The following is a 57,671-nucleotide window of genomic DNA, read 5'->3' on the forward strand; positions in this document are numbered from 1 at the left end:
AGGCGGCATCGATCTTGCTGCAGGGCTGCGCGGTCAATCCTGCCATTTCCATTTCATCGACCTCAGTGTCAAAACCCAGTCCGCAGACCAGCATCTGCTGCGACAGCGCCATGTCGACCATGCTGATGGCGAAATCGCCAGAGCGGCGAATATTGGCCATGGTGTCCTTTTCCTCTCCCGACAGCCGCGGCTGGATGCCAAGAACGACGATCGCCGGATCGTGCGAGAAAACATTGAAGAAACTCATCGGCGCAGCGTTGTTGTGCCCGGCAGCCGAACGTGTTGTGACCAGCGCGATCGGACGCGGACCAATGAAGTTGGTCAGCAGACGATAGCGGCTTTGCGGGTCGAGGTTCTCGAAGTCAAATTCCATGGGCAGCCCAGACTGTGATAAAATCATCTACAAAACTATCTTTTATTGTCAACAATAAAGCAACTGTATAAATGTGCGAGTTGACTTTTTCCCGCACATGACGATTGTCGAATCCAACACGGAGAAGTCTTAATGAATGCAGCAACGGCCATGTCGATCGAACAGATCGTCGAGAAAGTCTGGCTTTCGATCGCCGAGCGGCGATTGCGGCCTGGCATCCAGCTCAAGGAAGAACAGCTTGCCTCTATTTTCAGTGTCAGTCGCGCCCGCATTCGCCAGGCGTTGACGGTGCTTGAACGCGATGGGCTTGTGACGATGATCCCCAATCGCGGCGCCTTTGTCAGCAAACCGACCGTGCAGGAAGCGCGTGATGTGTTTTCGGTGCGACAGGCGGTGGAGCGCTGCATCATTGAGCGGCTGTGCGGCTCGCAGCTCAAGGACAGTGTCAAGCGATTGCGCGCGCATGTCGAGCTGGAGCGGATTGCCAATGCCGAAGACAGCACCACCGACATCATCAAACTTTCCGGCGGGTTTCATCTTCTGTTGGCTGAACTCACCGGATCTGACTTTCTGTTTGCCACCATGCGGGATCTGATTTCCCGCAGTTCGCTGATCACCGCGATTTATCGCAATACCGACCGCTTCAATTGCGGTCCGGACGAACATGCTGAAATCGTGAAGGCAATTTCGGCAAAGGCGGTAGAGAAAGCGGTTCATTTGATGGCCCATCATCTTGAGCATGTGGAATCCGAGCTTGATCTGAGCGAGATCCGCGAGCTGTCTTACGATCTGCGCACGGCGCTGGCGTAACGGGGACGGTGCCGGTTTTGCCGGCGCCGATTGACGGGCGCTCAAATCTCCATTTCCACCAGGTGGCAGGCCACGCGGGTCTTGTTGGGGAGGAGCTGCATTGCCGGCGCTTCCCGTGCGCAGCGTTCGATAGCGAAGGGGCAGCGCGGATGGAAGGTGCAGCCCGACGGTGGCTTCAACGGGCTCGGCACCTCACCTGTCGTCGGCTCACGATTGCGGTTGGGGGCAGCAATATTGGGGATCGTCTGCAACAACAGCTTGGTATAGGGATGACGGGGTGCGGCAAAAAGTTCTTCGGTCTCGCCCTCCTCGACAATCCGTCCAAGATACATCACGGCAATCCGGTCAGACATGTGGCGGACAACGCTCATGTCATGGCTGATGAACAGATAGGTCAAACCAAGTTCGTCCTGCAGGCGGCGCATCAGATTGAGCACCTGCGCCTGCACGGATACGTCGAGGGCTGAGGTCGGTTCATCGCAAACCAGGAACTCTGGCTCGCTGGCCAAGGCGCGGGCGATCGAAATGCGCTGACGCTGGCCGCCTGAAAATTCATGTGGGAATTTCTCGCCATCGGAGACCGAGAGCCCGACAATGGTGAGCAGTTCCTCGACGCGTGCGGTGATTGCGGAGGCCGTGGCACGCAGCTTCAGCTCACGCAGTGGTTCCCCAATGATATTCTTGACCCGCCAGCGCGGATTGAGAGAAGCGTAGGGGTCCTGGAAAATCATCTGCGCCGATAGCGGTGCCCCGCTTTTGCCGGGTGCAAAGCGCATGCCACCGCTTGTGGCGGGATAAAGACCGGTAACCAGGCGCGCGACTGTCGACTTGCCGCAACCGCTTTCCCCCACAATACTCAGGCAGCCGCCCGCCGGCACTGTGAAACTGATGTCATTGACAGCCTTGAGATATTGCTTGGGTTTGCGTTCCACCAGGCGGTTGAGCCAGGGCGCCGACACATCGAAGGTCTTGACGAGCCGCTCGACCGTCAAGGCCGGTTGATTGTTTGCATGGATCGTCATGCGGTGCCTCCTGCATTGAGCCAGCATGCGCTGGCGCTCGCTTCAGAAAATTTCAGTTCCGGTCTTTCGCGATGGCAGCGTGGGCCTGCGCTTTTGCAGCGTGGATTAAAGGCGCAACCGTCTGGGATCGCATCCAGGCGCGGCATTGAGCCATCGATCTGGTTGAGTTTCTCGACCCGTGCGCCCAATGACGGGATCGACGCCATCAAACCCTGGGTATAGGGATGGCGTGGCTGGTGCAGCACCTGTTCGACAGGCCCCACTTCGATGAGCCGTCCGGCATACATGACCGCGATGCGGTCGGCGGCTTCAGCAATCACCCCCATATCGTGGGTCACCAGCATGACGGCGGTTTGCTTTTCCTTGCAGAGTTTGCGCAACAGCGAGATGATCTGCGCCTGGATCGACACATCAAGAGCGGTGGTCGGCTCATCGGCAATCACCAGTTTGGGCGATGCCGCAAGCGCAAGTGCGATCACCACACGCTGGCGCATGCCGCCAGAAAACTGATGCGGATAATGATTGACGCGCTCTTCGGGCGAAGGAATGCCGACATCCCGCAAAAGCTGCACGGCGCGTTCGCGGGCCTGCGCCTTGTTCAGACAAAGATGCCTGCGGATGGTTTCAACGAGCTGCGCGCCGACGGTAAACAGCGGATTGAGCGAGGTGAGCGGGTCCTGGAAGATTGCGCCGATCTCCCGGCCGCGAATTTTCTCCATGGCCCGGTCGTCAAGCGTATCAATGCGCTGCTGTCCAAGCCAGACCTCACCGCCAGCAATATGGCCGGGTCGCTCGAGCAGCCCCTGGATCGCCAGGCCGGTCATAGACTTTCCGGCGCCCGATTCACCCACCACACCGAGGATTTCACCAGGGCGAATGGACAGGCTGACATCGGAAAGTGCGGTGACGGTGCCACGGCGGCCGGGAAAATCAACACGAAGATTGCGGACTTCGATGACGGCTTGCTGTGTCTCAATCATGGGGATTGCCCTCGAGCGGATAGCTGGGTGGAAAGATGTCGGCGACGGGCGGATTGCCAAAGCTGCGCTCGGGATATTTGGCGATAAGGCTGTCAAACTGCGCCTGCGCACTCTCCCGCGCCGCAATCAGATCAAAGCCTGCCAGCTTGCGATCGAGCATCGAGAGGCGGCCATCGACAAACACGGCCTGGGTGATCTTGCCCGATCCGCCGGTTATGATGGTGGTAATCGGATCGATGGAGGGCGCCATGCAACTGTCATCGAGGCGGAAGACGGCGATATCTGCCCGCGCCCCTTGCGACAAATGTCCCAGATCCGTCCGCCCCAGAGCCTTCGCGCCGCCAAGGGTCGCCGCATCAAACAGATCTGCGCAGCGCAGACGATCGGGCACCTGATCGGCGACCCGGCCGGTGATGAGACCGGCCAGAAGGTTCATCAGCATATCAGGCGGGGTTGTATCGGTCCCCATCGCGATGTTGATGCCGCGGCTGCGACAATCGGAGAAGGATTTGAGGATCGACCCGCCCCGTCCGGAAACCAGTGGGCAATGGACGATGGAAACGCCGTTCTGGGCATAAAGATCGAGATCTTGGTCGGTCGCATTGGTCGCATGGGGTGCGATGAGACGCTCGCTCAACAAACCGTGTTCTGAAAGCCAGACCGGGGCAGTTGAACCATGCAGTTGTTGCACTGTTTCCACTTCCATTGCGCCTTGCGCCATGTGCAGGCGAAATTTGCATCCCAGATCGCGCGCGGCCGCATCGGTGCGCTTGAGCAGTTCAAGGGTCGAGGTCTCCACCCGGTCTGGAGCGAGCATGCCGCGGATCAGATCGCCATGACGGCCGCTCTGGCGCTCGATATAGGCGATCGCATCCTTCAAGCCCTGAAAGCCACGTTGTTCGTCAAACACCGGAACGATCCGACCCGGGGCTTCGAGCACCATGCCGCCGGAGCGGTAGGCGGGACTGAGATAAACGCGCAGACCCAGATCGCCGGCAGCGTCGGCTGCAGCATCGAATTCCGCGACCGTTTCCCCCCATTGCCGATAAAACAGCGAGGCGATTGGCGCAGCGGTGGTGATCCCGTTTACCAGCAGTTGCGCGAAGGCGAAGCGTTTCTGGAACGCCAGTTGCTTCTCGCTATACATTTCATAGGGACCGGCATCGACGTAGCTGCGTGGCCATACCCGGCCCTTGGCCCAGCCGGGATGATGGTCGATGCCAAGAATAGTGGTGTCGAGATCAGACAGCGCGTCGAGATCGATCAGTCCGGGACTGATCAGGGCACAGCCGAAATCGATCCGGCGAGCGACTTCACCGGTAAAATTATGGCCGACAAACAGGATTTCACCGTTTTCAAACACCACTTCGCCGTGTCTGAGCAGCCGATGCCCGCCATCCTTGTGACCAACCACCCAGTCGGCGGTGATCCATGTGCGCCCGTTAGGTCTTTCGCCGAGCACCAGCGCCTGCAAATCCGGGGTCATCATGGCATCTCCACCACGGCTACACCGTTGCGTGCGCTCACGCGACCATTCTTGACCACCAGCGGACGCGGCGCCACATCGACGACGGCATGCGCCAGTGTTTCACCGGTCAATAGGGTGAAATCGGCGTTGCAGCCAACGGTGAGACCGTAGTTTTTTAGCCCCATGACATCGGCACCGCCCTGCGAGACAATGTGGAGCAGATGCTCGAGGTCATCATCGGAGCGCACACCATTCTTCATGCCGATGATCCGGGCACGATCAAGCATGTCGGGCTGTCCCCAGGGTCCCCAAGTGTCGCGAATGCCATCACAACCGCCGCCAATGCGCACGCCCGCTTCCTTGAGCCGCCTGATCGATGGCACAGTGGCAGACGGCGCGCCGGTGGTCAGGATGGCGACATCGAGCAGGGCGATCTGTTCGATCAGCTGGCCGACCCGCAGATAGTCATTCATGCCAAGCGCGAAGGCGTGGCTGATCGCCACCTTGCCTTGCATGCCATGCGCGCGGATACGCTCGAAAATCAGCTCCATGGTAAAGGCGCCCAGATCACCGGTTTCATGCAGGTGGATATCGATGGGCACCCCATGCTTTGTAGCGAGGGCGAACAGGATATCGAGCTGGCCCTTCGGGTCACGATCGATCCCGCATGGATCAATCCCGCCGAGCACTTCGCAGCCCTGACGTAAGGCTTCGTCGAGCAAGTCCTTCGTGCCCGGCATGACCATCAGGCCGGATTGCGGGAAAGCGACGATTTCAATGTCGATGATGTCTTTGAGTTTCTCACGGGTTTCCCACACGCCTTCCACCAGCGACAGGCCATGGGTGGGATCAATATCGACATGACTGCGGATATGGGTGCCGCCATGGGCGGCGAGACCGATGGCATGGCGCATTGATTGTCGGTGCGGATCGATGCCGATTTCAAGGCGGTTGTCGCGTTCAAAATCGATCCGCTCGCGCAGGATGGCAGCACGGTTGTTGACGTGCCAAGGCATGCCCCAGGTCGTCTTGTCGAGATGGGTATGGGCGTCGATCAGCCCGGGGGCGACAATGGCGCCCTCGCCATCTTCGACCGCCATACCGGCTTCTGCCTCAAACTGACCGAAGCCGGCAATTTTGCCGTCCCGGATCAGCATGTCACAGCGCTCTCCCGCCATCGGGCGGATGTTGCGGAGCAAAAGATCGTTCATATGGCTTACCTCAGTTTTGGATTAAGAGCATCGCGCAGCCAGTCACCGAGCATATTGACGGCAACCACGAGCAGGCAGAGCTGAATGACGGGAAACACCACGATCCACCAGGAGCCGGAGAACAGGAACTGATTGCCGATACGGATCAGCGTTCCCAGTGACGGCTGGCTCGGCGGCATGCCGATACCCAGGAAGGAGAGTGTCGCCTCGGTCAGGATCGCCATCCCGAAATTCAGCGTCGCGGCGACCATGATGGGTGTGAGGGTGTTGGGCAGGATATGCTGGGCCATGATCCGCCGCGCCGGCACCCCGATCAGCCGCGCTGCCGAAACGTAATCCTTGCCGGTTTCGACGATCGCCTGGGCGCGCACGGTGCGCGCATATTGCACCCAGGCCGAAAGCGAGATCGCCAAGATCAGCACGGCGGAAGCGCCAATCTCGCGCAGGCTCACCGGCAACATCTGGCGGACAACCGTCGACACCAGAATGGCGACAAGAATGGTTGGAATGGACAATGTGATATCGCCAAAGCGCATCAGCAGATTATCGATGAAACCACCGAAATAGCCTGAGATGAGGCCAGCGGTCAGCCCGATGATCAGCGAGAGGATCACCGATGCGATGCCGATGACGATCGAAATCCGCGTCCCATAGAGAATGGCCGAAAGCATGTCGCGTCCCTGGGTGTCGGTGCCGAGCAGGAATGGCCATTCACCGCCCTCCTCCCAGAGCGGCGGCAATTCCGCCTTCCACATATCAAGCGCAGCCCCATCATAGGGGTTTTGCGGGGCGATCAATGGTGCAAAGATTGCGGTCAGGATCAGCACTGCCAGAAGGGATGCACTGACCATCGCGGTCTTGCTATGGGTAAATGACCACCAGAGATCACTTTTGCGGATACGGCTCAACAGCGAGGCGCGCGCAACGGGATTGGCGGGTGAGGTGCTCATGACATTAGTCTCCCGTTTGATCAGCGAGCGGTGCGCAAGCGCGGATCGATGACTGCATAGGCAACATCAACCAGGGTGTTGAGCACGACGAAAATGAAGGAAATGATGCACAGATAGGCCGCCATCACCGGAATATCGAGAAATGTGACGGCCTGGATGAACAACATGCCCATGCCTGGCCATTGGAAGACTGTTTCGGTGATCAGCGCGAAGGCAATCAGCGAACCGATATTCATCGCGGTCATCGTGACCACCGGCATCAGGCAGTTGCGCAGGGCATGGCTGAAATAAATCCGCCAGCGCGGGATCCCGCGGGCACGCGCGAATTTGACATAGTCGGATCGCAGCACCTCGAGCATTTCCGCGCGCACGAGACGCATGACCAGCGTGACCTGATAAAGCGAGAGGGCGATGGCGGGCAAGAGGATCGCCAAGCGGCCCGATGGGGTTAGAAGACCGGTGGACCATCCACCGAGCTGAACGACATCCCCGCGCCCGAAGGCCGGAAACCAGCCAAGCGAGACTGAGAACACCAGGATAAGCAGGATGCCGACCACGAAGCTTGGCAAGGAGACCCCGACAATCGACAGAAACTGCAGACCCTCCGTATACCATTTTCCGCGTTTGATGGCGGTGAGAACCCCCAGTGGCAATCCGAGCAGCAAGGAGATCAGCGTTGCCACGAACACCAGTTCCAGTGTCGCTGGAAAGCGCTCGGCGATCAGGCTGAGCACATCCTGGCCGTTGCGGTAGGATATACCGAAATTGCCCTGGGCGGCATTGACCACAAAGCGGCCATATTGGGTCATCAGGCCATCGTTAAGGCCCAGGCGCTCACGCAGATTATCGCGGTCTGCCTGCGTCATCTGCTCATTGGCCATCATTTCGACCGGGTCGCCGGCCAGCCGGAAGATCAGGAAGGCGAGCAAGGCGACGGCCAACATCACCATGACAGCGTTTGCCAGGCGCTTAATGATAAAAACCAGCATAAAATTCCCTCGGTAACAGCGGGGCGCGCCGGGGGCATGCCCCCCGGCGCATCACAAGTGGATTATGGGGCAAAATGCGTCAGCCAGTGACGCGGCTTGTTGTCTGGCAATTGCACGATCCTGTCGATCTTCTTCGACATGACCCATGCCATTGGCTGCTGGTGCAGCGGCAGCATCACAATCTCGTCCTTCGCCATTTCAAGCGCCTTCGTTTGGACTGACAGCCGGTTTTCGCGATCCATGTCGGTGGATGCTTCTTTGATCAGCTTGTCAATCTCCGGATAGCTCCAGCCACCCCAGTTGAAGACACCGGCATTGGCTGATTTGGTGGCGATCATCTGCAGCAGGATCGAATAGCTGTCGAGCATCGGCTCGGTTGCCCAACCGATCAGATAGACATCTGCCTTGCCGCCGGTCCGCTTGGGTGCCTGCGCTGCGGTCGGCGCAATGTCGAGCTGCGGTTTGAAACCGCCACGGCTCAACATATTGACCATGCCCTGGCACAGTTCCTCCTCGTTGACATAGGCGTCGGTGGTGCAGACCAGCGTGAAGGGGAAGTCCTGCGCGCCCGCATCGGCAAGGAGCTTTTTCGAGAGCTCGGGATCATAGGCGAGCGTGGTGTCGAGTTGTGGGGTATAACCGGGGATTTCCGGGGCGACCACCGCACCGGCTGTGCGCGACTTGCCGCGCATGATCCGCTTCTGGATAAGATCGCGATCAAGCGCATGCGCGAAAGCCTGTCTGACGCGCAGATCATTGAACTTGTTTGGGGAACCGTCAGCAAGCGCGGGCTTGCGATTGAAGCCAACCATGACCGTGCGAAGATCGGTGCGCTCGAGCACGCTGAGTTCAGGCTGTGCCTGTAGACGCGGCAGGTCCTGGGACGGCGCGTTTTCCGTGAAATTGATTTCGCCGGAAAGCAGAGCCGCCACCCGCGTTGCGGCAGAGGTGATCGGGGTGAATTCTATCCGGTCAATATTGGATTGCGACTGGTCCCACCAGGCCGGGTTCTTGACCAGTACGGTTTTTGAATCGGGCACACGGCTTTCAAGCTTGAAGGGTCCGGTGCCATTGGTGTTATAGGTGGCATAGCCCTCGATCTTGGCACCGACATCGGTGGGCTTTTCTGAATTGTTGGTCTTGAGCCAACCGGCGTCAAAGATATGGATATTGGTCAGATCGTTAAGAAGCAGCGGATAAGGACCGCTCAATTGGATATCAACGGTATGATCATCGACCTTGCTCGCCGATTTATAGGCGGGCAGGTTACCGCGCAAGGGTGAGACCGGATCACTGACCCGCTTGAGCGAAGCGATCACATCATCGGCAGTGAATTCGGCACCATCGTGGAAAGTGACGCCCTTGCGCAGATGAAAGCGCCAGGTGGTGTCGGAGATGTTTTCAAAGGATTCAGCGAGCGCTGGCTCGATCTTCAGATCGGCGTCGTAGCGGACAAGGCCTTCATAGACATGATTGAGAAAGGAAAGTGTGTAACTATCCCCATAGGAATAGGGATCTAGCGAATAGATATCGCGCGACGCCCCCCATTTGAGTGTTTCGGCATGACCTGACAATGTCAGGCTCGCCAGCACGACGGCCGCGAGGCCCAGTCTGTTCAACATTGATTGCTCCGCTTCTGGAAATTTGCGCCCCCTTTGCGGGGATCTGTTCTTCCTGCATCTCCACACCATGATGGGTGCGGCGACGTAACTGCTGCGTGCCGCATGCACGGCTTGCATTGAATGTGATTTCCTCCCTCACTGATGATCCTGCCTTTGTGGCTTTGCTTGTGGACCAAGGGCAACATAAGTCTATTAGCAAAAAGTTGTCAACGTGATTGTTGACAATATTTGCATGTTTGCGCGCGATACATGTCGACAAAAATGCCAGCGCGCATTTTCCCTGATCAGACCTCCCAGAGAGGATAGCTGGATTGGAAGATGTCTTCGAGCGGGGGGTGTTGCCAACTGCGATCGGGATATTTGCGGATCAGCCCTTCATATTGCTGCTGTGCCCTGATCCTTGCCGCACGCATATCGATACCGGCGACTGCACCCGAGAGCATTGAGAGGCGGCCGTCGACGAAAACCGCCTCGGTTACCTTGCCCGAACCGCCGGTGAGGAGTGTGGTGATCGGGTCGACGCTGGGGGTCATGAAAATATCATCGAGGCGAAACACCGCTATGTCGGCTTTTGCGCCGGTCTTGAGCCGCCCAATATCCCTGCACCCCAGCGCCTGAGCACCGCCCAGCGTAGCAGCATCAAACAGATCTCGGGAGAAGGCGGCATCCGACGCCTTTTCCCCGATCCGGCAGGCGATCAGGCCAACAAGCAGGTTCATCAGCATGTCGGGGGGTGCGGTGTCGGTTGCCATGCCGATATTGATGCCGCGCGCGCGGCAGGCGGCGAAGGAATGGAGCATGCTGCCCATCCGGGCGGAGACCAGCGGTGAATGGGCAATTGAAACGCCATGCTCGGCATAGAGGTCGAGATCGCAAGATGAGGCATGCGTGGCATGGGGGGCGTAAAGCCGCTCGCTCAACAGGTGATGTTTGGCGAGCCATTGCGGCGCCGACATCTTGTGAAGACGCTGCATGGTGTCATGTTCAAGCTGCCCCTGGGTCATATGGATCCGCACCCGGCAGTCAAGGTCGGCGGCTGCCGCCATGGTGCGTTCAAGCAAGGGCAGCGTGCAGGTTTCGATCCGGTCGGGCGTCAGCAGGCCATTGATCAAGCCGTCGAAACCGCCGTGATTGCGCTCGATAAAGCCGATGGCGTCGCGCAGGCCGTCAAGGCCGCGCGCCTCGTCAAACACGGGCTCGATCCGCCCGGGTGCTTCAAGGACCATACCGCCGGAGCGATAGGCGGGGCTGAGAAAGACCCGCAATCCCAGTTCTCCGGCAGCCGCAGCCGCCGCTTCGAATTCGGCAACCGTTTCCGCCCATTTGCGATAATAGAGCGAGGCGACCGGCGCGGCAGTGGTAATCCCGTTCAGCAGGAGAAGACCGAAGCTGAAACGTTTTTGAAAGGCCAGCTCCTCGTCAGAGTACATTTCATAGGGTCCGCGTTCAAGATAGGATCGCGGCCAGGCACGGCCCTTCGCCCAGCCGGGCTGGTTGTCCTGCACCAGCAAGTAGGTATCGAGATCGATCAGTCCGGGGCTGATCAATGCCTTGCCAAAGTCGATGCGGCGGGCCACTTCGCCTGCAAAAGCCGGGCCGACATAGAGGATCTGATTGTGTTCAAAGACGATTTCGCCGTTATGCAGCAGACAATGGCCGCCGTTGCGCCAGCCGAGCAGCCATTCGGCGGTCAACAGGGTTTTGCCTTTCGGTCGCCGCCCCAGTGGCAATTGTGCGGCTGCGGAGAGCGGAAGCGATGGGGTGTGCATCGGACTGATCCTGGCGCTTGATGTGCAAAGAGCGCCTCACCGCGGTGAGGCGCTCTTTCCGGTGACGCAGTCGGGGGGATTATTCGGCCATCTTCGTATGCCAATGGCGCGGCTTGTTATCGGCACGGAAATCCACAGCTTCAACCTTTTCAAGCATGCCCCAGGCGATGGGTTGCTGATGCAACGGGATCAGGATTGCCTGATCCTTGGCAATCTTGAGTGCCTGTTCTTCCAGTGCCAGCCGCTTTGCAGTGTCAGGCTCTTCGGCTGCCTTTTTGACCAGATCATCGAGTTCCGGATAGGACCAGCCGCCATAGTTGGAGACACCGGTGGAGCCACTGCGGGTGGACAGCACCTGCGAGAGCAGGGAATAGGCATCAAGCGTTGGCTCATTGGCCCAGCTCAGATTGAACATGTCGGCCTTGCCATTGGTGCGCTTTGGCTGCTGCACGGCGCGCGGCCCCATGTCGATGGTGGGTTCGAAACCGGCGCGCTTGAGCATATTTGCAATGCCCGAACAAATGTCCTCTTCATTGATGCTTTCGTCATTCATGCAGAGATAGGTGAAAGCCAGACCCTTCTGGTTGGCCTCCTCGAGCAATTTCTGCGCGCGTTTTGGATCCGCCGGCTGGTAGACATCCAGTGCCTCGGCATAGCCGGCGATTTCTGGTGCAATCAGCGAGCCGGACGGACGTGCCAGACCGCGCATGATCTTCTTGTTGATGAGATCGCGGTCGATGCTTGCTTCGACCGCCTGACGCACGCGCGCGTCCAGAAACGGGTTGGGACGTCCGTCCTCCAGCTTTTCCTTGCCATTGAAACCAATGAAGACGGTGCGCAGTTCTGTGCGTTTGCTGACCTTGATGCCGGGGGAGGATTCGAGCCGCGGCAGATCCTGAACCGGCGCAGAATCGACCAGATCGATTTCCCCTGACAGCAATGCAGCAACGCGGGTGGCGGCGGACGAAATCGGCACATATTCAATCCGGTCGAGATTGTGCTTCTTTTCATCCCACCATTGCTCGTTGGCTACCAGCACCGTCTTGGCATCGGGAACGCGGCTGTCGAGCTTGAACGGGCCGGTGCCATTGGTGTTGTGGGTGGCGTAATTCTCGGTCTTCGAGGCGATATCGGTTGGCTTTTCTGCCTTGTTGTCGGTGAGCCACTGCGCATTGAACATGAAGATATTGGTCATATCATTGAGGAAGAGCGCGGTTGGCGCTGAAACCTCGATATCCACCGTGAAATCATCGACTTTCTTGACGCCGACATAAAGCGGAATATTGCCACGCAACGGCGAGGTCGGGTCGGCGACACGGTTCATCGATGCGACCACATCATCGGCGGTGAAATCGGCGCCATTGTGGAACTTCACGCCCTTGCGCAGGCTGAACCGCCAGAATTTGTTGTCGATCAGTTTCCATTCGACAGCCAATGCCGGCTCGATCTCGAAATTGGGACCGTAGCGGATCAGTCCCTCATAGATATGGTTGAGAAATGCAAGGTTCGAGGTCGAAGGGACGGAGTCTGGATCGAGAGAATAGATATCGGCCCTGCTTCCCCAGCGCAAGGTTGCAGCATCGGCCGAGGAGACCGCAAGCGGGGCTGCAATTGCCACGGCGCTGAGTGCGGCGATGAGAAACCTGTTGAAACGCGTCATGCTCTTCCCTTCATGAATGACGATCGATCCGTTGCATCGGATTTTGTCGCACTATCATAAGCTGCTTGTGTATTGTCAACGATATTGTTGGCAATTATGAATGAAAACATCAACAGAGGGAAATGTTTAGCCTGGCAGTTCCGACCGGGTCGAACCGAACAAGAGGGGGATGCGATGCAAGGCCTGCTGCTGCTTCATGGGACGATCGTCACCGTCGACGCCGATCGCCGGATTATTGAGGATGGGGGACTGGCGATAGACGGCGACCGGATCGTCGAGATCGGCAGGGCAGCGGATATTGCGGCCCGCCATTCAAGCAAGCAGATCATCGACTGTACCGGCAAGCTGATCATTCCCGGCCTCATCGATGCGCATGGCCATGCGGGTCATGCCTTGATCCGCAGCATTGGCGCCGATACCAATGCGCTGTGGATGAAGATTGTTACGCCGACTTACTATCATTATGTCACCCGCGAGTACTGGTATGCGGACGGCCTGGTCTCCGGTCTTGAGCGACTTTGTGCCGGGGTTACGACTGCGGCCAGCATCATCAGTTCGATGCCGCGCAGCGACGATCCGCAATTTGCCATCAATCATGCGCGTGCCTATGCGGAGCTCGGGCTGCGCGAGATTATCTGTGTCGGCCCAGCAGGCCTGCCCTGGCCGCAATCGGTAACGCGGTGGGAGAGCGGACAACCGCAGCGTCGGGAGGTGGATTTTGAAGACATGCTTGCGGGTGCGGAGAGCGTGATTGACACACTCAATGGGACAGCCGATGGACGGATCAAGGTATTCTTGACACCTTTTACCATTGTGCCCTCGGTGGAACCCTCCAACGCATCGACACCGGATTGTGCCGTTTGTCTGACGCCGCAGGACCGTATGCAGGCCCGCCGCATTCGCGAGACGGCGCGCAAATGGGGAATACGCATTCATTCCGACGCCTTTGCCGGTCAGGTGCGAATGGCGTTTCAGGATAAGGAAAATGCCTTGCTCGGCCCCGATGTGCATCTGCAGCACTGCTGGGGGATCTCACACGAAGAAATCGACATTCTGGCTGAGACAGGCACGCATGTGACCCACGCACCACCCGGCCGCTCGACACCAATCATGCAGATGATGGCGCGCGGCGTGTCGATTGCCCTCACATCGGACGGTGCCGCGCCAAGCCGTCATTTCGACATGTTGCAGATCGCCCGCATTGCCCAGGCAACGCAGCATGTCCTGCACAATCATGATCGCTATATTCTGCCGCCTGGCAAGGTTTTCGAGATGATCACCATTGATGCCGCCCGTGCGATCGGCATGGACCATGAGATCGGATCGCTTGAAAGTGGGAAGAAAGCCGACATTGCGATCATCGATATGCGCAAGCCGCATCTAACCCCCAACTGGATGCCGGTTCACCGGCTGATCCACCAGGTGCTGGGCAGCGATGTGGACACCGTGATTGTTGACGGAAAGATCCTGATGCGGGGCGGCAAGGTGCTGACCGCCAATATGCAGGAGGCGCTGGCCTTTGGAGAAAGCGAGGCGCGGGCGCTTGTGATGCGAGCCGGCCTGTCCTCGCATATGCATGATCCCGGCTGGGGTCAGTTGCATCGGGTGTTCTCAAGCCCGGTCAAAGTCCCGGTCGCGCCCGAGATCTGACGGCGCCACTCGCGCCAGTGGGGGTGGAGCCCTTTAATGCAGCCTGCAGCAGCCCCGCACCGCAGACGCAACCCGATCCCTTTACAGGCCCGCCTTTTGCTGAGACGGGCCGCTGTCTGCTGTCAAACGGGCTGGGTCGCGCGGACATAATGGGTTGGGCTGACCTTGATGATCGGCAGGGCCACAGGCACGAAATCCGGCGATCGCACCGCACTGGGAATTTCATCGGACAATGGTTCGCGCGCGATCGAACGCCGCGCTGGATCGGCCACCGGCACGGTGGAAAGCAGTTTGCGCGTATAGGGATGCTGGGGATTGCCGAAGACGGAGCGGCGATCGCCGATCTCGACGATTTCGCCCAGATACATCACTGCGACGCGATGGGCGATGCGCTCGACGACCGCCATGTCGTGACTGATGAACAGGATTGCGATCCCCATATCCTGCTGCAGGTCCATCAACAGATTGATGACCTGGGCTTGAATTGTCACATCAAGCGAGGCCACGGCTTCATCAGCGATCATCAGGCGGGGATCAAGCGCAAGAGCGCGGGCAATACAGATCCGCTGGCGCTGACCACCGGAAAAGGCATGCGGATAGCGCTCAAGATACTCGCTCGGAAGATTGACCTTGGCCAGCAGATCAGCTGCGCGCGCCCGCAGCGCAGCGGAACCGCCCAGCCGATGCACGCGCATGGGGTCGATCAATGCCTGGGCAATGGTCATGCGCGGATTGAGTGAGGAGAAAGGGTCCTGAAAAACCATCTGTGCTTCACGGCGAAATCGTCGCAGATCTCTGTTTGATGCGCCGACCAGCTCGGTTCCCTGATAGCGGATCGACCCTGATTGCGGTCGATCAAGCTGCATGATGCTGCGCGCGACAGTGGATTTGCCGCAACCCGATTCTCCCACCAGCGCCAATGTTTCGCCGGGGAAAATATCGAAGGAAACATTTTCGACCGCGTGAACGCGGCCCGTGGTGCGGCCGAGCAGACCGCCTTTCAGGTCGAAGCGGGTGACGAGCTCCCGCACTTCGATCAGCGGCTTTTTGGCCTGTGCCAGATGTTGGATCGTGTTCATTGCGCCGCCCCCGTGAGTGCTTGTTCCTCCTCATAGACAAGCAAAGGGAATTTTTCCGGCCCCTGCTTGTCAGCCATGCTGCCCAGACGCGGCACTGCCGAAATCAGCGCGCGGGTATAACGATGTTTGGGATTGTTGAAGATATCATGGACGGGTCCCGTCTCGACGATCTCGCCCTTCAGCATCACGCAGACACGGTCGGCGATTTCGGCCACCACTCCCATGTCGTGGGTAATGAACAAAACCGCCATGCCGATCTCGCGTTGCAGCGCGCGAACCAGGTCGAGGATCTGGGCCTGGATGGTGACATCAAGGGCGGTGGTGGGTTCGTCGAGGATCATCAGCGAGGGTCGGCAGGCCAGGGCCATCGCGATCATCACACGCTGGCGCATGCCGCCGGAAAGCTGGTGCGGATATTGATCGAGCCGACGTTCCGCATCGGGCACCCGCACCAGTTTGAGCACATTGAGCGCAATCTGTCTGGCCTCGCGCGCTGTCTTCTTCTGATGCCGGATCACCGCTTCCATGATCTGATCGGCGACCGTAAAAACAGGATTGAGACTGGACATCGGGTCCTGAAAGACGATCGACAGCTCAAAGCCACGCAAGGCTTCGATACGCTTGTCCGACAGTTTTGTGAGATCGACGATCGAGTGATCCTTCATGCGCATCAAGATCCGGCCACCGGTGATCCTGGCTCCATCAAATTCGGTCAGCCGCATGATTGTCATTGCGGTCACGGATTTGCCGGAACCGGATTCGCCAACCAGCGCCAGTGTTTCGCCGTGGCTAATCTGCAGCGAGACATTCTTGACAGCCCGCACCGGGTTTGCCGCATCGGGTGCAAAACAGACATCAAGGTTCTCGACCGAGAGAATGACAGTGTCGGGCAGAGTGGCACTGCTGCTGGATGATCTGGTCAAATTGTGTTCCCCTGCGATTTTTCGCGTTTTGCCAATCTAACCCTTGCTGCGACGATGGTGTCAACACGCAAGCGACGCAGCCGGGATGGGTGAGTGCAGATTGCGCCGTCATTGATGGCACCGGCCCGGCTATTGCCTGCGAAAAGCCCCCGGTCAGATTGACTGCAACAAGGTTATGCATAATTTGCATTACCGTCTCTGTTTTCGCATGACGGTGTCTTGATCCCCTAGCGCAGTCGCAGAGCGGGATCGGTGACGCTGCGCAAATGGCTTTGATTGTCGACGAGCTGGTTCCAGAATGCCTCGACATCGCGGTTTTTTGCGCCGGCGCGGCGGAAGATCCGGATCTCCATTTCCAGCGCCATTTGCTGGCCGCCAATCTGCACCAACTGACCCTGATTGATCGACTTCTGGACGCAGATCTGCGGCAGCCAGGCGATGCCGTGTCCGGCGATGGCCATTTCCTTGAGGCTGACGGCGAGAGAGGATTGATAGACGGTGCTCAGATTGGGCGGATGGCGGCGGCGCGACTGGATAAGCGAAATCAGCTTGCCGAGATAGCCGTCGTTCCACGAATAGGAGAGATAGGGGATTTTCGTCCCCTCCGGCACGTCAAGATCAAAAAGCGGTTTGCCGTCAGGATCGGCGCCTGAAACGAGGATCAGGCGATCCTTGCCGATCTGCAGGGATTCAAATGGACCGGCTTCGAGAACCGGCGGGCCATCGGGATGATCATAGATGATCGCGAAATTGCATTTGCCTGATGACAGATGTTCGATGCATTCCAGGAAATCGGCGGTATGCATGCTGCTGCGAACCGGAGTATCTGCGCCCTGGCAGCGCGAAATCCAGTCGGGAAAGAAATAGATTGCCAGCGTGTGAAACGCAGTGAACGTCAAGAGTTGCGAGCTAGCGCCGGCGACATTGCGGCAATCGGTGCGCAATCGATACATGTCACGCACGAGTTCCTGGCATCGCGGTACGAACATGTTCCCGGCGCTGGTGAGATGCACCGGATAGGTGCTGCGGTCGAGAAGGTCTGCGCCGACCCAGTTTTCCAATGACCGGATGCGGCGACTGAATGCCGGTTGGGAAATATTCCTTGCAGCAGCAGCGGTCGAGAAGTTCCGCGTCGCCACAATTTCCAGGAAGTCTTCGAGCCAGGCGAGCTCCATCGCAACCTCATGCGTTCTTTGCATAGTTCATTCTAACTACGCATTGGACAGCAGCGCAAGTGTGCTCCTAGCCTGAGAAAAAATAAAACAAGATCGAAGATCGAAATAGGGGAACTATCCATGAAACTTGCTTTGGCACTGGCCCTTTCCTGGGGCCTTGGCCTGGCGGCAGCGCCAGCTGTTGCCCAGACCAAAAATCCCGGTACCTTTGTCTTTTTGTGGACCGACGATGTGCAGTCGTTCGATCCCGCCTATATTGCCAACACGCCGAGCTCCTACGGCGCGCTGAACGTCTATAGCCGACTGCTCAATTACAATGGATCGGAGATCTCGGAATTTGTGCCTGCGATTTCAAGCGCGGTGCCGAGCCTTGACAATGGGTTGATCAAGAACGGTGATGATGGCTCTATCACCTATATTTTTCCGATCCGCAAGGACGTCTATGCCCACAAGGTCGGCATCAAGGGGGATGATGGCAAGATCACCTGGCAGGCCTATGATGGTTTGACCGAGGATCAGAAGGCGAAGATTGAACCCGGCTATGGACAGATCACCCCTGAGGATGTGCGCTATTCCCTGCTGCGGGCGATCCTGATGGGGCAATCGTGGATGTCGAACGCGATCACGGAAGTGGTAACGGCCGGCAAATATCCCGACATTACCAAATGGGTGGAGACGGAAGCCAACGTCAAGAATATCAATGATGCGGGACCGGAGGCCTTGCGCAAGGTTTATGATCAGCTGGCCTCCCAGATCACGGTGGAGGGCGACAATGTCGTGCTGAAGCTGCCAAAATCCTTTCCTGCAACGCTTGGGGTCCTCGCCCTGCCCTTTGGTGCGTCGATCGTCGACAAGGAATGGGTGGCCTCGGTCGGCGGCTGGGATGGCGATGGCGGCAGCTGGAAGAAATACTATCGTCCCGAGCTTGGCGACGATCCGCTGTTTGCCCAGGAAAACGGCACCGGTCCATTCATGCTGGAGGAATGGGACCGCACCGATCGCCGGATAACCCTCAAGCGGTTTGACAATTATTTCATGGGTCCGGCCAAGCTGGAGCGCGTGGTGATGCGCACCGTTCCGGAATGGACGACACGCCGCCTGCAGCTTTTGTCTGGCGATGCTGATTTTGTAACGGCACCCGTCGAGTTCCTTGATGAGTTGAGCAAATCCGATGGCGTCAAGGTGGTTGATGGATTGCCGAAGGTGTTTGGCCGCGGGCTGTATTTCGCCTGGCCGCTCGAAGACACCGATAATCCGGCGATCGGCAGCGGAAAGCTTGATGGCAATGGCATTCCGCCGGATTTCTTTGCCGATATCGATGTGCGCAAAGGCTTCAACTATGCGCAGAACTACGATGCATTGCTCAAGCAGGTCCTTTTGAACAAGACGGTTCAGTCGCGCGGTCCGACGGTGCGGGGCATCATGGGCTATCGCGCGGACTCTCCGATCTACAGCTATGATCCGAAGAAGGCTGCGGAACATTTCAAGAAGGCCTTTGACGGCAAGTTGTGGGAGACAGGCTTCACCTTCACCGCCTATGTCCAGGAAGGGACACCGCAGGGCACTGCGGCGCTTTCAGCGCTGCAACAAGGATTGCAGCGAATAAACCCCAAATTCAAGATGAAAATCCAGTCGCTGCCCTGGGCATCGATTTCCGACAAGCTGAACAACCGGGCCAAGCCGGCTTCACCGCTAACCTATATGGGCTGGGGGCCCGATTATTCGGATCCGGGCGGTCCGCTGGGTGCTGCCACCTATTACCTGTCGCCAACCGGACTTGTCGGCGGCATGCTTGGCGACGGCTATCGTGCGTTGATGACTGAAAAATTCAAGCCGTTGCTTGATCAGGCCTGGGCGTCCTCGGATCCGGCGGTGCGTGAACCGATCTATGCAAAGCTTCAGGCGATGTCCCATGACTATGCCACCACGCAGTTCCTGTGGGAAGATTTTGGCTATATCGTCACCCGCTCCAATATTGATGGCTATGTCCACAACATGATCCTTTATGGCGCATGGGATTTCTATCCGGTGAGCAAAGCGAACTGAGCCCCTGGCGCGCACCGGGCGCGATCCGCGCCCGGTGCTTTCCCTTCATATAAGCGATAGAGGTAATGGTGTGCTCAATTACGCGTTGCGGCGGCTCTTAACACTCCCGGTGGTGCTTTTCGCCCTTTCGATCATGCTGTTTGCATTGCAGATGTCCTTGTCACCCACCCAACGGCTGGCGGCCTATGCGCCCTCGCCCGACTTTCTCAAGGGGGGGCAGGAGAGCATCCGCCGGATGATCGAACAATATGGTCTCAACGATCCTTTTCATGTGCAGTATGGCAAATGGATCGGCAATATCATGACTGGCAATCTCGGCTGGTCCGAGACCGCGCGCCAGCCGGTGGCCCATGCCCTGACGTCCCTGTTGCCGGCAACACTTGAACTGGTTCTGCTGGCCTTCATTCCAAGCTTTCTTCTGGCGATTTACCTTGGATCGCGCGCCGGCATCTACCTCAATAAATGGCCGGACCACCTCATCCGCATTTTCACCATCCTGGGCTGGTCATTCCCCGTCTATGTGTTTGGCCTGCTGATGTTGCTGATCTTTTACTCGGCATTGGACTGGTTTCCGCCTGGACGGCTCAGTCAATGGGCGCAGGCGACCGTGATGTCGTCCGATTTTACCCGCTATACCGGTGCCAACACGATCGATGCGCTGCTGAACGGCAATTTCCGGGTATTGGGGGATTCTCTCCGCCATCTGGCCGCGCCTGTGATCACGCTGACCTATGTCAATCTCGCCAGCATGACGCGGGTGATGCGCACCTCGATGCTCGAGACCCTGCGGCAGGACTATGTCCGCACGGCCCGCGCCAAGGGGATGCCGCGGCGCGTGGTGGAGTTGCGGCATGCGCGGCGCAACGCACTGCTGCCGGTGACCACCATTGCCGGCATGGAGCTTGCAACCATGATGGGTGGCGTGGTGATTACCGAGACCATCTTCGACTATGCCGGCCTCGGCCAGTTTGCCGCCAAATCTGCCGCCAATCTGGATTTTCCGGCCATCCTCGGCTTCAGCCTGTATTTTGCGATCGTGCTTGTGCTGATGAACCTGGTCGTTGACCTGATCTATCCATTGCTCGATCCGAGGGTGAAGACGCGATGAAACTGCTTTCCTATCTTTTGCGCAATCCCGTCTCGATGATCGGCGTTTTGATCCTGATCGGCTTCGTGCTGATCGCCTTTTTCGCACCCTGGCTGGCCCCGCCGCAGGAGTTTCAGATGTCGGTCTATGACACGCCGCGTGCCGGCTTTCTTGCGACCCCGCAACCGCCCTCGCCTGAGGCGATATTTGGCACCACCGAGGGTCAGTATGACATCTATTATGCCGTGATATGGGGCACCCGCACCGCTTTCAAGATCGGGCTCGGGGTTGTTGCCATCTCGGTCTTTATCGGCACCTTGATCGGTGCCCTGGCAGCCTATTACGGCGGCAAGATCGATGAAATCCTGATGCGGATCGTCGATGTCTTCATGGCGGTACCGTTTCTGATTGCTGCGATGGTCTTAACGGCATTGCTTGGCAAGGGCATCGGCCCGATCACCATTGCGCTGACGACTTTCGGCTGGATGGGCTATGCACGGGTGGTTCGCAGTGAAATCCTGCGAATTCGGGAAATGGACTATATCCATGCGGCCCGCAGCTATGGTGCCGGCGATCTGCGCCTGATCCTGCGGCATATTCTGCCCAATGCCTTTTTCCCGGTTTTGGTGCTTGCCACCATGGCAACCGGTTCGATGGTTCTGTCCGCCTCGGCGCTGAGCTTTCTGGGCGTGGGCACGGAAGAAGGCTATGCCGACTGGGGGCAGTTCATTGCCTATTCACGCAACTGGATTGTCGGTCAGCCGGGCAACCCGTTTCAATACTGGTACACGCTGGCCTTTCCCGGCGCTGCGATCTTTCTGTTCGTTTTGTCATGGAACCTAGTCGGCGACACGTTGCGCGACATTCTTGACCCCCGTCACTCAAGCTAAAGTGGGAGAATAACTGTGCCTACGCTTTCCAATTCATCGATCGAACTCTTTGAGAGCCTCATTCGCCACGAAGTCGAAGACAAGGCCATCCCCTCGATTTCCTACGCTCTTGTCGACCGGAATGGCTTGCTGGCGGAGGGGCATGTCCAGCATTCCACGCGTCATTTCGAGATGAATGACAAGACCTGTTTCCGTATTGGTTCGATCACCAAGACCTTCACCGCGGTGGCGATCATGCAGTTGGTAGAAAGAGGTCTCGTGGATCTGGATGTCGATGTGGCGGAATATCTTCCCGGATTTCAGCCGGTCAATCCGTTCATCGGACGCGAAAGCGGGCCCTATGGTTCCCATATCAGCCTGCGCAAGCTGATGAGCCACACGGCGGGCATCGTGAGAGAACCCAAAAGCGGGCATTATCTTGATGCCCACCGGCCGCCGCTGGCGGATACTGTCACCGAGCTTGCCACGTCAACGCTCAAGCAGGATCCCAGTGCCGGGACCATGCATTATTCCAATGCCGGCATTGCGGTTGTCGGTCTGGTGATTGAGAAAGTGTCAAAAAAATCCTACGCCGACTACATAGCGGAAAATATCCTCAAGCCGCTTCAGATGTCCGACACCTCATCCGGCATGGCGGATGGCATTCGCGAAAGGCTGGCGCCGGCGCATATGTGGACGCTTGATGGCGACAGCCCTGCCCCGGTGTTCAGCCTCGGCGGGTCGCCGGCCGGCAATATTTTCTCGACAAATACCGATATGGCGCATTACGCCCAATGCCTGTTGCGGGGCGGGTTTACACCGGATGGCCAGCCACTTCTCAGTCCCGCCTCCTTGCGCGAGATGTGGAACCCGATCGGACGGCGGCCGAGCAATCATGACAAGACCCTGAACGGCTACGGGCTGTGCTTTGGTTTGGGTGACATGGACGGCTGGACTTCGGTTGGCCATGGCGGGGCCGTTTATGGCTATGCATCGCAAATGACATTGCTGCCACAGGCTGGGATTGGCGTCCTGATCTTTGCAACGCTGGATTTCGCCAATCAGATCGCATCCCGTCTGGCAAGCGATGGTCTGCGCCTCGCGCTCTTTGAACGCAGAATGGGTCAGCGCCCGCAAAGCGCCGCGTTGCCACCCGCGATTACCAGCGAGCAGTTCGCACGGCTGCCCGGACTGTATCGCCAGCAGGAAACCGGCGAGGTCGTGGAGGTCAAGGAAAAGGCGGGCAAACTCTATCTGATGGGCGAAGGCGTACCGTTGCAGATCCGTCCGACAGTTGATGACGCCTTCGTCATCGACGGCCGCATTTATGGCCGTGGCGCCGACTATCCGCATATGAACCTGTCATTTAACGGCGCCGACTCCTTGAACTGGAAGGACCAGGACTGGGTGAGGGTCGACAGCCTCCCGGCCGAGCAGGTACCGCCAGAGATCGCCATCCATCTGGGTGAATACGGACCGGATTTCAACATCACTTACCTGACCTATAGCCATGGCCAGCTGAAATGCCTGATCGAGTATTTCTGCACCCATAGCTGCGAGCCTGTCGATGGGGGCCGTTTCCGGATGCGCGGGCTTCTTTATGAAGAGGAGATTCTGGAACTCGGCGCCGTTGACGAGAATGGCAGAGAGGGCATCCGCGTGGGACCGATGTTCCTGCAGCGCCGTCAGGCGGCACAGGCAGCTTAAGGTTACTGGCGCTGATGGCTATCCCGATCACCATGGAAGAACCACTGGCCGCGCGCATGCGGATTAATGGCCGCCCGGTCGATTATTTTTGTGGCACGAGCTATTTTTGCCTGCACGGCCACAAAGACGTTATTGATGCGGCCTGTGCCGCAACAAGACAGTATGGGCTTGGTCCGGGGACGCTTGCGCTGATGCCCATTTATGCGGAACTCAACGCCGCATTATGCGCTTGGTTTGCCACAGAGGATGTGGTGCCGATGATATCCGGCTATATCAGCCCGATGGCCCTGTTGCAGGGGCTGCGCGATGACTTTGATGTGGTGTTCGTTGATCAGGCGACCCACTATAGCAGCCGGTATGCGATCGCCGGACTTGGTAAGCCGGTTTATCAATTCCGGCATCTTGATTCCAACAGTCTCAGTGAGGCGCTTGGCCTTCATCTGGCGGCAAGACAACGCGCGGTGATCGTAACCGCCGGGGTTTTTCCAGTAACCGGGGCTTTGGCGCCGCTTGCCGATTATCGTGCGGTTTTGGAGACCTATGATAATTGTCTTCTCTGTGTCGACGATTCCCACGGAGTCGGGGTGCTGGGCGAAAGTGGGAGCGGATCGTTGCAGCATGCCGGTCTGGAGCAGGAAGGAAATTATCTCGCTGGGACTTTAAGCAAGGCCTTTGGCGCCCTTGGCGGGATCGTGCCGGCCAATCGCATGCTGGCAGAGACGATCAGGCAGCGATCGATGATCATGCGGGGTGCGTCGCTGCCACCTCCCGCTGCTGCAGCAGCGGCCGTGGCTGCCCTGAAACTGTTAAAGGCGCAGCCGCAGATGCGCGCGAATCTTCAACGCAATGTGCTGCATCTTCGGGGCGGATTGAGAAGGCTGGGCTTTGCTGTCGATGATAGTCCGGTCCCCATCGTCTCGCTGCGCGGGGCCGTCGATCTCGAACATCTGCGACGGGAACTCGACAAGCGCGACATCGTGGTGAAAATCACGCCGGCCCATGGCTATTCGGATGCCCCTGATGTCCCCACAATGCGGCTGGCAGTGTTTTCCGAGCATAGTCCGCTGCAGATTGACAGGTTGCTTTCTGCAATCCACGAGATTGTGTGAGGCTGCCCGCGGATGATCACAAAGAATGTGCCAGATCACAGCTGTTCGCATTCTGCATTGCTTCTTCACGCGGACCTGATCTTCTGGTGACTTATAATCATCCCTTTTTATTGCAGTTGGCTTCTTCGGGCAAAGATGCTTCATTGCAGCAGCGCTTGCTTTCGCCCAAGCCTTCACAAGCGTCTCACTCTGGCTTAGCCTGCCCTATCCACAAATACCGGAGAGCCCGTGCTCCCTTTGCTCGCTGGCCTGCCTGCAATGGAACATGCGGAGGGAGCAGCAAAATCTATGTCGTCTAAAGGGCTTAGCTTTTGAATGCCTTACGCTGCATTTGAATTTGCCGGTCGACAAGCTCCTCGCCTTGTCGGTGCTGGGACAGCAGGGAACCTGCCAGGCCTCCACCTCATTTTCGAACAGGGTCTGACGCACCGGCTTCACGCGGCACGATCATGCGTGTGGAGAGGCGTGATCCCCTTCTCATCACGCTGCTGCTTTACGGGACTGCTCAGGATGGACGGTTTCTCAGCCGCACACACTGGCCATTGAGTTGATGGGCTACCCAATCCACGAGGTCGGCGCGGGCTGTCGGATCGATCTCGATCCAGTTGATATGGGTTGGCGCCTGGACACCACTTTCCATGGCCATATCGGCATATAACGCGTTGATGGCCTGTGCTGCAATATCGTGATCAAGGCTCAGGAACATCGCAAAATGCGCAAGAACTGCGTATTCTCCGGGATGATCGCGCCCAAGTGCCTTCCAGCGCTGCGCGGTGCCGGCGAGCTTTCGATCCGCGACCACGACGTTATAGATCCCATCACACATCGAACCTGAAACCGCTTGGTAGTGACCCGTGATCCCGCGCGTGGCAAGCATCGCTATCAAGGGCTGGCACAACAGGCGATAGGCTGATCCGATCCGATCATGGCCAGTGGCATCGGCCGAAAAGCGCATTGAGAGGTTGTTGACGTCTGGCCCCTGCACGACGGCCCCGCCACCCGTGTCGCGCAGGAATACCGGCCATCCTCTGGCTTCCGATGCTGCGATCGCCTGCTCGAAATTGTGATAATTGGCATGGCTGCGCGGCACGACAATACAGGGTGGCGTCTGCCAGAGCATCCACTTGAGCTCAGGGTCGTGTGGTGTCTCGCCGAGCAGGGCGCGCTCACGCGCCAACGCTTCATGATAGGGCAGATGCAAGACGATATTCATTGAACAATCATCCTGACAGGATTGAATGCGGCGGCGCTGGACGCTGCTTTGCTTTAGGCAATCTGTTGCCATTTGACAAGCAAGGCTTGGCCTGTCGCTGAAACCCGCCCGAACAGTGTTGTGAGCGGCCAGATGGGTCCGTCGACGCCGTAGCCGGCAGCTCTGTTTTGCGCAAGGACATTGAGCCGCTGCATGCATTTGCCGGCCGGCCTGATTGTCAAACGATGAATGGAGCAAGGCAGCTATGCCTTAGCCCCCCGCCGTCACTCTGCCCAGTAATGTTTCGAACCGTTTGGACAGTGCATCTTGCAGTCTGTGCTTTTCAAACTGGCCGATCTCCATCAGTGGGATCCCGGCTCGTTCCAGCACGCTACGCTTCACCACCATCCGGAATGCAAAGATACCCACAGCATGCGGGGAGAAGATGTCTCTTACCTCCCAGCACAGCCGTTGAAATCAATCCGCTGCCATAGGGCGATGGAGCTGATTTGCTGAAGGCGCTCTCACGGTGTTGATCTTGCGCCACAACTGCGGCGCACCGGTTGGCGCGACGAAATGTTACTGCCTTTGCTTCTGCTCACTCCGCAGGCGAAACTACTGCTTGAGCAAGCTTTCGATCAGTGCGTATGTGGCGGTAACGCGGGCTTCGTTGGGATAATTCTTGTTTGCGAGCACCACGACTCCCAGACGTTCGCTTGGGATCATGGCGACATAGCCACCGAATCCGTTGGTTGAGCCGGTTTTATTGAGAATAACCTGCTTCTGAGGCGCAAGAGTGGGGTCGATCTTTTCAACCGGTTGTGGTTTCAAGATAAAATCATACCCGTTGCCCTCCACCATCTGTTTGACGGCGACTGGCCACGGATACTGTTCCCAGATCATATCCTGCGTGAACAGAGCCGTCTTGTATTGGCCTTGCTGCGTGCGTTTGATAGCTTGCTGCAGCTCGTGCGAGACGGCACCCGTTCCCAATTCGATATCAAGAAGTTTGAGCATGTCACGGGCGGTCGATTTCACACCATAGGCCTCGGCGTCGAGGACGCCCGGCGTGACCCTGATGGGAGCATCGGTCTTCCGATCATAACCAAAGGCATAGGCTTCTATTTTGTCGCTGGGAATATCTATCCAGCTATTGCGGAGACCGAGCGCCGGAAACAGCATTGTTTGCACAGCGGTCCTGTAATCGCTACCCAAGGCTTTGCCACTAATATAGCCAAGCATTCCAATGCTGATATTCGAATAGCTCCGCGCACCCGGATCGGAGGGCCGCCAATCCTTCAGCCAGTTCACCAGGTCGGCTATGTCCCCAACCTTTTCGGGTACCTGCAGCGGCAGGCCGCCCGAATGATGGGTCGCAAGGTCCATCAGGGTGAGTTTATCGCCGATTGTACATTTGTCCTCGCAAAGATGATGCGCCATTGTTTCATTGAGATCGAGGTCCCCACGTTGTTCAGCCCAGGCTGCGAGGGTGGCGGTAAAAATCTTACTGATGGAGCCAAGTTCAAAAAGTGTATCAGGTGTCACCGGACTTTGTTGTTCGCGCGACGCCAATCCCGTCGCATAAAACTCATGGACACCGTCTCGTGTTATACCAACAATCAGACCTGGGACATTAAACTCTTGCACAATAGGCGCAAAGGCTGCTTGGGCTTTGGATTGAAAATCATTGGCCATCACCAGCGTGGGATCAAACGCCACGAGTAGCGGTATCAACTTGAGCGATAGCGCGGACAGCTTCATTTTGCAGCTCCATAAAGACCGAGAGTGATTATAAGCATTGTTGCTAACCTGCCCTGTGGGGCAAAGTTAAGGCGATAGCGTCCGCTCACGCTGAAAGGCTCGGGATAAACAAAGATGATCGTCTGTCTTCCACAACCGAACACAGGCGTGTCCTGCGAACGATACGCATTCAGCAGAACAGTTTACCACACCCCTCTAACGCCGCGTTGGAAACGCTTCCGCTGTCTGGATAGGAGTTCATTCCAAACAAGCCCGCGCTAACCATAGCACGGCAGAACGGTTCTTGGATGCACCCATGGTCCGCACCGAGAGGCCAGCTTCCTTTCTCACAAAACCCTGTCATCGTCACGGCTGGTTCAACTGCGAGGCGAGCAGTTTTTCGAGCAAAGTTGAGAGTGCCGCCTGCTCGTCGTCGCTCAGGCCCTGAACAATCGCGGCCAGATTATCGACATGGCTGAGTATAGCGCTTTCGATGACCCTCCTTCCGGACGCAGTCAGCGCGACAATTGAGCCGCGCTTATCATTTGGGTTAGGACGACGCTCAATGAAGCCACTTTTCTCCAGGCGATCCAATCTGTTCGTCATGCTTCCTGACGAAATCATCGCCACTTCGTAAAGATCGGTCGGCGTTAGGGCATAGGGTGCACCACTGCGTCTTAGCGTGGCAAGAACATCGAACTCTCCGGGCTGCAGCCCGAATTTTTCCAAGAGCGGATTCACCCTGTCTCGCGTTATCACCAACGCTGTCTCTCCCAGACGCCCGAGCAGAACCATTGGTCCTGTTTTGAGATCGGGCAATTCATTTGCCCATTGAGTAGCCGCAAATTTTGCGCGATCCATCGCCCACCTATCTTGACGTAGAGATACTTTATACCTAAACGAACTGAATATCTCTACGTAGAGATATATTCTCTAATCCCTATTTGCAAGGAGATGCATAAGGGCATGTCGCATTCCGTTCGCCCATTTTTATTCTCGCTCAGTATCGTTCTGGCCGGCCTGAACCTCCGGCCTATACTAGCATCTGTCAGCCCTTTGATGGATGTCATTCAGGAAAATACCGGACTCAATGACAGTTTAGCGAGCCTTTTGACGACAGTGCCTGTGGTGCTGATGGGTGTATGTCTTTTAGGCGCAACAAGGCTCAGAAGAGTTTTGACTGACCGTAATGATATCCTTGTGGGGCTTATTCTCATATTTCTTGCCAGTATTGCGCGCGCGTTCGCCCCGGGTTCCGCGCAACTCCTCATCACGGCAATTGCCGGTGGGATCGGAATCGCAATCGTGCAGGCACTCATGCCCATTGTCATCAGAACACAGCGCCGACAACGCTCCGCAAGCCTGATGGGCATCTATTCAACCGCTATTATGGGTGGAGCACTTGTGGCCAGCAGTGCGGCACCATGGATCTCGGATCTTTGCTCCTGGCAAATCGCGCTGAGTGTATGGGCCATACCCGCAATCATTGCGATTATATTGTGGGTGAGACTTGGCGAAGGAGTGGGATCAGTATCTTCCAGGCCACCAGGAAACCCGTACAAGAGTCTCCGCGCCTGGGCGCTCCTGGTCTTCTTTGGACTGGCCACCGGCGCCTACACGCTGGTTCTCGCATGGCTTCCACCATTTTACACGCAGTTGGGGTGGTCGGCCAAAGCAGCAGGGGCGATCCTAGGATTGCTGACCGCAGCGGAAGTGGTAGCAGGAATTGCAGTATCTTTGCTCGTCAGCAAAATCAAAGATCGGCGCTGGATGCTGTTGACGGCACTAGCCTCGCTGCTGGCCGGACTAATCTGTTTGTGTCTTGCGCCGGTCGCTCTTGCATGGCCCGCCGCTATACTCACTGGCTTTGGCATAGGCGCATTGTTTCCGCTTTCTCTCATCACTGCTCTCGACCATGGCACCAAGGATGAGATAGCCGGCGCGATCGTTAATTTTGTGCAGGGCGGTGGCTACGTCCTTGCGGCATCACTTCCTTTCGCTGCGGGTATTATCAGGCAGAGCCTCGCCGACCTCACGCCTGCCTGGTGGCTGATGGCTGCTTTGTGTCTGGTTCTGACGGTGCTCGCCAGCCGCTTTCGGCCCACTGACCGTATCAACTTGGATAGATAGAACAGCGGTAACGTACTCCGAAACGACACAGTTTCACTTAAGAAAAACTTTGAAGGAGCAGCACCATCACTGCCAGTGGTCATCATGTGCGCTCTATGACACCCTCGCGGACCCATTCTGGTTGCGATCACCGATATGACTTTCATATTGATCTGGTGCGTACAATCGCACCAGGGCCTTCGGCGTTTTGATGAAGCTTCTCCGTGATCTCAGCGCGCTCCGATCCTGCCTCCCGAGGCCTTGGGAGGCGAAGAACATAGCACACATCGCAGGGAGTGACCGCATCAAACTTTGATGACTGGATTAGGAACAGCAGCACCTGCAAAATATGCTTTCAGGTTCGCAAGTACCATATCCTCCTGAGCCTCACGCGCTTCAACCGTTGCGTAGGCAATATGCGGAGAAAGGATCAGGTTGGGGGCATTCAATAGGCGTTCGGAGACATGAGGCTCGTTCTCAAAGACATCAAGAGCAGCCCCCGCAATGGCTTCTTGTTCAAGCGCTTTTGCAAGGGCGGCTGAATCTATCAAAGAACCGCGCGCTATATTAACAATATAGCCACTTGTTCCCAATCGTGAGATTATATCACTCCCAATGATGTGGCGATTGTTGCAATCTGCCCGAGCAGCAACGAGCAGGATATCTGCCCAGTCAGCCAATTGCTCAAGACTTGGCAAATATCGGTAGGGCTGTTCCTTTTTGCGTGCACGACTGAAGTAGCCTATATCCATCTCAAAGATGGCAGCACGCTGTGCCACTTTGCAACCAATCGCGCCCAGTCCAAATATTCCAAGCTTTGCCCCTTTGACACCGGCAACCGCGGGCATGCTGACGAGCGCATTGCTGACCCATTTTCCGTCCCGAACGAAGCGATCTGCTGCAAGAATCTGACGTGTCGAAGCCAAAATTTGCGCCATAGCGAAATCCGCAACGCTTGAAGCATTGGCACCGGGACTGTGGGTAAAAACCAGATCCCGTGCTGATGCAGCTGCCAAATCAATACCCTCGAAACCGGTGCCGAAGAAGGCAACCATTCCGAGATCAGGTGAAGCATCGATAATCTGCTGATTTTGTTTTATTCCGCCTTTTGTGACCAGGGCTTCAACACCGTCAAACCTGATTGCAGCCACCTCCATCTGTTGAACCGCAGCGGGCGACGATATTCTGTAGTTTTCTGAGAGGATATCCTTGAATCGGTCTGAAAAATCGCAAGCAAGAAGGAGGGTCGGTTTAACCAATTTTGCAACCTTTGCGGAGTTTGGGGTCTTGTCACAACCAGCGTCAGGCATCAGTGATTTCTTGAAGTTGTATTAATACCTCGAATGCGGGTTACCAGTCGAACGGGGTTTTGTTATCCTACCGATTAGTGCTACTAATGGGCGATGAACCCACGACATATTCCGCCCTTGCCATCTCTACGCGCTTTTGAAGCCTCTGCGCGCCTCGGCAGCTTTACAGCTGCCGCGCAGGAGTTGAACGTCACTCAGTCAGCGGTTAGCCAGGCAGTGCGCCAGCTCGAAGAGCACTTAGGACGTGAACTTTTCAAGCGCCACGCTGCGACAATCCAGTTAACGCCGGAAGCAAGGCAATTTGCCACTAACCTGGGCAGAATACTGGAGGAGCTTCTCGAAGCCACCAACGCCTTATCACTTGAAACGACACCGGTCACAGTCGCTTGCGCCCGCTCAATTCTTCATCATTGGTTCCTGCCTGGTCTGCGTGAATTTCGTATTTTACACCCCACCATCATGCTTCAGATTATAGGTACCGGTCGAGGAGAGGCTGGTTCATCGGTGGATTTCAGTCTTGTGAGCGCATCACCTGCAGCGCCTCCTCCCGACAGTGAACTCCTATGGATTGATCGCCTTGTCCTTGTTGCATCGCCTGAACTGGCCGAGCAGGTTAGAAACAACGGCAATAAATTGGAGGGAATACCAAAGATAGGCACGTTCGGTTCCGACTGGAGCAGATGGCAATCAGATGGGCTCTTTGCTGAAGCTTCAAATTCGGGTCTGATTCTGCGTCTTCGCGAAGCAACAGCTATAATCCATGCTGCGCTCGAAGGATTGGGAGTGGCACTAGTTAGCGAGTTTTTGGCGGCGGAAGAAATCAGGAGCGGCCGGCTTGTTTTACTTAGTGAAAGGCGACTGCCACGTGATCATGCTATTTGGTTACAAAGCCGAATAAAAACCCCCAGCGATAATGCATTCAGGCTGATTGAATGGTTGAAGGCTAGAGTAAACACCTCGCAGCACAATGATGCGTGACAATCCGACTTTACAAGTCGAGCAGGCAGAATTGGCGATTATGATCGTGAAATCATATTGGATATGCATGGTCGGCGTTAGTTTCAGCACGTTCCATTCATGAGCAATGATGGCCAAACACGAAGGAATCGAGCATTCTTATCATCGAGAACGTTAACCTGGAGCCAGCGACGATGAACGACCGAGAAAAAAAGGACTCTTTTGATGGCCCCCAGTTGCAGGGAATGCATTATGAGAGAGCTGACATGACGGGTACGCATTTCGATGGCGTCAACCTTGCGGGTGCTCAATTTCATGCGGTACTCACAAAAGCCAAATTCACCGACACCAATTTGGGCGAAACAATTTTTGACGACATCAACCTTGCCGGCTCACGCTTTAATAACGTGAACTTATCAGCAGCCACGCTCACAAACGCCAATCTATCAGGACTGTCTATAACAGGTGTTACATTGGCAAACTCGAGCATTGAGGATGCTGATTTAACCGGAATGAAGATTAATGGGGTGCTCGTGACGGACCTGTTCTTAGCCTACGAGAAGCTTAAATTCCAAGGTGACCAATAATCCGTACACGGTTACAACGGTGTCAGATTTCGAAGCCTCTTCAAGGGCGAAATCGTGATCGTATCGCGGTCGATCACGCTCAAGTTGCGGCGCAGATGCTTTCTAGCCGAACAGAATAGTCCCGGGTCGACGACCTGATATCGGCGTCTACATCGAAACCAAAGCCCCACCAGCTTTGAATTCGACGCCGACCTCACGAGGTTTGCGATGCGTGAAAGTTTAAAGCCAGGCGACAATACGGCGAGTGCGGACTCCGCAACGTCCACCAAGCAGAGCGAAAAGTTCCCACTTAAATCCAGGTTTACCGACCTCATAATGGGGCCGTCACTTTATCTTCAAGAGAGAAAAGCGGTGCAAGGCAATGTGACGCGATCATTGCTTGTGCGACACGAACAGGGTCTGCACTTGCTTTCCGGCCATGATTGAGGCTTCAGACAGTTGAATTAAGGAGATGAGCATGTATTTCAAATCCATTGTTACCGCCCTTGTTGGCTTGTGCGCATTGTCATCCGCTGCTGACGCTGCCATCGCTCCGAATTACCAAAGAGCAAAAGAGATGACTGCCGTCATCGAAGCGGTTGCCAAACTGGTTCCTGCTCATCCAATCACAAAAGTGATTTATCAGAAGCGCCATCAGTATCGGGTCATTGCCGGACCATGCTCTATTCGGGCCATGATCGTGACTGAGCCTCAGAGGAATCCGACGCTTGGTGCGCAGCAATTTGATGTGACCTTGTTCCCGCAACGCTGCGGGAAGTAGATCAAAAACATAGAGGCGAGTTCTCATATCGTATCGCCGATGGAACCTCGTATTTCCTCAAAGCCATGCGTCCCCCCTGTGAGCGCAGGGAAAACTTCCATCCGAGCTAACAAACTTGCCTGTTGCTTGTCACAATTGTTCCGTTACGCCTTTGATTGGGAATGAGGCACCGGATTGTTCGTTGTGAATTACGACCACGCTCGCTACACGTTCGATGATCTGCGCGATGACACACTGTTGTGCCATTTGATAGTGAACGGCTTGCCCGTTCGATATGGCCCTGAACACAACTTCATGACATTAAGCGCTACCAAAGGGTTGCTTCTGCAGGTTGCAATGCGTCCTTATAAGCCTGTCCGTATGACAGATCTTCGCTCGCTGGATGTCAATCTGTACTCGATTGCGAGATGGGCTCGAACAACTTGCATTTGATCTGAGATCGAGACCATCGTAGACAGCAAAAGATTTCACTGTTCACCGGATTCTACTCGTATTTATGAAGAGAATTGTTCTGAATTTATCCATCGCATTGCTCCCGCTTTTCGGTGCAGCCCTGTTGCTGACCGGGTTTGAAACAAGGCATCGTGAACATCGCACCGATTACAGTTTTTTTATTAAACAGCGGCCATCACCACAAATATTCTTTGAAAACCCGATGGTCTGTGGAGAATGCGACGTTGAAATATACGAGAGTTTATCCCTGTCTCGTATTGAAGAAATTCAGACTTTTTGCCACCAACGCTTTGGCCTCAACAATCTGCGGACCTGTCATGCCATATCCGCTGAGAAACAACGACAGGCACGCTCATATCGGCAGGATCTTGATGCAATCGCTCAGGTCGCTGCGCGCTTTATCAACAACAGCAACATCGAAAACGGTACGAATTTCCTGTTTCCGTCCCTTGATGACAAAACCGTTGTGACGGAATGTACGCTACCACTGAGTGCAAAGTGGCGCGAAGATACGAAGAGGAATAAACGCATCATTGTTAGTTGCGAAGAGACAAATAGGCCTGCACCGGAAAACCGCTGGGACGTCACAATTTCCGTTACTGATTGAACGCTGACCGAAGCAGTACCTTAGACGGGTAACAAAACCCGCAATGGCACAGCGGTGGTTGTCTATCGAGGCTTGCTTTTCACGTTTCATGCTCCCATTTGCTCTGATTTTTATCAGCGTTAGCCCGCCAGCACGTCCGTCCGCTTAGACGTGACACCCTCCATGTCGTTGTGGGGCTGCATCATGTGTTGCTGATCGCAGCCGTTAATCAAAAATTGCGATTATGAAATAGCAGGTCTCCTGCGACAGGAACGCAGGAGGTGATGCTTATTCTCCAAGCCGCCAAATCACTCGAGACGCCCGATCAGCAATGAACGGCATGGAATTTTACTGATTACAGGTGCCTTGCAAAGCACATGCCGGGTTGAACTGGATTGGTAATCGCTTTGAATTGATGGAACTCTTTTACCATAACACCAGAGCCGATTTTAAATGTTGGTCGATATCCCAGCACGGACATTCCGGCAAGGCGAACCTGTTAGGACAAATCTACCGGCCACCTGCTGTAGCGCTGATACAGAACAGATTTTTATCGAGCTTGGATCACGCGAGACAATCAGTCCAAGTCTGCGCAGTCTTGTGAAACTCCTGCTCACGGTTTCAACGGTCATCCCTAAAAAGTCAGCTATATCCTGCCGTGGCATTGGTATGTGAACAATTTGTTGTAGAGGTTTTTGCTGGTAGAGAAGGAGGATAAAGCAAGATAACTTCTCAACTGATGACAACCGTCCCAGAATAACCTGTAAGGAGTTTGATCTTCTTAGTAAATTTCGGGTTTCTTTCTGCAAGGCCAGCCGCGCCCCTTCATTGCAGCTGATAAACTCTTGCAGTTTGGATTGAGATAGAGACGTCAATTTGCTTTGCACAACAGTCTCAACGCTTTTGGAATAGGAATCGTTATCAATCAGCCCGATCAAGTCGTTGGGGAACAAGAAATGCGTTATTTGTCGTCTGCCATCTGACAAGAACCGGAAAGCCCTCAGCATTCCAGAATTGACCATATAAACGCGGCGAATTTCATCACCTTCGCTCACCACACTATAATTCTGGGAGAATGTTCTGACAGCGCCATCGCATTGGGCGAATGCTCTGCCCATGGCAATTTCATGAAACACGGTTCTGTCTCCCCTTTATTCGCTGGGACCAACGCCCTGGTTCTGTGGCAGCGTCCATGAGACAGCTTTGAGAGGTTCACGTTCGAGGGTTCTCCATCTCGGCAACCCGTCGTCATTTAGATGTTACCCTGATTAACGAAGGCCGTCCTTGACCTAAAGCAAACTCTCTGAACCAACAAATCTGGTCACGCCTCCCTTCAAGCTTCAACGGGACAAGATGAGTGCAAGTCCCGCCACAACAAATATAGCCCCAAGCCAAGCTCCTGTATTCGGCTTCTGACCGGTCCTCAGCCATAACATTGGAAGAATAATGACTGGCGTTGTTGCTGAAATCGTCGAAACTATACCCGTCTCTCCACCTGAAAGAGCGAACAGCATCAACGTCATACCCATGGCCAGCGCGAGAATGCCCGACAGCGCAGTCATGAATACCACTTGGATAGATAAACGATTACGTGGCCGCACAGCTGCAAAAGGAAATGCGGAGAGAGCACTAAGGCAGCAAGCCGCCGTGCCAACGCGGAGCAGTGAAGCGAGGAATGGATCAATACCACTTTCCATTACCGGTCGTACAATGATGGATCCAACCGCTTGACCCGTCGCAGCCAGAAGACCCAATGATATTCCCACCATCCAGGAACCATGGACCGTTTCGAGCGCATGAGTGATCACACGGCGACTATTGAAAAATATCGCAAAGCAGACCCCGACAATCGTTAGGGTGATACCAGCAACCAACCCAAGCGTCAGTTGCTCGCCCAGAATTCCCCATCCGAGAAACGCGGCGATCGGGGCATTCATGGCAAATAAAATCCCTGCGCGGCGAGGCCCCAATCTGTTGAGGGTAGCAAAGAGCATGGTATCGCCAAGGAATATGCCGATCACGCCAGAAAGGAAGAGAGGGATTGCAGTGGCAAAGGATAGTTGATGCCAGGTTCCGGTCGCCACCACATAGATTATCAGCACAAAACTAACGAATAGCTGGCGCATCTGATTGAATGTGAACGCACCGAGATGATCGGCAGGTCCAGCGGAAATCAGACCGGTCAGAGCCCAGCATATAGCGGCTCCTAAGGCTGCCAGTTCATAAATAGGCATAGCGCCCCCTAGAAAACCTGAAGCTCTCAATTTTTGACGTGAAGTAACTGAGTTGCAGTTTCACTTATCGGACGCCGGCAGCAATGGCAATTGTTCGGCGAAGTCCGTGGCAAGGGCAAGATGAAATTTTCAGGCCGTCCACTCCCCAGACATCAATACCGAGTATTTACGCCCAGGATAACGCCCGCACGGTGAGAGGGATGATACTGACCACCATGGAAAAGCGGTCGGCGGGTTCGCCGCGCGCACCTTCTTTCGACATAAATGCCTCTTCGACAGATTCCTATGCAGTCTTACGAGAACATCATCGAGCAAACAATGAACCGATTTTCGAAGAAGTCATTCCCCCGCGCCGGGAAGCGATTGTTCGCAATGGGGCGGAAAACTTGTTGAGAAGAAACTCTCCAGAACAGTAGTCTGCGAGACCGGATTGCAAGAGCGTCCCAGCCTAGCACTCGCGAACCCTTCGTGCCACGCCGGAGAATGAAGCCAAGGCAAACCGCGCGGCGAAAGCGGAGTACGGGCCGGGCGCATCAGGCGGGCCAGGATGTGGGAACTTTAAATTGGAGTTTCTCACTCCCTCTGTTCACCATATTCCTGGCTGATGAGCAGTTCGGCAAGTTTCTGCGCTGCGGGCCCAAGTGCCTCGTCCCGGCGGTAGGCGACATAGGCACTCGACGTGACTTCGCCAGTGTGGCCCATGGCGCTGACATTGAGGCGCACAAGCGTTCCTTGCTCCAAGTCCAGCTCAACGAGCCAATGCGGGAGCCGCCCCCAGCCCGCGCCCCCCAGGATCAGATGGTGTTTGGTGTCCTGTGAATTGACTCGGCAGGTCTGTGACGAAAAGACCCCGAAATCTCGGCCCGCCGATATGTCGGATGGATCGGTCAGAACGATCTGGAGATGATCGGCAACATCCATCACCTCCAGTGGATGACCCGCTTGGCGCAACGCCAGCGGATGGGTCGAAGCGACGACCGAGACCTGACGTACAGTTGTCAGCGGCTCAAATTTGATGTGAGGGTCGCGGAACTCTTCACCCACCATTATCGCAAGCACACAGCGGCTCTTTCGAAGCGCATCGAGCGGACCGCCCATCGCTTCCGACCACACCCGAACGGCAACAGCAGGATAATCATGTCGCATCTGTGAGATTGCGTGTGCGACCGCCCGCATCGGGAAGAGTGTGTCGACCGAGATTGCGAGCTGGGTTTCCACACCATGTGCGAAGCCAAACGCTTGGGCGCGCAACACGTCCACGCGCAGAATGATGTCGCGTGCATTACCAAGCAATACATATCCCTCCGGAGTCAGGGCGGGCTTATATCCGGAACGGTCAAACAGTTTTACGCCAAGTGTGTTCTCAAGATTGGCGATGGTGGCGCTCACACCCGACTGGACACGTGAAAGCTTCTGAGCCGCAGAGCGGAAGCTGCCACTATCGGCGATGGTCACGAAAGTCCGAATCTGATCGAGAGTCAGGGCATCCAACATGATCTATCCTTGTGATCATCATTAGCATTTTTATATCACTTATTACGCTCGTCGTTTTGATGCAACCTTATGATCGATTAGATTAACGCGAGGCCGACGAGATGACGAAAGTGCTGGTGCTTTACTATTCCTCCTATGGGCATATCGAAACGATGGCTTCCGCGGTGGCGAGTGGCGCGCGAGAGGTGGGTGCGACAGCTGCGATCAGGCGCGTGCCTGAGCTTGTTCCCGAATCAGTTGCTGCAAGGGCCGGATACAAGATCGATCAATCCGCGCGGGTCGCAACCATAGCAGAGCTTGCGGATTACGATGCCATCATCATCGGGACACCGACGCGTTTCGGCAATATGGCATCGCAGATGAAGAACTTTCTCGACCAGACCGGTGGGCTCTGGTTTGAGGACAAGCTGGTCGGAAAAGTGGGCGGCGTCTTCACCTCAACCGGGAGCCAGCATGGAGGACAGGAGACAACGATCCTGTCCACCCAGACTGTTCTGCTTCACCTCGGCATGATGATCGTCGGCTTGCCCTACAGCTTCAAGGGCCAGATGCGGATGGACGAAATCACGGGCTGCTCGCCATATGGTGCATCGACCCTGGCCGATGATGGACAGGGAGGGCAGCGTGCGGTCAGTGACAACGAGCTTGCGGGCGCACGCTTTCAGGGACGGCATATCGCGGAGATCACTGCCGCCATGGTAGCCGGTCGCGTGGCAAGGGCGTCGTGATGCTGCCGTCAATAAACAAAGCAATGTCCACGCGCTGGGCCGCAGTATTCGTCATCGTTGGCGCCGGGATTGCGGCCGCCTTGCAGGTTGGCAAGGCGGCAATTGCAGCCCCACTTTTGCAGAGTGATTTTGGTATCGCCCTGACGGCGATCGGCTGGCTGGCTGGAATATTTGCGCTCGTTGGTCTTGTGGGCGGCATTCCGACCGGTGCGTTTGTCGCGCGTTTCGGTGCGCGGCGCATTCTCATCATCGGGCTTTTGATTACGACAGCCGGCGCGGCGCTTGGCGCGGCGACACTGGGGCTGCCAATCCTGTTTTCTGGCCGCATTGTCGAAGGGGCGGGATTCCTGCTGGTGACCGTTGCTGCACCCTCATTGCTCGAAGAGGTTACACAACCAGCTGATCGTGATCTGGCCTTCGCCCTCTGGAGTTGTTTTATACCTGTCGGCATGGCGACGGCGATGTTGGTTGGGCCGGTCTTCGAGGACTGGCGGACGATGTGGTGGGCAAGCGGCGCGGTTGCGCTGGCGATGTGCATGGGTGTTGGACTTGTCATTCCTGCCCACGGGCGAAACCAGTTCTTATCCTGGAGCAGCTTGCGCCGCGACAGCATAATTGTGTCGCGCAACTCAGGTGCTGTCGCATTGGCGATCACCTTTGCGCTCTACAGCCTGGTGTTTTTTGCTGTCTTCAGCTTCCTGCCGGTACTGCTAATGGAGCGCCTGAAGGTCACGCACCAGACGGCTGGATTGCTCAGCGCACTTGCCGCAGCCGTGAACGTCATCGGCAATCTGACGGCAGGCCTGCTCCTCTCCAGAGCCTTTAGCCGCCCGGCCCTGCTGATCGTTGCATTCCTCGTGATGGGACTGGCCAGTTTCGGGATATTTCTCCCCTACCTGCCCGACAGTGCTGCCTTCGGCCTGTGCCTGTTGTTCTCGACTGTCGGCGGTGTCATTCCGGCAATCCTGCTGTCCTCCGCGTCAATTGTCGCGCCTTCGGCAGGGTTGGCTCCAATTGTTCTGGGCCTGATTATTCAAGGCAACAATCTGGGGCAGATTCTTGGTCCGACAGCTATTGGCGGTGTACTGGAACGGTTTGGCTGGAATTCAGCGGCCTACATCGTGGCTAGCGCGGCACTCATTGCGATACTCGTGGTGGCCTTGTCTCTCAGGCGCCTGGGTGCAAAGAAGGTCACCCTTGGGATGGGAGAGCGCTGATGAGCATCGACGCTCCGACGCGGTTAATGAATTACAACTTTCAACCTCGTTTCCCACCGGCCTAAGGAAAAGATCAGACCATAACAGCAGACCTTACGCAGCCTGACTGTTCAAGGAAGGTGGAAGGTGCTGCCGCTCCAGCCATTACACTCCCCACAGTTCGTAACGATCATTGGCGTAAAGATCCAGGCCGGCGCCTGCATCAACCAGTAATCCGGCACTCGAGATGAAGAGATAAACACAAAGCCGTGAACGTTCTTGCAACATTCCCGACAGCCTTACCACCTAGAAGTGACGAAGAACAGTAATATTACCCCATAGGCCGCAGCTAGCCCTTCGCGGTGTTTATTCTGGCGCCAACCTCTATTGCGAGCGAGAAAACAAACCGCCGGTCGATGACCTCATAGAATCAATGGTTTGCAACGAATTCAATTCGGTTATTGCATTGCCTTCTAGCCGTATTGTTTATTAGTCATGGAACGAACTCGAAATAAAAAAGTTGCCAAACTTCCTTCGGACAAACACCGTTCTATAGTAGCGAATTTTGTGTTCCTGTCCAATTACCATGACCAGCGCAAACGCTCATAGTCGCAGTTTTTAACGATTCTAATTTACATCACGCGTTTCAAACTGTAACTTTGCATTTCGTTTCAGAGCCACTGGTGTCTAGGACTCAGAAAAAAGCGATGCGTCTAACAAAGCAATCTAATTATGCTGTCCGTCTTCTTATGTATTGCGCGACAAACGAGGGCAATATCTCGCGGGTCTCAGAGATCGCGCGTGTCTATAGCATCTCAGATCTTTTCCTCTTCAAAATCCTTCATCCCCTTGTTCAGGCGGGCATGGTTGAAACTATCAGAGGACGGAGTGGCGGCATCAGACTGGCTAAAGGTTCTGGCGAGATAACTCTTTTTCAAGTGATAAGGATCACGGAAGAAAATTTCGCATTATCGGACCATCTTGAAGGGGATGGCGCCTGTCCTTCCAGCGACAAATATGGGGTATCCACGGTATTTCGCGAAGCGCTGAGTGCATTTTTCCGAGTATTGTCCAATTATACCATAGCTGATCTCGTCGCAGCCCAACCCAATATTATAACCCTGTTGGATCTTGACGCTAAGCCGCGCACCAAACCTTAGAGCAGAAGGGTTTTATTGCCTAACGTGTGGGCCGCACCTTACAAGGTATTTTATCCGGGGGTGATCAATTGCCTGCTGGATCCACTCTCCCGCTAAGCCATCAGCCAATCCAACGAACTTAGATGCTTTCAGCGTGCTTGTTTATCTGGGCTATCGCACTTGGGTCTTCGATCCCACTGTCATAGATGCCGTATATTCGTTTTGCCAGTTTTCTTGCTTCGGATTCGCTCAAAGACGACCTCGAGCAATTTGCAAGTCTCGTCATAGGCTCTCTGCAGTTTACGCAGTTGGTCCGGGTTGTATGTTCCTATGAACGGATCGGAACGAAACGGCATAGCACATTCTCATTTTTAGTGGCATTAGCTTGCTGATTTTGACGCAGCGCTTTGCAATTACATGGGGATCTCGTTCACCGTTTTCAAAAAGGCGAATTAGGACGCGGACGATCGGTCAAGCTCTTCATCTTTGGCGGAAGAATGGCCAAGTAGCTCATTAGCGCCATTATATGCGCTCTGAAGCAATTTAATGTCAGTTGGTGAGAATGCACCACGTCTGCCTGCTGTTCTGAATGGCATAGCGATTACCCTCAGTTCTTAAAGCTATTGAACGCCAACACCGAGGAACTTGCAATTTTATTGGCGTTCTTTGGTTAACGACTCGCATCAAGAATATGCGAGATAGTGCAGTATTATAGATTAATATCAGCGTTCGCGAGTTCTGCCCTATTCAAGCATCCTTGCAATATCAGCCACCCTTCTGGCTGCTAGCTCATGATCTCCATCACCGTCTTAAAATGCAAGCAAAATGTAGTGCGCCAGAATATCCTTGTTAGAAAGCGTATTGGGATCACGCTTAATGACTCGCAGCAACTGTCAGATGCTTTAGAAGCAAAAAAGTTCTTTCGGTTTGAACACACCATTATAAGCATCGTCTCCGAATGGATTTCGCCTTACCCTTTGTTCCGGAACGGGGAAACACGAAGCAACTGAAAGCAAAAATTGACTGTATCTTCGACTAGGTAAAAGCGGATTGACCTGAGCCCCTAGGTTTCTTTCAAAATTTGGTAGAGTCCGTCACGACAAGGAGGGCAGTTCAGAGACGGAAGGATGAAGTGTTCACGGTTCCACAAAAGAACAGATTATCAGGATCTAGAAGGAGCATGAGACTGGCCTGTCCACTTCGCCGATTCCATCAAGCTGCTTGAGAATCCTGATCTTCGAACCGCAGTTGATAGCTCCTTCGATCTCGCAAACCTGAATGCGCTCCTTCTCCAGACTTTTAAGCTGCGAGTGCACGAGATCCAGCCGTTCACACTGGCGGCAAAGCTCACGGAAGATGAAGCGCCCGAACTCCCTGCCGTCGCCAGTTCGGATACTCGAAAGCGCCTCTTTCCAGCGTACTCCCCAAAGGCCAGAAACAGAGAGAATGCCGTGGAGAACAAGCAATGAGCGGATACGATGGACGTGTCGCCTGCGCTCCTTCTTCAATTGTGTACGTAGAGAAAGACGCTTGGCGTCGTCTTCCTCAATTGTAGGGAGCCGTACAGGTCGACAAACTGACTTGTCTCAAAGCACATACGCCTTCGCTTCAACATCGACGCGGTCTGTCACCACAGGTTGGCCTCGTCGTGAAACCAGAAAGCTGGATGGGTCGAGGATTGTAGTCTGAAAGCCGCAATCCATGAGAAGACGGGCCAGCCAGAAGCCGTCATAGCCTGCCTCAAAGCAGACCCGCATCGATCCGGGGGGCGCATTCCGCCTGCGACCAAACTCCCGTCAGGGTTTCGATTTTTGCAAGCGCCGACAGAAGAGCTCCGGCAAACCGCCGGCAACTGCCGTAGTCTGCACCATATCTGAGCAGAGCAGAAGATAACCGATCAGCCATGTGCGTTGGCTGGTTTCAAGGGCGACGTAGCAGACGTTTACACTTTCAGCGCGCATGATAATCCACCATGGAAAGCGGAGGCAAATTATCAAGCTCCGCGGCGAGCTTTCATAAGATCTATAACGAGCTCCGACCACACGGTGCCATTGGCAATAAGATGCCGATTTCGCTTATCAATGGCTCAACGGCATCCCCGCCGCTTTGAGCCTTGAACCCGGAAAATTCCAGTTCTCCATGGTACAAATTCGGAGAGCACCTCTGAAGTAACTTCGACTTTGATCGCAAACTAAGGCTAGTTCCTTAGTAATATTGTCTTATTCTACAACCAGCCCGCTAATTCACGACGCACGACGTTTTCAAGAACCCTTATCCCCAAATCAGAATCGTTAAGACATGGAATATGAGAAAACTTTTCACCACCATTTTGCACAAATATTTCTGCAGCCTCTTCTGCAATTTCCTCAAGGGTTTCCAAGCAGTCGGAGACGAAGCCAGGGTTTACAACAGCTATTCGTTTGACCCCTTCTTTCGCTAAATTCTCGATAGTTTTGTCAGTATATGGCTGGAGCCATTCTTCTGGTCCAAAGCGAGACTGAAACGTAATCATCAATTTGTCCAGCGACCACCCAAGGCGTTCTCTTAGAAGTCGTGCAGTCTTTTGACACTGACAATAATATGGGTCCCCTTTGGCAAAATAACTTTTAGGAATACCGTGAAACGACGCTATCACCCGCTCTGGCTCCCATTCTAAAGCGGATAGATGACGTTCAATGGAGACGGCGAGCGCGTCAATATAGGACGGATCGTCGTGATATGGCGGAACACTTCGTAGTGCTGGCTGCCAGCGCATTTTAAGTAGAGTTTTATAGGCCTCATCATTAACAGTCGCCGTGGTCGCAGCTGCGTATTGAGGGTATAGCGGAAAGAGGAGTATACGGTCACAGCCCTGGTCGTGTAGACGGTGAAGACGCGAACTAACAGAAGGCTGCCCGTAGCGCATTGCCCAGTCTACAATAATATTTGGGTTCTCTGCCAGTCTGCCCCCAATGAGATTGGCTTGTTTTCTTGTATAAGTCCGAAGAAAGCTCTCGTTGAGCTCATCATTCCAAATCGATGCGTAGGCTTTGCCAACCTTTCCTGGACGCGTGTTGAGCACAATTCCAAACAATATTGGGTACCAAAAAAGTCTTGACCATTCAATGACGCGTTTATCCGTTAGAAATTCTTTGAGATATCGGCGCATTGATTTGTAGTCAGTCCCATCCGGCGTGCCCAGGTTCACAAGTAAAACACCAATTCTTCCGTTTTTAACCGGTGGGTGGCTCGTAGATTTTGTATTTTCCATAAACATTTGTTTTTAAATTCCCATCCCCAGGCTGCTTGATATCTGATTTTTTCTCATTCTTATATCGGCCGTTTCAAAGATACAGATACTGTCTGTCAACATCGATTAAACCGAAAAAAAAAAACGCTATTTTATGAATTAGTTGTACATGATTAACATCCGGCCCCGCGGTAAAGTAATTGCGTGCAACTGACGAATGACTGGTTAGACGCCTGCCAATTCAATTTTATACGCATTCGCTAGCCAATACGTACGGCAGCTAAATTTGGATCACCAAAACAACGATTCTGTTCGAAAAGTGAGTTCTTCATGTTAATCGGAACGGAATATCGGGTCTGACTCAGATTTGATGATTTCGTGGTGGAAACTGACGCGGTTATCAGAAAGGGATCAGCTCATGGCGACCAAGTTTCGTCTGTAGTCCCTGATCCCGTCGGGATTGATTGTTGAGAGTCCCGACGAGGACAACGGGGTTATCATTGTTTGAGCGCGAGCTAACGCCGATCGACGGTCCTGCCCTTTATGCAACCGAAAGTCAGATCTTGTTCATAGCCGCTACGTTCGGATAGTTGCTGATTTTCCTTGTGGCGGGACCAAGGTCCAACTACAATTATCAACAAGGCGCTTCATCTGTGAGATGACAGTTTGTCGTCGCCGGATATTCGTCGAAAGGTTTGGAGAGATTATCGTTGCGGAGCGCAGCCGTCGAACCGCCCCACTTGATACCGTGGTGCATCATCCCGGGTTGGCTCTGGGAGGGCGGTACGCAGCAGCTTTTGCCAAACGCTTGATGATCCCAGTTAGCAATGACACACTCATGCGTGCGGTGAGAAGAAAATCCATGGTGCCGGATGATGCTCTAAACGCCGTTTGAATTGACGATTGCGCTTTCTGCCGCAATCACCGTTATGGCACCGTCGTATGTGGTCTTGAGAAGCGAAGGATTGTCAAACTTCTGCCTGATCGGGAGATCGCGACAGTTTGGTAGTTCCTTGCTCAGCCCCCCGAAAAACCGATTGTTTCAAGTGATAGAGGCGGAGGATATCGTGAGGCCGCTGCCAATGCTTTGCCCCATGCTGTGCAGGTCGCAGATCGTTGGCATTTGATGGAGAACGCCAGCGCAGCGTTCCTTGATGTCGTGCGCAAATCCATGCTGGCGATCCCTACCGTAATTGGTGCTAAGACAAATAAATCCTGGACTACTCACTTGCGCTGAACGACTGCAATATGAGAGCTATCTACGGCATGAGGACGTGAATTCGACAATAACCAAGCTTGGTTCCAGCGAAAAGTTTGCAACAAAGCCGGAAAAGCCCCCTTCTTCCATGCTCTCGGTGCTCTCGGTGCCGCGTCATGGACTTATGGCGGAACGATATTCTTCGTTAATTCCCACCTCGCCTGGCGATGACAGAGACGTGTTCCCGTGCGTGCTAATTAACAACATCGACTTAAAATTTTTGACAGAGATAGATAATTATTCAATATGATAAACTGTGCGGAGTTTAAGGCCTCAACAATTGAAATATACAGGAATATAATGAAGACTCTAGTATCGGCTCTCGTATTATTCGCTTCATTGACATCAACAAGTCTTGCGGATAGGAGACTCACAATTCTTGATCTTGCCGAGCAGGGATACGAGATCAAGACAGCAACAGGAAATTACGTTTTCCTCCAAAATGAAGAAAGGATCTATATGTGTTCATTTCTTCAGGTGAGTGAATACAACGTTGCTTCAGGAGAGATTGATGCCATCAAGTTTGATTGTTCTGCGATCAAATGAAAAAGAGAATTCCTGCAAGCTGGGAAGCCTCAGATTTTTTCGCTGACGTTCGACCTTGAGGTCTTATCTGAATGAAGATTGTGATATTAGTACTCGGGCTTATTCAGGTGATGATCGGCTTGATTTTCATCGTTGAAGCGAATTCGATTCAAAGGTTGATGCTGGGCACACTCTCCTTCGGGTTTGGCTCAATTTGTTGTGGTATAGCAGTTGTTATAGGCCGCCTCGATGCGCTTCGCACAAGTTTTAAGCCCCCCCCGGATAGCCCAGAATAAGCAACATTTCCGTCCCCAGAGGCGTTTTGAGCGAGTCTTTGTGAAGGGTTCGATTGATAATATCTGCTAAAGCTACTGCAGGTTAGATATCGAGAGCAACAGAGCGCATTCCAAAAATCGTGAAAATTTTTTCTAACGGAAAAGGCAATTCGATGGGCGACGATGAGTCTATTTAAGCCTCAGTCTATACGCGATGGCACCAGCTTGCCGCTCCTTTTTCAATCATAACAAGCGCCGGATGCTTCCTTTTCGTTATTTTAAGCCGTGGGCCAATTATCCTCGCGGGTGTGCTTGCACTGGTTGCATTAGTGGTTCCACCGCTCATTGCGTTCAAGGCTTTTCCGACGCACAACCGGATCAAGGTAATGTCGGATGGTTTGCAATTTTCGCGTCGAGCACCCATCGCTTTTGCTGAAATCGCCGGCTGGGGCACGGATGATTTCCTGAAACTGACGCGTCCAGGCTATCCCACATTGCTTGTAAGCCCCCTTGACCTGCCTGGCCGTGACCGCCTGTTGCGCGAATTCAAGACGGCATTCGACGACTGGCAGCACAGATATCCCGGGCAACGTGCGCCCATCAAAACGCATTTTTATGGCACTGTCAGGGCTCGCATAATTGGCGTGCTGATTTGCATATTGGGCGCTGGGACTTCCATCATGGCATTGAATATGCATTCCACTTCCATAGAGCTTGCTTTGGTGGGTGGTTTTGGCGCTTTGTTCGGACTATGGATGGTATCACGCCGAAAGAGGCAAGTTACAACGAACTAGCACTGTTGTACTTCGGGTCGAAGTCTTTTTTTAAGGTTGGACGCGGTTCTCTATACAGCGACTTTGGGCGGTGCATTGCGGCTTTTGCCGACAGACTCATATTGAGCGCGGGACCGCCTTTGCAGTCGCTCAGGGTCGCACCTTTCCGCTCCTTCCCTTGGCTTGAGGCAAAGGGCGTTACCGGAAGTCTGATCGGTCTGAATGCCGCCGCTTACGCGGCCAGCGCGATGGTGTCTGTTATGACAATAGATCAACTCACCGCAAGGGTCGGGGAAAACCGCGTGATCGCCGCGGCCTTGTTAGGCTGCTCTATAGGCCTTGCCGCGCTCGCCATGACCGACAGTTTGCCGGTCTGGTTCATTGCCCGTTTCGCTATCGGCTTTTGTGCGAGCCTGTTCCCGATGCTGGACGGAGCATGGCTGAACACGGCGTCCCTCCAACGCATACGCGGACGTATTTCCGGCTTCTTCGGAGCTGGCATGTTTGCGGGATTTGCAGCCGGTCCGCTGAAAACTCCTTTTCTGGCACTACTGATGGTTCTGCCTTTGCGGTGGTGTCTGCTGCATTGCATTGATTGGCATTGCCTGCACAATTTTTAACGGCAGCACTCGAACCGTGCCAGAACGCGCGCAGGCAGGCGCATTGCTGCACTTTTCCGCGTCGCGCGCATTCTGGTGCTCATGGAACTGGCCTTCGGCTTTGCCAATATTGCTGCGATATCCGGTATGGCCGTCTGCTTCGTTCCCGTGGGCCACTCGGAGGCGTTCGCGGCCTACGCGATCACTGTGCCGCCGCTTCCCACAGCTTTTGCCCTGCCGATCGTGGCATGGTTGCTGGACAAGACTTCGCGCGCCGCGGGGCGACCGGCCGCGGCCTTCTGGGGGCGGTCGCGTTCATGATCATTACATGCCTTCGTTCCTAACACAGTCATTGCGGTGGTCTTCCCTTTCATCGGCATCGCAACATTTGCCCTGAGTACATGCGCCATTACAATTCATCGCGAGAGCTTCATGTATAGGCGGTCCCGCGGGCGCAAGAGGCTTACTGCAATTTTAAGTCATCAGGAGGGTGGCAGGCGAATAGACGACGCCGTAGGATTATCCTCTAATCAAATTTTCTGGAGCCGCGTTTTCGGGGGCAGCAGGACTTTTGCGAATGCTGAAAGACGGCTGTCAGGAGCGGACTATTATCATATCCGTCAGAATAAAGAGAAGATCATCATGCCGGCGAACGCTATAAGCAGCACGATGTAAAACGGACGAAATAGATAGAAACGCTGCCAATTCGTGAGGCCGAGAGCATTGATGTAAACGCGCTCATCAAGCTTCAGATTGTCCGCGGCGCTATCGACGGAAAAATCACCGCCGTTACTCTTATAAAATCGGTACTCCTTGATCTGCGAGACAATTTGGTGAACAGCCAGAAGAACGACCGCCACAAACGCGGCTGAAAAAATCAGGAATTCCAATAATAGCATAACTCGAAAACGCCTCTTTAATTCGCAGGGCAGGGATAAATAGCAGCCAGCGTCTCAATCACCAATGTCGATGCTTTCCTTGTAAGACGCTCCGGCGTGACGCTTCGAAGATGCGTGTATACGCGATCTGTAAGCTCATGGGGGAGAACCGATCCGGCCCCACACCAACCCGTCCCGCTGGTAGCATCAGCCACCCCAGCTATATAAGCACTACCGCGAGCGCCCGACGAGATACGGCCAGCCTCACTCTGCAGAGCGGCATCATCGGACTTTCCTTCGAGCGCCTTGATCAGCTCAGTCCCGCTGACGATCCAGTCCCGGCCCTGATCGTTTCCAGATTCGGCTGATGCAACATTAATAGCCAAACCTATCGACAGCATGGCCGCTGGAAAAACTCCCCGCAATTGGTACGCTGCTGTCATCTTTCACTCCGTTGATCTGGCTGCACCGAGGATACCCGAACGCAGGCGGTTATCGACGTGAATGACCCAATGCACGCTGGAACCGGCAACATCAGATCGTGTATCGCTCATAGGCTTGGAGCAGAAACTGCTTGCCTTTCTCGGTCAAGCGCGACGCGTCAACGAATGCGGAAAACGAGTCGGCCTGATCCCGCATATTGTCGAAATGGGCGATCATCTCCTTGCTCCCGAACACAACGTGGAAACGCTCGCCAGCGGGCAGCCAAACAAAAAGTGGACTTGTTGAGAACTCCAGAATGACGTCCTCATGAAAAACTTGAAAAAGACTGTCCCATGCGCAAACCGGATCGATGCTGATGGTTTTCTCCGGCTGCTTGCCGAACTCGGCATGATGCAACAAGACGGACCCTCCGGGGATTCCAGCAGTCTTTGCTAAGGCAAGAAACGCAGCCCTGTCGAGAACATCAGGGATCACCCGAGATTCGAGCCTGCGTGCCAGGAGGAATGCAGAGCGCAGAAGGCGCTTCTCATCGAGCGCTTCATCAAACAGCGTATCCACTAAATTGCACCATACATATTTGACAGCTTTTATCGCAAAACTCCCCAAGACCGTCTCATAACTCCGAGGGCCTGACAATCCAGTTTCGATCTTCACATGATCTATGGATCTGCTCAATCATTCTCGCAGCCTTCGACGCGATTGGTGCGGCTATTACTTCACCGTACCATTAAGGTAGAGGTCTTCACCTCGCTGCAGCGACGTGAAAATGAAGTCGTCTTTTCTGAGAAAATTGTTGAACCAGGCTAAAAGATCATCTTTGGTCGACGAGTTGCGATATCCGATCAGCTTGACGGTCAGGGGAGCACTAAAGGCTATGTCAAAGGTAGTCGCGAACTGGGTTGTGCCGGAAAGCTGAATCGAAAACATGCCACCACCATCGTGGCTGATGGAAATTTCCGCACGAGCGAAAAACTCATCGCTGTAGGTGGTGATAAGACCTGGGGCTTCCCACCAATCCTCACTTGTCAAAGCGTTTCGAGTTCCTTCTCCCTGGAAGTCGGCCCGGATTTCCTGGAGGCTGCGATAGTCACGATTCTCGAAACGCTTCAAAGGTATTTTGAGCCACTGTGTATCCAGGCCCGGGTTCAACCACTGGGAGACGTCATCCTCGGGGTCATTGTTGGGATCGAAGAAGAATTTCGGAGATTTCACTTCCAAATCTAGCACGACGTAGTCCTCCAGCTCCTGACCAGGCCAAGATCCACTTGAGGCTCGCAAGGTGATGCGTGGCTCTTCGACTGGAAGGTCGAGTGGATAACTCTGATAAACAAGCTTAAAATGTCCCATGCGATTCCCCGGTCTGCAAACTCATTGTGGATTCCTGAAGATAGCGTTTGATGGCATACTTGCCGAGGTCAGATCTTTCTGCAACAGAACGCTAGCAATTTCAACTTCCGCGGGAAGAAGTCGATGTCCGCTTCATCGAGACCTTCGTTGACGGCCTCTATCTCCCCGCTTCGTGCGGGTTGTGAACCTGAAGTGGTTAGGCTCTCTCCACCCATTGCGAGACGCACTGACAATGCCGCCTCTGGCGGGCATTGTGAAAGAATGAAGCTTCGCGAGTGCGTTGCCGGCGATTGGTCGTGGTTGCAGGAATGGTTCAAGAACAAGCTCCGAGATCGTAAGCTTGCACCTGTGTCCGCCGAGTGGCTAGAAGCTCTCCTTGCCGAAAGGACCGGTGTACGCTGATCGCGAATATCGAATATACGCCGACCATTCTCACCGGTTGTGTTTGGGGTACCTATCAGCATCCGTCCCGTTACATTACTAATATAGCTGTGGCTCCTGATCTGCGAGGCCATGGACTGCCTTCCAACGCCCGCAACTTGCGATGCACCTCAGCCGCGATATTATTTTTGGCAAGAGATGTGACGTCTTCAATTTAGACTTCGAGGCCTTCCCAACAATATCCCGGGTTATGCAATGCGTCGCTAAATAGTAAACAGGGCAAATTTTGTGGCCATGACCCTGTTTCTGATACCAAGTCAAGAACCAGATCGCTCCATTCCCAGCAAACGCGCTCGGCTCTCTTTCAAAATAACCGACCGAGAACGATGATCACGACTTCAATGTTCAGATAGGGCTTCCTGCCAATTTTGGCCGCTATAAAAGAAGCCCAACACAACAACTTCTTGCTCAGTGACATTGAAGGCGATCGTGACTCTACGTTCAAAGCCAACGGTTCGCAGTCCTTCGCGTATATCGCTACGCAAGGTGCCTCGCTCAGAAGCGTATTCGAAGCCGCGGATATAATTTTCAAGCCTATCTATGTATCCGAGCGCTGTCTGAGGCGAAGCTCTTTCGGCTATCCAGTCATAAAGAGCCAGAAGATCTGCCTCCGCTTCCGGTGATAAGATAACCCTCCTGCCGATCACTTTCGCACTTTCATGCGTTCAGCATGTCGATTGCGAACTGACGCAAAAGCAGAATCGACACTTACCGCCCGTGAAGGGTCGGATTTCATTCCGTCATACGATGCAGCAATTTCATTATGTAGCCAGCGCTCAATCACTTGATCCCGCTCTCTTAAAGCACGGATGCCAGCACGAACAACCTCACTAACTGAGGCGTAATCCCCATTCCTGACTTTGGATTCGATAAAGGCTGCTTGCTCACTAGGCAGGCTAATCGTACGTTTTTCGATATTGGCCATTCTACTTTTCTTTTCGATGATATCAAGCATGGTATGAATAATTCATACCATTAATTGAGCTTCATGAAAAGGGTATATCTATTAGATGCAGAAAGCCAAAAATGGCAATTTCGAACATATGTTACCACAAAAAGCTATTCGAGAGGTCGGAGCATCCAGACGCCGCACAATTCCAGAGTGCCAGTCAAGAACGCATCAAGCGCACAACCGCGAACATCGCCGTTGTGCGCTTTCGCCATTAGTCATCGAGCGTGCTGGCAAAAAGCGAAAGCGGCGGGTGTACTTCAGGATCCGTGATTACTTCAATCAATGTAGAACGAGAGCCGGACTCGGCATTTCGTAGTGCTAGAGGAAGATCCGCCTGATCATCCACCCTTAAACCTTCACATCCACACGCACGGGCAATAGCGGCGTGATCGACTACTGAAAAATGGCAAGTGTGGTGTATCGGTTGAACTTGACCGTCTCAGCGTCTTTCTGGAACCTAGGATGCCGTCGTTTAAGACTATAACAGTCACGGGGATTTCCACTCGGACCATGGTTTCAAGCTACGCCCAGGAAAGAGCGAAGCCTCGGTCACCTTTATGGTCTTCAACTTTAACGGTGGAACTGCCCATCAACGTGGCTGAAATCATGGCTTGAGAGCGCGGAACAGCTCCAGCAACCCAGCTTTCAATCCAGCGACATCATCGTCTTCCGCGCGCAATGCTATCTCGTTCATTGCCCCGTTGAGCAGCACAGCCAATGCTGTGGGGCCAGACGAGAAGCGGATGGCACCTTCGCTGATGGCCTCCTCCACGCCGATCCTTAGAAGATCAAAAGAAAGCTCGCGATCGAGCGCTTCCCACTGCTCTCGTCCGAGTACACCTGGTGCATCGACAACGAGTATACGGCGGTTTTCGGGTTTAACCATAAAATCGATCCAAGCCGTCGAGCCCTTTTCCAACGCCTCAATAGAAGTGACCACATCCCTCGTTGCGATTTGGATCGCCTCTGCCGCCCCCGCGGCAAGGTCTCGGCATACAGCTTCAAACAAGTCTGCTTTATCGCGATAATGATGATAGAGTGCGCCGCGTGTTACTCCCGCCTCGTCTATGATCGCATCCGTGCTGGTCATGGCATAGCCATTGCGGGCAAATAATGTCCGCGCAGCTGCAACCAATCGCCCTCTTGTTTGGATGGTACGCTGTTCGTTTTTGCTCATAATCGCCCTTCTATAAGATATTGACAGACAGTCTGTATGTTTATATGATAATAAACATACAGATAATCTGTTTGTTTAAATCTGGCAAGGAGTCCTATCATGCGATTTTTCGATCGCTACCCGATAATCGTCACCGATAAAAAAGACGAAGCGCGCGACTTCTGGCTTAAGTATTTGCAGTTCGATGTGACTTTCGATAGTCAATGGTTCTGCCTGCTGACTGCAGAAAACAGTACTGCTTCGATTGCTTTCATGACGCCAGATCATCCGTCGTCACCGCCCGGCCCCGAAACCTTCGCCGGAATTGGCCTGTGCTTCGAGATGGAGGTTGGCGATGCTAAGGCCGCTCACGACGAACTGATAGAAAGGGGATTACCCGTTACTTACCCGCTGACTGATGAGCCGTTCGGCCAACGCCGTTTTGGATTTAAAGACCCTTCGGGCCTATGGATTGATATTGTCGAGCAAATCGAACCGCGAGACGACTTCTGGGGCAAATACATGATGTGATCGATGTCCCACCACATTACTTCTATATTGTTCTGCCCTCCTTGCTTGTTGACTTTCCACCCCTTCGAGCACAGCAACACAGCTTGAAAGGATATAAACGACTACCTCTCAGGGCCTATCAGAGTCTACCTGCCGGATAAATCACACCGGACATTCAAGCTCTGTGAGGACACCCTTTGAGTGACAACTCATGCCTATTTTAAATTTTCTTGGGCAGAACAAAGATTAGAAGGGATCGCTGATCCAATCTTCAAATGCATGACGTGTTCGAATGATAAAAACCGCCTCGTCATTTTCGATCTGATAAATAATAAGATGAGCTTTAAACAGGTGAATCCGAATAGGTGGAGAGATTTCGTCGCGTTCTCGCGCGATTCGTGGAGTGCTCGCAATTAAATCCAGAGTTTTAAACAGCTCCACATGATATCGTCTTGCCTGTGTTGGCCCAAGCTCTGCTCGGCGATTGCAATGATATCATCTTCCGCTTGAACAGAGAGTTTAAGTTCCATTATTTGCGACTAGAAAATTTTTCAGCGCTCGCTAATGCTGTAGCAAAGAGTTCATCCCGCGATCGGGTACCCACGCCGCTTTGCAAGCCCTCATCAACGAAACGCTGCATAGCGGCAATTTTATCGCCGCGCATCTGATCTTTACGGATTAAATCACGCACATAGTCGCTCGCGTTTGAATAGCGTCCTGTCTTAGCCTGTGCTTCAACCCATTCTTTCATTGGATGCGGGAGTGATACGTTCATCGTGGCCATTTGGATCTCCCTTCTTTGGTCTGTATATGTGCAGATTGGCAAAGTTTGTCAAATCAATTTCGGGGGCGACGGCTTCGTTTACCGGCTTACGCGAACCAGTTCATCCCGATTGCCAAGTCAAGCTCGCAGCTCGGTAGACGCCGTGTGCTATCGCCACAATTCTTTCTCTACTGGCCGCAGTATCCATCGTCATATTCGACATTTGGCACAATATATCGAGAGCGTTGCTGGCCGAGTGACATGGGCATTGCAAATTGCATCGGATGGAAGAGCTTCAGTGGGCTTCACGCATCTTTGCTGTTTTAAACCCAGAAAATTGCCGAATTCCAACCGGAACTAACATTAGCAAGCCCATCATCGATGAGTAAATCTCCGGTGCGACTAATAGAATCGCCGCCAAGATCATCAGGATGTTCTCCCAGGGCTTTGTTCTCACCAACAAAAAGCCAGAGAGCGCGGCGCCAAGTGCGGTAATACCGAGGGCGCAACCGAAAAACGCTATAAAGAAGTCAGGCCAGTTGAAATTGGATGTTACCAATAACAGGGACGGCGAGAAAACGAAGACAAACGGCACCAATACTTTGCCCAATCCGAGGCGAAACGCGGTATTGCCGGTCTTGAATGGATCGGCCCCCGCCATACCCGCAGCTGCATAGGCGGCGAGCGCCACCGGTGGTGTTATGTCGGCCAGAACGCCGTAATAGAATACAAAGAAATGCGCGACGATAGGCTCCACACCAAGAAGCCCCAGAGCAGGTGCGGCAATGGTGGCCATAATGATGTAGTTCGCCGTTGTCGGAATGCCGCACCCCATGAGGATGCAGACAATTCCGGTCATTATGAGCGTAAAAAGGAGTGTGAGACTCTGCGGTCCAAACGAAGTGACTGGCAGGATCGTCCCAAAAAAGCCAGCGAGCTGGGCGGCCGTCGATGTTACTATATAGGAAATTTTGAAACCAACCCCAGTGAGCGTCACCACGCCCACGATAATGCCGACAGTAGCCGCCGCTGCACCAACGGCAAGAGCGTATTTCGCACCGTCTCGCAGACCGTCTAGTATCTCCCCCACCGTCATGCGCTTGCGGGGATTAAGAAGGCCGACCGCAATACACAAGGTTATCCCCCAGAAGGCCGCGAGATAAGGCGTATAGCCGGACAACAGCACACCAATCAGCACCACGAGTGGAATGACTGTCGGCCAATCGCGCTTAAAGGCCTCACCGAGATCTGGCAACTCCTCCTTGGTCATGCCGCGCAAACCATTGCGCTTGGCCTCAAAATGAACCTGCATCAACACACCGAAAAAATGCATAAAGGCCGGCACAATAGCGGCCAGGATGATAGTCGTATAAGGCAAGTTGAGAAATTCGATCATCAGGAACGCAGCTGCGCCCATGATCGGAGGCGTAATTTGCCCCCCCGTTGAGGATGCCGATTCCACCGCTGCCGCGAAATGCCTTTTATATCCAAGCCGGATCATTGCAGGGATTGTTAAAGAACCCACTGTGACCGTGTTGGCGACTGAAGAACCAGAGATCATACCGAACAGCGCGGAGCCAAAAATCGAAACCTTTGCAGGTCCGCCAGCGAAGCGCCCTGCCACCCAGGCTGCACAATCAAGAAACAATTGCCCCAAACCAATGCGGGTCGCGAAAACACCAAACAAGACAAAATGGAAGACATAGGTGGCAACGACGCCGAGCGCGATACCATAAATGCCCTGTGTCGTCAGATAAAGATGGTCAATCAATTGGCTTACAGTCGCACCCGGATGAACCAATATACCGGGCATATGGCGTCCATAGAGCGCGTACAGCATGAACAGAATTGAGATAATGGGCAGCGGCCAACCCACCGAGCGCCGTGTTGCTTCCAAAAGCACTACGACCAACAAACCTCCAAGAACAACGTCTGTGGTGGTCGGGTTGCCAACCCGGAAAGCAAGATCGTCAAGCGGTATTAAAGGGACGTGCAGCACTGCCACAACAGCGATAACCGCCAACGCCCAGTCAATGATTGAAATACCGAGGGGTCTTAGCAGCGAAGAGGTTTCTGGCTGATCATAACCCTTCCGCGAAAAGGGGAAGACTAGAAAAACCAAGCCCAACACGAAGGAAAGATGGATGCCGCGATGCACCATTTCCGACAAAAGGCCGAAACCAGCGGTATAGTAGTGAAACAAAGATAAAACGATGAGCAGGAACCCGACGATACGAGCGGCAATCGGCGCCAGCGGACGAAACCGTATCTCGGAATCGAACTGTTCTTCAAGCTCTCGCGCTTTGGCCTCATCCAATTCCATTGGCGAGAGTTTCATTTCTTGTCCGTTCACCACACCAGCCCTCTTTAGTTTCACATCCATCTGGATGTCATGAAACCCAACCTTTTGCGGGCACCAATTTGGCGCCCGCATCTCTGAGTTGTGTTTCAACGTGCCCATTCATTCCACTTGGAAAGGATAGACTTACTTGAGAACACCTGCTTCCTTGTAGAACCGCTCCGCACCTGGGTGCAGCGGAATTCCAAGACTGGTGGTTGCTGTATCAAGCTTGATAAGCTTGCCTTTTGCGTGACCGGCATCGAGAGCCTGCCTGCTTGCATCATTAAAGAGAGTCTTTGTGATGTTGTAGACCAGTTCATCCGGCTGCTTTGCGCTCGTCACCCACTGGGCCGCAACGGCGAGCGTTTCTGTCTGCCCAACATCCTTGTAGGTATCTGCCGGCACGGTATCCTTTGAGAAGAAATTGTATTTTTCTCTGATCTTTTCAGCCTCGGGGCCGGAAATTGGAACAAGGGAAATGCCATTCGATGTAGCAAGCTCCGAAATCGCTCCCGTGGGGTATCCACCAACGAAGAAATAAGCATCGAGCGCGCCATCCTTCAAACGCTCGCCCGCCGGACCCGGCTTCAAATGCTCTGCCTTCACGTCACTTTCACTCAGGCCATAGGCCTCAAGAACGATCCGAGCATCAACAATCGTACCAGAACCGGGCTCATCAATCGAAACGCGCTTCCCCTTAAGGTCGGCAACAGATTTGATCCCTGCATCTTTACGCGCTACCAGATGTATGGTTTCAGGGTAAAGAGTCGCGATCAGACGCAGATCTTCGACCTTGCTCTTGCCGTCATACAAGCCAGTGCCAGTGTGAGCCCAGTAAGCAACATCCGACTGCGTAAAGCCAGACTCCAGTGAGCCAGATTGTATCGCGTTGATATTGGCGACCGATCCGTTGGATGAAACAGCAGTGGCCACCAATCCTGGGACACCTTTATCTCCGGCACCGGAAATCGCATTCGCGATCAGCCCACCGATCGGGTAATAGGTGCCTGCCGTTCCACCGGTGCCGATGCGAAAAAACGCAGGAGCTTGTGCAAAAGCAATGCTCGTTCCAACGGCAACAAAACCTGCAACAACAGCAAATGCTGCCCGACGACTGAACTTTCTCACTGTCATTTCCCTCCGTTCCCTCGTTAATTTTGTTTAAATTATGTCTTGGAGCATGAAAAGCTAGCCAT

The 57,671-nt window shown here is 54.4% G+C and carries 52 protein-coding genes and 3 pseudogenes (1 of these 55 cut by a window edge); 21 read left to right on the forward strand and 34 right to left on the reverse strand.

Annotation, left to right across the window (positions count from 1 at the left end):
- Positions 1 to 373: the 5' portion of a flavin reductase family protein gene (locus CEV34_RS20560; protein WP_007880833.1), read on the reverse strand. Its footprint begins 254 nt before the window's first position; only the first 373 of its 627 coding nucleotides appear in the window; the start codon lies at positions 371 to 373; the stop codon falls past the left edge of the window.
- Positions 374 to 505: 132 nt separating this feature from the next.
- Between CEV34_RS20560 and CEV34_RS20565 the strand changes: the two genes are divergently transcribed.
- Positions 506 to 1,183, forward strand: a complete 678-nt coding sequence (locus CEV34_RS20565; protein WP_094544403.1) for a GntR family transcriptional regulator — start codon at positions 506 to 508, stop codon at positions 1,181 to 1,183.
- 41 nt (positions 1,184 to 1,224) lie between these two features.
- Here the strand turns inward: CEV34_RS20565 and CEV34_RS20570 are convergent, their stop codons facing one another.
- The 9 genes from CEV34_RS20570 to CEV34_RS20610 form a co-directional block, all read right to left on the reverse strand.
- Positions 1,225 to 2,205 (reverse strand): ABC transporter ATP-binding protein, encoded by a 981-nt coding sequence (locus CEV34_RS20570; protein ID WP_094544404.1) that lies wholly within the window; start codon positions 2,203 to 2,205, stop codon positions 1,225 to 1,227.
- Complete coding sequence (locus CEV34_RS20575; protein WP_094544405.1) at positions 2,202 to 3,185, reverse strand: ABC transporter ATP-binding protein; 984 nt, start codon at positions 3,183 to 3,185, stop codon at positions 2,202 to 2,204. The genes CEV34_RS20570 and CEV34_RS20575 overlap by 4 nt, the downstream gene beginning before the upstream one ends.
- The gene (locus tag CEV34_RS20580; RefSeq protein WP_094544460.1) at positions 3,178 to 4,671 is read right to left on the reverse strand and encodes an amidohydrolase family protein; all 1,494 of its coding nucleotides are present in this window, start codon (positions 4,669 to 4,671) and stop codon (positions 3,178 to 3,180) included. Before CEV34_RS20580 ends, CEV34_RS20575 begins: the two co-directional genes overlap by 8 nt.
- Positions 4,671 to 5,864 carry an amidohydrolase family protein gene (locus tag CEV34_RS20585; RefSeq protein WP_007880853.1) on the reverse strand — a complete coding sequence of 398 codons (1,194 nt, stop codon included), beginning with the start codon at positions 5,862 to 5,864 and terminating at the stop codon, positions 4,671 to 4,673. Before CEV34_RS20585 ends, CEV34_RS20580 begins: the two co-directional genes overlap by 1 nt.
- Before the next feature lie 5 nt (positions 5,865 to 5,869).
- Complete coding sequence (locus tag CEV34_RS20590) at positions 5,870 to 6,814, reverse strand: ABC transporter permease (RefSeq protein ID WP_094544406.1); 945 nt, start codon at positions 6,812 to 6,814, stop codon at positions 5,870 to 5,872.
- A 20-nt stretch (positions 6,815 to 6,834) separates the two neighbouring features.
- A complete protein-coding gene (locus CEV34_RS20595; protein WP_007880856.1) occupies positions 6,835 to 7,803 on the reverse strand; it encodes an ABC transporter permease in 969 nt (322 codons plus the stop codon).
- Between the two features lie 62 nt (positions 7,804 to 7,865).
- Positions 7,866 to 9,425, reverse strand: coding sequence for an ABC transporter substrate-binding protein (locus CEV34_RS20600; RefSeq protein WP_094544407.1), 1,560 nt, complete (start codon positions 9,423 to 9,425; stop codon positions 7,866 to 7,868).
- A gap of 284 nt (positions 9,426 to 9,709) precedes the next feature.
- Positions 9,710 to 11,194: an amidohydrolase family protein gene (locus CEV34_RS20605; protein WP_094544408.1), complete on the reverse strand. Its 1,485-nt coding sequence runs from the start codon at positions 11,192 to 11,194 to the stop codon at positions 9,710 to 9,712.
- A gap of 79 nt (positions 11,195 to 11,273) precedes the next feature.
- Positions 11,274 to 12,854 (reverse strand): ABC transporter substrate-binding protein, encoded by a 1,581-nt coding sequence (locus CEV34_RS20610; RefSeq protein WP_007880859.1) that lies wholly within the window; start codon positions 12,852 to 12,854, stop codon positions 11,274 to 11,276.
- A 174-nt stretch (positions 12,855 to 13,028) separates the two neighbouring features.
- Here CEV34_RS20610 and CEV34_RS20615 point away from each other — a divergent pair, with 174 nt between their 5' ends.
- Complete coding sequence (locus CEV34_RS20615) at positions 13,029 to 14,504, forward strand: amidohydrolase family protein (protein ID WP_094544409.1); 1,476 nt, start codon at positions 13,029 to 13,031, stop codon at positions 14,502 to 14,504.
- Between the two features lie 122 nt (positions 14,505 to 14,626).
- On the opposite strand, the gene CEV34_RS20620 is transcribed toward CEV34_RS20615, so the two are convergent.
- The 3 genes from CEV34_RS20620 to CEV34_RS20630 all read right to left on the reverse strand — a co-directional run bounded on the left by CEV34_RS20620 (position 14,627) and on the right by CEV34_RS20630 (position 17,705).
- Positions 14,627 to 15,583 carry an ABC transporter ATP-binding protein gene (locus tag CEV34_RS20620; protein ID WP_007880862.1) on the reverse strand — a complete coding sequence of 319 codons (957 nt, stop codon included), beginning with the start codon at positions 15,581 to 15,583 and terminating at the stop codon, positions 14,627 to 14,629.
- Positions 15,580 to 16,506, reverse strand: coding sequence for an ABC transporter ATP-binding protein (locus tag CEV34_RS20625; RefSeq protein WP_007880871.1), 927 nt, complete (start codon positions 16,504 to 16,506; stop codon positions 15,580 to 15,582). The genes CEV34_RS20620 and CEV34_RS20625 overlap by 4 nt, the downstream gene beginning before the upstream one ends.
- A gap of 227 nt (positions 16,507 to 16,733) precedes the next feature.
- On the reverse strand, positions 16,734 to 17,705 hold the full coding sequence (locus tag CEV34_RS20630; RefSeq protein ID WP_007880873.1) for a LysR substrate-binding domain-containing protein: 972 nt from the start codon (positions 17,703 to 17,705) through the stop codon (positions 16,734 to 16,736).
- Positions 17,706 to 17,801: 96 nt separating this feature from the next.
- On the opposite strand from CEV34_RS20630, the gene CEV34_RS20635 reads away from it, so the two are divergent.
- The 5 genes from CEV34_RS20635 to CEV34_RS20655 all read left to right on the forward strand — a co-directional run bounded on the left by CEV34_RS20635 (position 17,802) and on the right by CEV34_RS20655 (position 24,499).
- Positions 17,802 to 19,727, forward strand: a complete 1,926-nt coding sequence (locus tag CEV34_RS20635) for an ABC transporter substrate-binding protein (protein WP_064322853.1) — start codon at positions 17,802 to 17,804, stop codon at positions 19,725 to 19,727.
- A 70-nt stretch (positions 19,728 to 19,797) separates the two neighbouring features.
- Complete coding sequence (locus CEV34_RS20640) at positions 19,798 to 20,835, forward strand: ABC transporter permease (protein ID WP_235819134.1); 1,038 nt, start codon at positions 19,798 to 19,800, stop codon at positions 20,833 to 20,835.
- Complete coding sequence (locus CEV34_RS20645) at positions 20,832 to 21,704, forward strand: ABC transporter permease (RefSeq protein WP_094544411.1); 873 nt, start codon at positions 20,832 to 20,834, stop codon at positions 21,702 to 21,704. The genes CEV34_RS20640 and CEV34_RS20645 overlap by 4 nt, the downstream gene beginning before the upstream one ends.
- 15 nt (positions 21,705 to 21,719) lie before the next feature.
- The gene (locus tag CEV34_RS20650) at positions 21,720 to 23,390 is read left to right on the forward strand and encodes a serine hydrolase domain-containing protein (protein WP_094544412.1); all 1,671 of its coding nucleotides are present in this window, start codon (positions 21,720 to 21,722) and stop codon (positions 23,388 to 23,390) included.
- A gap of 14 nt (positions 23,391 to 23,404) precedes the next feature.
- Positions 23,405 to 24,499: an aminotransferase class I/II-fold pyridoxal phosphate-dependent enzyme gene (locus tag CEV34_RS20655; protein WP_094544413.1), complete on the forward strand. Its 1,095-nt coding sequence runs from the start codon at positions 23,405 to 23,407 to the stop codon at positions 24,497 to 24,499.
- Positions 24,500 to 25,004: 505 nt separating this feature from the next.
- Here CEV34_RS20655 and CEV34_RS20660 read toward each other — a convergent pair.
- The 3 genes from CEV34_RS20660 to CEV34_RS20670 all read right to left on the reverse strand — a co-directional run bounded on the left by CEV34_RS20660 (position 25,005) and on the right by CEV34_RS20670 (position 28,292).
- Positions 25,005 to 25,712 (reverse strand): lipoyl protein ligase domain-containing protein, encoded by a 708-nt coding sequence (locus CEV34_RS20660; protein ID WP_094544414.1) that lies wholly within the window; start codon positions 25,710 to 25,712, stop codon positions 25,005 to 25,007.
- A 594-nt stretch (positions 25,713 to 26,306) separates the two neighbouring features.
- The gene (ampC, locus tag CEV34_RS20665; RefSeq protein ID WP_094544415.1) at positions 26,307 to 27,452 is read right to left on the reverse strand and encodes a class C beta-lactamase; all 1,146 of its coding nucleotides are present in this window, start codon (positions 27,450 to 27,452) and stop codon (positions 26,307 to 26,309) included.
- A gap of 345 nt (positions 27,453 to 27,797) precedes the next feature.
- Complete coding sequence (locus CEV34_RS20670; protein WP_064322857.1) at positions 27,798 to 28,292, reverse strand: MarR family winged helix-turn-helix transcriptional regulator; 495 nt, start codon at positions 28,290 to 28,292, stop codon at positions 27,798 to 27,800.
- Positions 28,293 to 28,397: 105 nt separating this feature from the next.
- Here CEV34_RS20670 and CEV34_RS20675 point away from each other — a divergent pair, with 105 nt between their 5' ends.
- Complete coding sequence (locus tag CEV34_RS20675) at positions 28,398 to 29,561, forward strand: MFS transporter (RefSeq protein ID WP_094544416.1); 1,164 nt, start codon at positions 28,398 to 28,400, stop codon at positions 29,559 to 29,561.
- Between the two features lie 284 nt (positions 29,562 to 29,845).
- On the opposite strand, the gene CEV34_RS20680 is transcribed toward CEV34_RS20675, so the two are convergent.
- Complete coding sequence (locus tag CEV34_RS20680) at positions 29,846 to 30,850, reverse strand: 2-hydroxyacid dehydrogenase (RefSeq protein ID WP_094544417.1); 1,005 nt, start codon at positions 30,848 to 30,850, stop codon at positions 29,846 to 29,848.
- Positions 30,851 to 30,967: 117 nt separating this feature from the next.
- Here CEV34_RS20680 and CEV34_RS20685 point away from each other — a divergent pair, with 117 nt between their 5' ends.
- The 5 genes from CEV34_RS20685 (at position 30,968) to CEV34_RS20700 (ending at position 34,214) form a co-directional block, all read left to right on the forward strand.
- Positions 30,968 to 31,828 (forward strand): LysR family transcriptional regulator, encoded by an 861-nt coding sequence (locus CEV34_RS20685; protein WP_064322859.1) that lies wholly within the window; start codon positions 30,968 to 30,970, stop codon positions 31,826 to 31,828.
- A gap of 173 nt (positions 31,829 to 32,001) precedes the next feature.
- Positions 32,002 to 32,394, forward strand: coding sequence for a pentapeptide repeat-containing protein (locus tag CEV34_RS20690; RefSeq protein WP_094544418.1), 393 nt, complete (start codon positions 32,002 to 32,004; stop codon positions 32,392 to 32,394).
- Between the two features lie 207 nt (positions 32,395 to 32,601).
- Positions 32,602 to 32,820, forward strand: a complete 219-nt coding sequence (locus CEV34_RS26825; RefSeq protein WP_143853458.1) for a hypothetical protein — start codon at positions 32,602 to 32,604, stop codon at positions 32,818 to 32,820.
- Positions 32,821 to 32,851: 31 nt separating this feature from the next.
- The gene (locus CEV34_RS20695) at positions 32,852 to 33,154 is read left to right on the forward strand and encodes a hypothetical protein (protein ID WP_007880897.1); all 303 of its coding nucleotides are present in this window, start codon (positions 32,852 to 32,854) and stop codon (positions 33,152 to 33,154) included.
- 496 nt (positions 33,155 to 33,650) lie between these two features.
- Entirely contained in the window at positions 33,651 to 34,214 is a 564-nt protein-coding gene (locus CEV34_RS20700) for a hypothetical protein (protein ID WP_007880898.1), read from the forward strand.
- 428 nt (positions 34,215 to 34,642) lie between these two features.
- Here CEV34_RS20700 and CEV34_RS20705 read toward each other — a convergent pair whose 3' ends face one another.
- From CEV34_RS20705 to CEV34_RS20720, 3 genes are all read right to left on the reverse strand, one after another.
- On the reverse strand, positions 34,643 to 35,329 hold the full coding sequence (locus CEV34_RS20705; protein ID WP_007880899.1) for a Crp/Fnr family transcriptional regulator: 687 nt from the start codon (positions 35,327 to 35,329) through the stop codon (positions 34,643 to 34,645).
- A gap of 204 nt (positions 35,330 to 35,533) precedes the next feature.
- Complete coding sequence (locus CEV34_RS20710; protein ID WP_094544419.1) at positions 35,534 to 36,427, reverse strand: DMT family transporter; 894 nt, start codon at positions 36,425 to 36,427, stop codon at positions 35,534 to 35,536.
- Positions 36,428 to 37,000: 573 nt separating this feature from the next.
- Positions 37,001 to 37,921, reverse strand: a complete 921-nt coding sequence (locus CEV34_RS20720; RefSeq protein WP_007880903.1) for a LysR family transcriptional regulator — start codon at positions 37,919 to 37,921, stop codon at positions 37,001 to 37,003.
- Positions 37,922 to 38,022: 101 nt separating this feature from the next.
- Here CEV34_RS20720 and wrbA point away from each other — a divergent pair, with 101 nt between their 5' ends.
- The 3 genes from wrbA (at position 38,023) to rirA (ending at position 41,005) form a co-directional block, all read left to right on the forward strand.
- Positions 38,023 to 38,649, forward strand: a complete 627-nt coding sequence (wrbA, locus tag CEV34_RS20725; protein ID WP_007880910.1) for an NAD(P)H:quinone oxidoreductase — start codon at positions 38,023 to 38,025, stop codon at positions 38,647 to 38,649.
- 23 nt (positions 38,650 to 38,672) lie between these two features.
- Positions 38,673 to 39,866 (forward strand): MFS transporter, encoded by a 1,194-nt coding sequence (locus CEV34_RS20730; RefSeq protein ID WP_235819135.1) that lies wholly within the window; start codon positions 38,673 to 38,675, stop codon positions 39,864 to 39,866.
- A gap of 686 nt (positions 39,867 to 40,552) precedes the next feature.
- Positions 40,553 to 41,005: an iron-responsive transcriptional regulator RirA gene (gene rirA, locus CEV34_RS20735; RefSeq protein WP_007880914.1), complete on the forward strand. Its 453-nt coding sequence runs from the start codon at positions 40,553 to 40,555 to the stop codon at positions 41,003 to 41,005.
- Positions 41,006 to 42,570: 1,565 nt separating this feature from the next.
- Here rirA and CEV34_RS27450 read toward each other — a convergent pair.
- Complete coding sequence (locus tag CEV34_RS27450) at positions 42,571 to 42,741, reverse strand: hypothetical protein (protein ID WP_235819136.1); 171 nt, start codon at positions 42,739 to 42,741, stop codon at positions 42,571 to 42,573.
- A gap of 467 nt (positions 42,742 to 43,208) precedes the next feature.
- Positions 43,209 to 44,240, reverse strand: coding sequence for a ferrochelatase (gene hemH / locus CEV34_RS20745; RefSeq protein WP_007880918.1), 1,032 nt, complete (start codon positions 44,238 to 44,240; stop codon positions 43,209 to 43,211).
- A 418-nt stretch (positions 44,241 to 44,658) separates the two neighbouring features.
- Between hemH and CEV34_RS27790 the strand changes: the two are divergent.
- From CEV34_RS27790 to CEV34_RS20775, 4 genes and pseudogenes are all read left to right on the forward strand, one after another.
- Positions 44,659 to 45,517: pseudogene (locus tag CEV34_RS27790) on the forward strand (ISL3 family transposase); the annotation flags it as partial.
- Between the two features lie 1,140 nt (positions 45,518 to 46,657).
- Positions 46,658 to 47,065, forward strand: coding sequence for a hypothetical protein (locus CEV34_RS20765; RefSeq protein ID WP_210199587.1), 408 nt, complete (start codon positions 46,658 to 46,660; stop codon positions 47,063 to 47,065).
- A 119-nt stretch (positions 47,066 to 47,184) separates the two neighbouring features.
- Positions 47,185 to 47,664 (forward strand): MFS transporter, encoded by a 480-nt coding sequence (locus tag CEV34_RS20770; RefSeq protein WP_007880927.1) that lies wholly within the window; start codon positions 47,185 to 47,187, stop codon positions 47,662 to 47,664.
- 81 nt (positions 47,665 to 47,745) lie between these two features.
- On the forward strand, positions 47,746 to 47,964 hold the full coding sequence (locus CEV34_RS20775) for a hypothetical protein (RefSeq protein WP_007880929.1): 219 nt from the start codon (positions 47,746 to 47,748) through the stop codon (positions 47,962 to 47,964).
- 299 nt (positions 47,965 to 48,263) lie between these two features.
- Here the strand turns inward: CEV34_RS20775 and CEV34_RS20780 are convergent, their stop codons facing one another.
- From CEV34_RS20780 to CEV34_RS20810, 8 genes and pseudogenes are all read right to left on the reverse strand, one after another.
- Positions 48,264 to 48,542: a hypothetical protein gene (locus CEV34_RS20780; RefSeq protein WP_007880931.1), complete on the reverse strand. Its 279-nt coding sequence runs from the start codon at positions 48,540 to 48,542 to the stop codon at positions 48,264 to 48,266.
- Between the two features lie 17 nt (positions 48,543 to 48,559).
- Positions 48,560 to 48,964, reverse strand: a complete 405-nt coding sequence (locus CEV34_RS20785; protein ID WP_210199588.1) for a Rap1a/Tai family immunity protein — start codon at positions 48,962 to 48,964, stop codon at positions 48,560 to 48,562.
- 91 nt (positions 48,965 to 49,055) lie between these two features.
- Positions 49,056 to 49,619 (reverse strand): hypothetical protein, encoded by a 564-nt coding sequence (locus CEV34_RS20790; protein WP_235819137.1) that lies wholly within the window; start codon positions 49,617 to 49,619, stop codon positions 49,056 to 49,058.
- Positions 49,620 to 49,676: 57 nt separating this feature from the next.
- Complete coding sequence (locus tag CEV34_RS20795) at positions 49,677 to 50,312, reverse strand: hypothetical protein (protein WP_064322871.1); 636 nt, start codon at positions 50,310 to 50,312, stop codon at positions 49,677 to 49,679.
- Between the two features lie 779 nt (positions 50,313 to 51,091).
- A complete protein-coding gene (locus CEV34_RS20800) occupies positions 51,092 to 51,400 on the reverse strand; it encodes a type II toxin-antitoxin system RelE/ParE family toxin (RefSeq protein WP_094544424.1) in 309 nt (102 codons plus the stop codon).
- Positions 51,397 to 51,708, reverse strand: coding sequence for a type II toxin-antitoxin system ParD family antitoxin (locus CEV34_RS20805; protein ID WP_007880955.1), 312 nt, complete (start codon positions 51,706 to 51,708; stop codon positions 51,397 to 51,399). The genes CEV34_RS20800 and CEV34_RS20805 overlap by 4 nt, the downstream gene beginning before the upstream one ends.
- A 208-nt stretch (positions 51,709 to 51,916) precedes the next feature.
- Positions 51,917 to 52,259 (reverse strand): annotated as a pseudogene (locus CEV34_RS26830) (thiamine pyrophosphate-dependent enzyme); the annotation flags it as partial.
- A 50-nt stretch (positions 52,260 to 52,309) separates the two neighbouring features.
- Positions 52,310 to 52,882: a TetR/AcrR family transcriptional regulator gene (locus tag CEV34_RS20810; protein ID WP_094544425.1), complete on the reverse strand. Its 573-nt coding sequence runs from the start codon at positions 52,880 to 52,882 to the stop codon at positions 52,310 to 52,312.
- A gap of 99 nt (positions 52,883 to 52,981) precedes the next feature.
- On the opposite strand from CEV34_RS20810, the gene CEV34_RS20815 reads away from it, so the two are divergent.
- Complete coding sequence (locus CEV34_RS20815) at positions 52,982 to 53,392, forward strand: VOC family protein (protein WP_007881530.1); 411 nt, start codon at positions 52,982 to 52,984, stop codon at positions 53,390 to 53,392.
- Between the two features lie 225 nt (positions 53,393 to 53,617).
- Here the strand turns inward: CEV34_RS20815 and CEV34_RS20820 are convergent.
- The 4 genes and pseudogenes from CEV34_RS20820 to CEV34_RS20835 all read right to left on the reverse strand — a co-directional run bounded on the left by CEV34_RS20820 (position 53,618) and on the right by CEV34_RS20835 (position 57,609).
- A pseudogene (locus CEV34_RS20820) lies at positions 53,618 to 53,901 on the reverse strand (type II toxin-antitoxin system RelE/ParE family toxin).
- Positions 53,901 to 54,155: a type II toxin-antitoxin system ParD family antitoxin gene (locus tag CEV34_RS20825; protein WP_007881531.1), complete on the reverse strand. Its 255-nt coding sequence runs from the start codon at positions 54,153 to 54,155 to the stop codon at positions 53,901 to 53,903. The pseudogene CEV34_RS20820 and the gene CEV34_RS20825 overlap by 1 nt, the downstream one beginning before the upstream one ends.
- A 274-nt stretch (positions 54,156 to 54,429) precedes the next feature.
- Entirely contained in the window at positions 54,430 to 56,517 is a 2,088-nt protein-coding gene (locus CEV34_RS20830; RefSeq protein ID WP_162699609.1) for a TRAP transporter permease, read from the reverse strand.
- 102 nt (positions 56,518 to 56,619) lie between these two features.
- Positions 56,620 to 57,609: a TAXI family TRAP transporter solute-binding subunit gene (locus tag CEV34_RS20835; protein ID WP_094544426.1), complete on the reverse strand. Its 990-nt coding sequence runs from the start codon at positions 57,607 to 57,609 to the stop codon at positions 56,620 to 56,622.
- Between the last annotated feature and the right edge of the window lie 62 nt (positions 57,610 to 57,671).

It is taken from the genome of Brucella pseudogrignonensis, from assembly GCF_002252525.1.
In the GTDB taxonomy this organism is placed as follows: domain Bacteria; phylum Pseudomonadota; class Alphaproteobacteria; order Rhizobiales; family Rhizobiaceae; genus Brucella; species Brucella pseudogrignonensis.

Excerpts from the sequence above, each read along its gene's own strand:
- CEV34_RS20610 (WP_007880859.1), bottom strand. The coding sequence starts at position 12,854 with ATGACGCGTTTCAACAGGTTTCTCATCGCCGCACTCAGCGCCGTGGCA.
- CEV34_RS20675 (WP_094544416.1), top strand. The coding sequence starts at position 28,398 with ATGTCGCATTCCGTTCGCCCATTTTTATTCTCGCTCAGTATCGTTCTG.
- CEV34_RS20775 (WP_007880929.1), top strand. The coding sequence starts at position 47,746 with ATGGAACTGGCCTTCGGCTTTGCCAATATTGCTGCGATATCCGGTATG.
- CEV34_RS20595 (WP_007880856.1), bottom strand. The coding sequence starts at position 7,803 with ATGCTGGTTTTTATCATTAAGCGCCTGGCAAACGCTGTCATGGTGATG.
- CEV34_RS20655 (WP_094544413.1), top strand. The coding sequence starts at position 23,405 with ATGGCTATCCCGATCACCATGGAAGAACCACTGGCCGCGCGCATGCGG.
- CEV34_RS20835 (WP_094544426.1), bottom strand. The coding sequence starts at position 57,609 with ATGACAGTGAGAAAGTTCAGTCGTCGGGCAGCATTTGCTGTTGTTGCA.
- CEV34_RS20780 (WP_007880931.1), bottom strand. The coding sequence starts at position 48,542 with ATGCTATTATTGGAATTCCTGATTTTTTCAGCCGCGTTTGTGGCGGTC.
- CEV34_RS20795 (WP_064322871.1), bottom strand. The coding sequence starts at position 50,312 with ATGGGACATTTTAAGCTTGTTTATCAGAGTTATCCACTCGACCTTCCA.
- rirA (WP_007880914.1), top strand. The coding sequence starts at position 40,553 with ATGCGTCTAACAAAGCAATCTAATTATGCTGTCCGTCTTCTTATGTAT.
- CEV34_RS20815 (WP_007881530.1), top strand. The coding sequence starts at position 52,982 with ATGCGATTTTTCGATCGCTACCCGATAATCGTCACCGATAAAAAAGAC.
- CEV34_RS20575 (WP_094544405.1), bottom strand. The coding sequence starts at position 3,185 with ATGATTGAGACACAGCAAGCCGTCATCGAAGTCCGCAATCTTCGTGTT.
- ampC (WP_094544415.1), bottom strand. The coding sequence starts at position 27,452 with ATGAAGCTGTCCGCGCTATCGCTCAAGTTGATACCGCTACTCGTGGCG.
- CEV34_RS27450 (WP_235819136.1), bottom strand. The coding sequence starts at position 42,741 with ATGCGGGTCTGCTTTGAGGCAGGCTATGACGGCTTCTGGCTGGCCCGT.
- CEV34_RS20810 (WP_094544425.1), bottom strand. The coding sequence starts at position 52,882 with ATGAGCAAAAACGAACAGCGTACCATCCAAACAAGAGGGCGATTGGTT.
- CEV34_RS20670 (WP_064322857.1), bottom strand. The coding sequence starts at position 28,292 with ATGGATCGCGCAAAATTTGCGGCTACTCAATGGGCAAATGAATTGCCC.
- CEV34_RS20660 (WP_094544414.1), bottom strand. The coding sequence starts at position 25,712 with ATGAATATCGTCTTGCATCTGCCCTATCATGAAGCGTTGGCGCGTGAG.
- CEV34_RS20830 (WP_162699609.1), bottom strand. The coding sequence starts at position 56,517 with ATGGATGTGAAACTAAAGAGGGCTGGTGTGGTGAACGGACAAGAAATG.
- CEV34_RS20615 (WP_094544409.1), top strand. The coding sequence starts at position 13,029 with ATGCAAGGCCTGCTGCTGCTTCATGGGACGATCGTCACCGTCGACGCC.
- CEV34_RS20585 (WP_007880853.1), bottom strand. The coding sequence starts at position 5,864 with ATGAACGATCTTTTGCTCCGCAACATCCGCCCGATGGCGGGAGAGCGC.
- CEV34_RS20580 (WP_094544460.1), bottom strand. The coding sequence starts at position 4,671 with ATGACCCCGGATTTGCAGGCGCTGGTGCTCGGCGAAAGACCTAACGGG.
- CEV34_RS20680 (WP_094544417.1), bottom strand. The coding sequence starts at position 30,850 with ATGCCTGACGCTGGTTGTGACAAGACCCCAAACTCCGCAAAGGTTGCA.
- CEV34_RS20620 (WP_007880862.1), bottom strand. The coding sequence starts at position 15,583 with ATGAACACGATCCAACATCTGGCACAGGCCAAAAAGCCGCTGATCGAA.
- CEV34_RS20765 (WP_210199587.1), top strand. The coding sequence starts at position 46,658 with ATGTCGGATGGTTTGCAATTTTCGCGTCGAGCACCCATCGCTTTTGCT.
- CEV34_RS20695 (WP_007880897.1), top strand. The coding sequence starts at position 32,852 with ATGTATTTCAAATCCATTGTTACCGCCCTTGTTGGCTTGTGCGCATTG.
- CEV34_RS20590 (WP_094544406.1), bottom strand. The coding sequence starts at position 6,814 with ATGAGCACCTCACCCGCCAATCCCGTTGCGCGCGCCTCGCTGTTGAGC.
- hemH (WP_007880918.1), bottom strand. The coding sequence starts at position 44,240 with ATGTTTATGGAAAATACAAAATCTACGAGCCACCCACCGGTTAAAAAC.
- CEV34_RS20635 (WP_064322853.1), top strand. The coding sequence starts at position 17,802 with ATGAAACTTGCTTTGGCACTGGCCCTTTCCTGGGGCCTTGGCCTGGCG.
- CEV34_RS20730 (WP_235819135.1), top strand. The coding sequence starts at position 38,673 with ATGTCCACGCGCTGGGCCGCAGTATTCGTCATCGTTGGCGCCGGGATT.
- CEV34_RS20690 (WP_094544418.1), top strand. The coding sequence starts at position 32,002 with ATGAACGACCGAGAAAAAAAGGACTCTTTTGATGGCCCCCAGTTGCAG.
- wrbA (WP_007880910.1), top strand. The coding sequence starts at position 38,023 with ATGACGAAAGTGCTGGTGCTTTACTATTCCTCCTATGGGCATATCGAA.
- CEV34_RS20570 (WP_094544404.1), bottom strand. The coding sequence starts at position 2,205 with ATGACGATCCATGCAAACAATCAACCGGCCTTGACGGTCGAGCGGCTC.
- CEV34_RS20605 (WP_094544408.1), bottom strand. The coding sequence starts at position 11,194 with ATGCACACCCCATCGCTTCCGCTCTCCGCAGCCGCACAATTGCCACTG.
- CEV34_RS20600 (WP_094544407.1), bottom strand. The coding sequence starts at position 9,425 with ATGTTGAACAGACTGGGCCTCGCGGCCGTCGTGCTGGCGAGCCTGACA.
- CEV34_RS20710 (WP_094544419.1), bottom strand. The coding sequence starts at position 36,427 with ATGCCTATTTATGAACTGGCAGCCTTAGGAGCCGCTATATGCTGGGCT.
- CEV34_RS20785 (WP_210199588.1), bottom strand. The coding sequence starts at position 48,964 with ATGACAGCAGCGTACCAATTGCGGGGAGTTTTTCCAGCGGCCATGCTG.
- CEV34_RS20825 (WP_007881531.1), bottom strand. The coding sequence starts at position 54,155 with ATGGCCACGATGAACGTATCACTCCCGCATCCAATGAAAGAATGGGTT.
- CEV34_RS26825 (WP_143853458.1), top strand. The coding sequence starts at position 32,602 with ATGCGTGAAAGTTTAAAGCCAGGCGACAATACGGCGAGTGCGGACTCC.
- CEV34_RS20645 (WP_094544411.1), top strand. The coding sequence starts at position 20,832 with ATGAAACTGCTTTCCTATCTTTTGCGCAATCCCGTCTCGATGATCGGC.
- CEV34_RS20720 (WP_007880903.1), bottom strand. The coding sequence starts at position 37,921 with ATGTTGGATGCCCTGACTCTCGATCAGATTCGGACTTTCGTGACCATC.
- CEV34_RS20565 (WP_094544403.1), top strand. The coding sequence starts at position 506 with ATGAATGCAGCAACGGCCATGTCGATCGAACAGATCGTCGAGAAAGTC.
- CEV34_RS20700 (WP_007880898.1), top strand. The coding sequence starts at position 33,651 with ATGAAGAGAATTGTTCTGAATTTATCCATCGCATTGCTCCCGCTTTTC.
- CEV34_RS20630 (WP_007880873.1), bottom strand. The coding sequence starts at position 17,705 with ATGCAAAGAACGCATGAGGTTGCGATGGAGCTCGCCTGGCTCGAAGAC.
- CEV34_RS20805 (WP_007880955.1), bottom strand. The coding sequence starts at position 51,708 with ATGCTTGATATCATCGAAAAGAAAAGTAGAATGGCCAATATCGAAAAA.